This is a genomic window from Dietzia sp. KRD202, assembly GCF_017168155.1.
GTDB classification, from domain to species: Bacteria; Actinomycetota; Actinomycetes; order Mycobacteriales; family Mycobacteriaceae; genus Dietzia; species Dietzia kunjamensis.
The window spans coordinates 1-55,420 of sequence record NZ_JABFAN010000014.1 but is presented as its reverse complement, the minus strand read 5'-3'; the positions used below and the strand labels follow the sequence as shown (position 1 = coordinate 55,420).

The window sequence follows — 55,420 nt, the reverse complement described above, 5'->3', positions numbered from 1 at the left end:
AATCCCGTGCTCGACCTCCAGCACGGGATCGTGAAACGTGTTCGTGCCCAAGCCGTTATGAAGATCTAGTCCAGCACAGAAGGAGAGGCCGCGGCCAGCAAGAACCACAGATCGACATCGCTGGTGTTCGCCGACCCAGGTGAAGGCATCGATCATGCTCCCGATCAGTTCGCCGTCGACCGCATTGAGCCGCTCCGGGCGGTCAAGAGTGACGGCACCGACACCATCGGCGTCGACCTCACCGCGGACGTGACCGAACGTGCGCTCATCAGACATCCAATGACCTTTCCCTACACAAGCCCGGTATCCGAGCGCGGCGCTGACACTCACCTGTGCCGCCGATCACACTACCCAGGGAGGGGAACTTATGTCTATAGGTATTCACTACTCGCAACCATGCGAAATCTGGACCGGATGCGCGATGGAACATAATCTCCGACGCAAAATTGGCTTCTATCTGCAGTTATGCGAGCGTCCCGACTAGGGTGCGCCGCGTCAGAGGTGATGGGTACATCGCTCTTGTAAACGGTGATTCGGATTGGTAAAGTCTAATAGTGGCCCAGGTCACGCCCCTCGGTGTGGGTCGTCTCGCACAGTGACGAGCAACTCCTCACCCTTCTGCAGGCTCGACGAGACGAACTCGACGCCCACCCTCCGTCGATCAGCAGATGATCCTTTGCTCAGAAACCCGTCCGTTCGCGGCGCCAACTCGAACGGCAATCACAAGCCAGCACACACCGCGTCGCCGACGCCGAAGCGGGCCCTGATAGGCGCGGGGGTTGGCAACGCGCTCGAGTGGTTCGACTGGATGATCTACGCCCAGTTCTCGGTACTGCTCTCCCTACAGTTCTTCCCGTCCGGAAATCCGGTTGCCGCGCTGCTGAGCACCTTGGCGGTGTTTGGAGCGGGGTTCCTCTTCCGGCCACTGGGTGGCTACCTACTCTCGCTCGTCACCGATCGGCGCGGTCGCCGGACCGGGATGGTCGTGACGATCTTGCTGATGGCCGGCGGCACCCTGCTCATCGGTATCTCACCCACCTACGCGCAAGTCGGTGTCCTTGCACCGATACTGCTTCTGGTTGCCAGAGGGTGCCAAGGTATGTCCGCGGGTGGCGAGCTCGCCGCCGTCAGTACCTACCTCGCCGAGGTGTCCCCTCCTAAGAGACGGGGTCTGTACGGCAGCGTTCTCTACATCTCGGCCACCGTCGGATCGCTTGCAGCTACCGGTATAGCGCTACTTCTGAACGCGACGCTGTCGGAAAGTCAGTTGCAGGACTGGGGTTGGAGACTGCCATTCATCTTCGGTGCGTTAATCGGCGTGATTGCCTTGATGCTTCGCCGCAACCTGCACGAGACGTCTGCGTTCGAATCCACCGCGACGACACCCCGCAGCCCGGGGGGCGTCTTGGCGACACTCCTGCGCGACCATCGAGCGGATTTTCTGCGACTAGTCCTGCTGGCAGGGCTGAGTGGCCTGTGGTACTACATTTTCGCCTCATATCTACCCGTGTACTTGACCGGACGCGGCCTCGATGCCTCGGCGGCGTTGTGGGCCAACGTGATCGCGCTCGTCGTGTTCATCCTGTCTCTCCCCGTAGTCGGGGCGATCTCGGACAGGTACGGCCGACGCGTCCTCATCCTGGCCTTCTGCGCGGGAGCCGCGATCACGGTAGTGCCACTTTTTGCTCTGCTCGAGGAGACGTTCGCGAGGCAGTTGATCCTGCAGACCTTCGCACTGCTAATTTTTGCCCTTTTTGCTGCTATCGGGCCGATCGCGATGGCCGAGCAGTTCCCCACAGAAATCCGCGCAGTCGGCCTCGGTCTTCCGTACGCGATCGGTGCGGCGATATTCGGCGGCACCGCGCCCTTCATCATGCAGTGGCTCTCGGAGATTGGCATCGGATGGGTCTTTCCCTGGTACGTCGCCATCCTGGCGGCGTGTACGTTCGTGGCGATGCTGACCCTCCGCGACCACGGTGACTCTGACATGGCGGACATCTGAGCAGATCAACCCCGAAACGTGGGCGGACAGAATATGACCGCCCACGTTTCGTACTCTTGGCGGGGATCTGCCTACCCCGGTGAAATGGAGTCTCATGTTGGCCGAAGACACGTCCCCGCGTCGGCGGACCCGCCCGAAGGGGCGTAAACAGCAGATCTTGGATTCGGCGGCAACTCTGTTCGTGCAGAATGGTTTTCCGAATGTGACGATGAACGCGATCGCGGCATCAGTAGATATCACGGCTGGTGCGCTGTATCGACATTATCCGAACAAGGCCGAGTTGCTGGCTCTGGCCATCAGACAAAGCCTCGACAGTTTTCCCAGGATTGATTCCACCTCGTCGTTGGACGAGGCACTGTCCCTGGCATGCGATGCGGCGGTTCGTCACCGGCAACTCGGTGCTCTTTGGTCCCGTCAGCTCCAATACCTACCCGACGACGACCAAGCCGAGCTGCGCGAGCACCTGAGGGACATCAACCGCACTTACCTCGCCCTGATCGAGCGGTATCGCCCGGAGTTGTCCCGAGAACAGGCGCGTCTGCTCTCTCGGGCCGTGGAAAGCGTGTTGTCCAGCCCCGGGACCCACTCCCTAGTCCTGCCCTCCGCAGAGTACGCGGGCCTGTTGAAGACGGCCTGCCGCTCGCTGTGCGACACCCATCTGAGCGAGAACGCCGGCCCTGCTAGTCCGTCCGTTCCCGCCCTCGAACCGGTCTCGCGGCGGGAATTGCTGTTACAAAAGGCGATCCAACTCTTCGCGGCCAAAGGGGTGCACGCAACGTCGATGGAGGACATCGGCGCTACGGTCGGGGTTACCGGTCCGAGTCTCTACACTCATTTCCGCGGAAAGGAAGACATCCTCGCCGCCGCCCTTGACCGCGCTACCCAGGCGCTGTGGCTGGATCTCGGGGAGGCGCTCCATCAACACAGCGATGCACGTCAGGCACTACAGGCTGTCGTCCGTGGCTATGTGCGGAGGACGCATGGCAGGCTCCAGTTGACGTCACTGGCTCTGATCGACAGCCGAGACGACCCGACCGTTCGGACACGCCAACGCGAATACGTGCGTGAGTGGGTGGCGCTGATCCGATCGAGCCGATCCGATCTGGAGCAGGCGCCCGCCCGAGCCCTCGCCCATGCAGGGTTGGCGGTCATTCACGATGTCTCGCGCACACCAGCGGCGTTCGACACCTCGATCGAAGACAATCTAACAGCGATGGTGATGGCGATACTCGGCTGCGCCGACTGACGAGCATCGGGGCCCGCCGGATTCGTGCCGGCGGGCCCCGATCAATCACCGCGTCGCGCGATTGATTATCGCGTCGCGAGACGGTCCCAGCGAGATATCTGCTCGCGCAGTGCCGCCCGGTCGGTGGGGACGGAGCGCGGGGCGGCGGGCGGGGTCCGCGAGAACCGAGGAGCGGGCATCGCCTGATCGACTCCGTCGATCCGTGCCAGGGTTCCCCGTGCCCGCAGATGCGGATCCTCCATGGCCTCGTCCCATGACAGGACCGGGGTGGCGCATGCATCCGTTCCCTCGAACACCGCCGCCCATTCGTCGCGGGTCCGGGATGTGAACGCAGCCGCGAGGCCGGTGCGCAACTCGTCCCACCGGGCGCGGTCCCACTGGCCCGGAAGCGTGTCGGGGTCGAGTTCGAGCAACCGGAGAAGTTCCGCGAAGAATTGCGGTTCGATCGCCCCGACGGCGAAGAACTTCCCATCGGCGCAGGTGTAGGTGTCGTAGAACGGTGCCGACCCGTCCAGGGTGTTGCGCCCGCGTCCCGGCGCCCAGGTGCCGTTGCCGCGCATCGACCACATCATCTGGGCCAGGGCGCTGGCGCCGTCGACCATGGCCGCGTCGACCACCTGCCCGCGACCGGACCGCTCCCGTTCCCACAGCGCGGCCATCACCCCGAAGACCAGGAACATCGATCCGCCACCGAAGTCGCCCACCAGGTTCAGGGGCGGGACCGGGCGTTCCCCGGCGCGGCCGATGCTGTCGAGGATTCCCGTCGAGGAGATGTAGTTCAGGTCATGGCCGGCGCGGTGGGCATTCGGTCCGTCCTGACCCCATCCTGTGATGCGCCCGTAGATCAGGCCGGGGTTGCGTGCCAGGCACACCTCGGGACCGAGGCCGAGCCGTTCGGTGACTCCCGGACGGAATCCTTCGATCAGCACGTCCGCTCCGTCGATAAGGTCGAGCACCGTCGCCACATCGTCGGCATCCTTGAGGTTCGCCTCGACGATGGTGCGACTTCGGAGCGCGACGTCGCGCTCGATGTCGATCCCGGGGCCGGCCCCGGTGGCCCGCTCGACCCGGACGACGTCGGCGCCGAGGTCGGCGAGGAGCATGCAGGCGTGCGGGCCCGGTCCGATCCCGGCCAGTTCCACCACCTTCAGTCCGGTGAGAGGTCCTGTGTTCATGCTTGTTCCGTTTCCTTGCTGTCGTGCCGCGTTCTCGTTCAGAGGGCGCGCGCGATCAGATCCTTCATGACTTCGTTGGCTCCGCCGTAGATCTTCTGCACGCGAGCGTCGGCATACATCCGTGCGATGGGGTACTCCCGCATGTATCCATAGCCGCCGAACAGTTGCAGGCACCGGTCGATCACCTCGACCTGCTGTTCGGTCAGCCACCACTTGACCATCGCCGCTGTGGTGGCATCCAATGTGCCGCGAAGTTGGCGTTCGATACACGAATCGATGAACACCCGTGTCGCATGGGCGACCGTGGCGCATTCGGCGAGCACGAACTTCGTGTTCTGGAAGTCGAAAATCGTCTGCCCGAACGCCTTGCGAGCCTTGGTGTACGCAACGGTTTCTGCGACGGCGGCCTCGATGGTGGCGACCGCAGCGACGCCGATCAGCAATCGTTCCTGGGGGAGCTGGGTCATCAGTTGGCCGAAGCCGTGCCCTTCCTCACCACCGAGCAGATTCTCGACCGGAACGCGGACGTCCTCGAACGACAGCTCCGAGGTGTCGGCGCTGTGCTGGCCGACCTTGTCGAGGATTCGGCCGCGCACGAACCCGGGGCAGTCCGCAGTCTCGACGACGATCAGCGAGACACCTCTTGCCCCTGCTTGCGGATCGGTCTTGGCGACCACGACGACCAAATCTGCCTGCGATCCGTTGGAGATGAAGGTCTTTGATCCGTTAATCACGTAATGATCACCGTCGCGGTCCGCACGGGTACGGATCGCTTTGAGGTCCGAACCCGCCCCCGGTTCCGTCATCGCCACGGCGGCGATCATCTCCCCACTGGCCATCCGCGGCAGCCAGCGGCGGCGCTGCTCCTCGGTGCCATACGCCAGAAGATAGTGTGCGACGATCCCGCTGTGCACCATGTTGCCGAAACCGGTATCGAGAGCCCGGTACTGAGCCTGGACGACCGCGAGATCGTGCGCGAAGGTGCCGCCCCCACCGCCGTACTCCTCCGGAATCGAGCAGCACAGCAAACCGAGGTCGCCAGCCTTGGTCCAGACCTCACGGTCGACGAAATGCTGGGCTTCGAACCGCTCGCGGTGGGGCACGAGTTCGTTGGCGAAGAACTTGTCCGCAAGTTCACCAAGCGCACGGGTTTCGTCGTCCTGCCAGCCCGAGTCGTACGGGGTAGGGGTGTTCATGGCGCCTCCTTAGCCTTCATATCCGCCGCCGGTGACGATGATCTGGCCGCTGACGTAATCCGACTCGGGGTAGGTGAACATCACGACCGATCCGGCGGCCTCGTCCGGGGTGCCCGGCCGACCCAGCGGAATCGTCGCCTTCAACGTCTCGAGCAGTTGCGGGTTGACCCCGACCTTGATCTCACGGCCTTCGATGTCAATGGTCGCGTCGCCGTTGGCGGCAACCTCGGTCAAGCGAGTCTCGATGAACCCGAACGCGACGGCGTTGACATTGACGTTGTACCGGCCCCACTCCTTGGCCAAGGTACGGGTCATCCCGATGATGCCGGACTTCGCCGAGGAATAGTTGACCTGTCCGACATTGCCGTAGAGGCCGGCGATGGAGGAGATGTTGACGACCTTGCGGTGCACCCGAGTGCCAGCTTCTTTCTCCGCCTTGGCGGCCTTTCTGATCACCGGTTGCGCAGCCCGCAGGATACGAAAGGGCGCCTTCAGATGCACGTCGAGGATCGCATCCCACTGATCATCGCCCATTTTCTGAATCACGTTGTCCCAGGTGTAGCCGGCGTTGTTGACGATGATGTCGAGTCCGCCGAATTCGTCTGTGGCAGTACCGACAAATCGCTCGCCGAAATCTGGGTCTGTGACGCTGCCCGAGCAGGCGACGGCATTGCCGCCGGTAGCGGTGATCTCGCTGACGACAGAGGTGGCTGGGTCCGAGTCGAGGTCGTTGACGACGACGTTTGCGCCCTCGCCGGCCAATTTGAGGGCGATGGAGCGGCCGATACCGCGACCAGCGCCACTAACGATGGCGGTCTTTCCGTTGAGCTTTCCCATGAAGTGAGTTCCTTGTCGTTTGCGAGGTGGTCTTACCGGTCGAGTGCGACGACGGCTTCACCGAGAAGAGTGACGGTGCCGTCCGCAAGTTCGACTTTGAGTTCGATGTGGGCCTGGTTCTCACCCTCGACTTCGTCCATCGAAGTGATAGTGCCGGTGCAGATGGGCTGCCCATGCACGGGCGTAATCGCCGCAAAGCGCACCTTGTAGGAGCGGATCTGTTGCTGTGGCACGAAGTCGGTGAGCAGCCGACCGAGATAGGCCATCGACAGCATGCCGTGGGCGAAAACATCGTGGAGACCGGCGCTCTTCGCGACATCAAGGTCGATGTGGATCGGGTTATGGTCGCCCGATGCTCCGGCGAACAGCGCCAGAGTGGTCCGGCTGATCGGCTCGATCGTCAGGGCGGGCAATTCCATACCTACCGCTATGGTCTGAGATTTCACGAAACATCAGCTCCGGTCGGACGATTCTGGATCACGAGAGTGTTGCGCAGTTCGGCAACGACGGCCCCGTCCTGATTGGTCACCGTCGTCTCGCGGACCAGGAAGTCGAGGGCACCGCCCTTCTTCGAGTAGACGTCGACGACCTTGGTGTGCGTGGACAGTTCGTCACCCGCACAGGCCATCTCGTGATAGGTGAACTGCTGCTCGCCGTGCAGTACGGTGCGCAAGTCGATACCGAGTCCCTCGATGAACGCGAACGGATTCGGTGCCTCGAGGTCGATCCCGAACAGGAAGGTCGGTGGCGCCGGCAGGTCGCGGTGACCCGCGCTCCGGGCGGCGTCGACGTCCAGGTAGATCGGGTCGACCTGTCCGGTCGCCTTAGCGAATGCCCGGAGTCGGCTGCGGGTGAGCAGCAGCGTTTGACCGGGTTCTTCGGCGCCGATAACGGAAGAATTCAGAGTCATCAGGCATCGACCTTCTCGTAGAGCGTGACCACACACGCGCCGCCGAGACCAAGGTTGTGCTGCAGCGCCAGATTCACACCGTCGACCTGTCGGGCCTCGGCCTGTCCGCGCAGCTGCCACACCAATTCCGTGCACTGTGCCAAGCCCGTTGCTCCAAGTGGGTGGCCCTTCGAGAGGAGCCCGCCGGAGGGGTTGGTGACGACTCGGCCGCCGTAGGTGTTGTCCCCGTCCCGGATGAATTTCTCCGCTGTTCCTGCCGGTGTTAGGCCCAGAGTCTCGTAGGTGAGGAACTCGTTAGTGGTGAAGCAGTCGTGCAACTCGACCACCCGAATGTCTTCCGGTCCCACACCCGCAGCCTCGTACACGTTCTGCGCGGCTATCGCCGCCATGTCGGCGCCGATCACCTTGCGCATGTCAGGTTCACTGAACGTGGTCGACGTGTCGGTGGTCAGGCTCTGCGCGCGGATAACGACATCGGCGCGGACCCCATGCTTCTTCGCAAACTCGGGAGTGCACACGATTGCCGCCGCCGCGCCGCAAGTGGGCGGGCAGCACTGCAACCGCGTCAGCGGACCGTAGATCTGCGGAGAAGCCAGTACTTCCTCTACGTTGACCGGCTCTCGGAACACCGCGTACGGGTTGTTTGCCGCGTGTTTGCGGGACTTCACCGAAATTTCCGCGAAGACCGCCGGATCGATCCCGTGCTCGTCGACGTAGGCCTGACCCGCACCACCGAAGAACTGGGCCGCCATCGGCGACTGGGTATCGACACCCTGCAACTCGTCCCGAATCGCCTCGATCCGGGTCATCGGCCCGGGCCGATCGGTGTAGTTGGTGCCCAGTGCACCCGGCACCATCTGCTCGAAGCCGAGCGCCAGCGCGCAGTCGACAGTTCCGCTGGCCACAGCCTGACGCGCCAGGAACAGTGCCGACGAACCGGTCGAGCAGTTGTTGTTGACGTTGACGATCGGAATCCCGGTCTGCCCGAGCCCGTAGAGCGCGGCCTGCCCGGACGTCGAATCACCGTAGACATACCCGACGTAGGCCTGTTGCACCAACGTGTAGCCGATGCCCGCATCCGCCAGCGCGGCACGCGCGGCGGCCTCTCCCATCTCGCTGTAGCTGGCACTTCGACCGGGCTTCGTGAACGGAATCATGCCCACCCCGGCCACGCGCACTTCATTACTCATCTCTCGACCCCTTCCTTACGGCTCGACTTCCCTTGAACGTAACCTACGTTTACTTAGTTGGCAAGACCCGAGAGCTGTCGGTTTGAACGTCAACCGAGCTCATGTCGGCCCTAATGCGCTCTGTAGTGTCGACCAAACGACTTCTTCACTCTGGAGAGAAATCTAACTCCCAGTTGACTTACGATAGAGCTCGCTCATCGGCTCGAAGACGAAGGGCACCAGCACTTCGACCCGCCGTCATCAAGAACCGGATCACGATTCGGCAAGAACAGTGTGAGCAAATTTCACGAACCGGCCCTACGCCCGAAACGACAACGAGAACTGCGGCCAGACGGCAGGTCACGACGGATCGCCGAGGTCCGCCAGCTTCGCGAGTCAGAACACCACCCCGAAGGGAAAGACATGAACGTTCGCAGCACCACACCCCGCGAGCGGACCCCCGCCGCGATTGTCAGCGGCGGCGCCGGAGGAATCGGGATCGAGGTGGTGCGACGTTTTGCCAGCCAAGGCTCGCGGGTCTTCGTGTTCGACCAGTCATCCGACGCGTCGGCTCGCCTCGATGCCGAGCTGGGAGACCTCCGCGATCGGGTCATCGCACTGACTGTCGATGTCGCGGACAGGGATCAGGTCGACGCAGCAGTCCACACTGTCCGTGCTGAATGCGACCGCCTCGACGTCCTGGTCAACATGGCCGGCGCCTTCCGGAGCGCTACATTGCGAAAGATTGGCGACACCGACCTCGACGACGTGCTTTCCTCTCATGTGGCCGGGACTCTAAACACTATGCGCGCCGCAGCGCCGATAATGACCGAAAGGCGTTACGGCCGGATTGTCAACACCAGCTCCATCACCGTGCAAGGAGCCTTCGGTGGTGCCGTCTACGGCGCCGCCAAAGGAGCGATCGAGGCGATGACCCGGAGTGTCGCAATCGAACTCGGTCGGCACGGCATCACCGCGAACTGCGTGGCACCGGGCTACATCGACGCCGGCATGTTCACCCGAATGCCTGCCACGTTCACCGAGTCGGCCGCAAACGGGCTTCCGCTCGGCCGGACCGGGACCCCGGACGAAATCGCCTCCTGTGTGGCATTTCTCGCTTCCCAAGAGTCCTCCTACGTGACCGGGCAGGTGCTCACTGCCTGCGGCGGCGCAACGCTTCTACATTGAGCGCTGCACGCGGTGACGCCCGATCCCAGAGCGATGAGATCGGGCACCCCAGATACTGCTGGGCGCGGTGGTTCGGCCCGTGTCGCCATTGCAGCTAGCCCCCTGATTAACGGGGTGTGAGGATCCTGGTGCTCTACGGATGTTGTGTCATTCGGGTCATGTAGGCGTGTTCTGGGGCCGGCTGGCGCTGCCGGTGGGCGGGTCTCCGGGTAGTGTTGTCGAGGCCGGGTAGGGGCTCAGGCGGGTCTGGGTATCGCGGCGATGGTGTGGAACACGGCCTCGATGGCGGTGGCCCAGGGCCAGCTCTCCGGAATCTTGACCTTCCGCCGGCGGCTGCTGCGAATTAACAGCGTGGCGACGGGCAGGAAGCGGTAGCGCATCGCTTCGTGTTCACACGCTGCAAGGATGGCGGAGGCGCCGGTGCAGGCCAGCATTCGGATCCCTGATACGACCAGGTTCTAGGTCTCTGCCTTATTTCCCTCGAATACGTGAGGTGTTTCAGCGTTAATGTCCGCTTTGGGGCCGGGAATCAAACCACATCTGGGCCTTCTTGGTGGGGTTGATTCTTCCGCTGGTTCCGACTGTAGGCCAGCCGTTCCTTGGCGGCCTTGGCTAAGCCGTCGCGTCGGGCTTGCCGGATGGCTTTCCCGCGGCCGTGGTGCTCGTCGTCGGGAGCGACGTACCCGATCGCAGAGTGCAGCCTTCTGGTGTTGTACTCGGTCCTCACCTCGTCGAGTTCGGCTCGCAGCAGGGCCGGGTCGGTGATCTGTGTCAGGTGCGGCCACTCTGCCTTGATGGTGCCGTTCAGCGATTCGATCCACGCTTGATTCGTCGGCGTGGACGGCCGGCCGAAGTGCTGAGCGATGGCGAACATGGCCATGGACTTGCGGGTGTTCGCCGCGATCATCTGCGAGCCGTTATCGGACACGGCCAGCAGGATCGGCGTCAGCTCGTCCTCACCATCAAGGGCAAGGTCCCGGTCCAGGGCCTGGGCTCGCTCCAGAGCCGACTCCAGTAACCCCTCGGCCTCCAGGGCTTGCTCGAACGCGAGCTGGACCTGGGTGTGCGTCTCCTCCGGCGAGACCACGGTGGTGATCCATTTGCGTGAGACGAAATCCTCGATGAACAGCGCCCCCATACCAGCGGCCACAGAATGCGTCGTGTCGTAGATCCAGATCGAGCCCGGGGTGTAGGACGCCCAGTCCGGAAACGGTCGCCGGGCACTCGCCGAGGGTCGCGGAGGATGTCGAAACCGCAGGTCATGTTCGTTCAAGACCCGATGCACGGTGGACGGGGCGGCCCAGAACAGATGCTTATAGGAACCACGGTGAGCCAGGCGCCGGTGCGAAAAATCCTTCTCGCCGAAGGTCTCGAACGCCGACAGGATCGCGGTGATCTCGGTCGGGGTCAGGGCATTGACACTGCCCCCGGGGCGCCCATCATCCAAGCCCTCGTCGGTGACTTGTCGGCGGGTCCAGCGTCGTGCCCGGCGCACGTCCAGCCCGAGCGCCTCGCAGGCGGCGACCAGAGACCAGCCCCGGCTGGCGGCGTGGCCGAGCAGGTCCAGCAGGACCTGCTTGGTGGGCGCGTCGACTCGGGCCGGAACGGGCGCCATGGGCATCAGACCGGCCCCCCTTTTCCCTCCAGCAGCGTCAGCTTCACCGCCAGTTCCGTGACCGCCTCGCCCAGCCGGTCGATCTCGGCGTTGGCCTCCTCCAACTCCGCGTCCCGCGCCGACTTGCCCGACACCCCCGGGCGGGACGCGGCCAGCGCCGCCATCGCTCCCTCCTTGGCGACCTGCCGGACCCGGATGATCGTCGACCGGTCCACCCCGGCCTCTGTCGCGGCCTGGGCGATCGTGGCCTCGTCCCGGACCAGCCGCAGCCAGATCTCGTATTTCGCCGACGCAGACAGCACCTTCCGGGACCGTCGCTTCCTCGGCGCCGAGCCATCCTTCGATCCTGGCGAACTACCCTAGAACGGCATCAACTTGTGGAACTCAGGCCTGGTTAGCGAGAACGCGCTGAGCGTCCCGAACCGGATTGACGAAGACTAGCGCGACGACAGCGCCGACTAAAGCTAAGATCCCACAGACCTGGAAGGCGAATGCGTACCCGGCCGCAGGGGACTCTGAAGAGTCGACGATCACTCCGGTGAGATACGGGGCGACTAGGCCGGCGGATGTCTGGAGGGCGAGGAAAACTCCGAGTGCCCCCGCGATTTGCCCCGGCGGGCATATCTCGGACAGTCCCGAGCTGAACAATGGAAACACGATGCCACCGATACCGTAGCCGAAAGATACTACTGCGACCGCTACAATAGGGACGCCGATGTACGGAAGCGTCACCAATGCCAGTCCACACAACAACAACCCGATGCCTGGAACGATTCCGCGCACGATACGCGAACTTACTCCGCGGACCAGCAATCTATCAGCAATAGCGGTGGCGAAGAGAATTATGACGATTCCAGCGATGCTCGGTATTCCGAACATTACTCCTGCCTGCACGCGGGAGTAGCCCAGTCCCACTTCGAAGTATGATGGCAACCAGGTGAGCACAACCGTGATGAGTGCGTACATGGCGAAAGCGCCCACTGCTCCGCCGATGAAGGTCGGCGTGAAAAATATTGTGGTCCACGGGACTCGGTGGGCGACTGTTGATGCCGACGCCGCGTCCAGATCGTCCCGACGAATTGGCTCTTGGGCCCCGAAGGGGCCTTCTTTCCAGGTCAGCAACCAAATCACGCACCATGCGATGCCGACCGCAGCGAGGCTGATGAACGCCGCACGCCAACCCCAGGCAGCTGCCACTAAGGCCAATAGTGGTGCAACCGCGAATTGAGCAATTCCTCCGGCGGCGTTAATGCATGCAGACGGAAAGCTTCGTTTTTCAGGGGGATGCCAAGTGTAGACACCGGAGAGGATCAAAGCAGCCGACGGTCCCTCGAATAATCCGAGAATCATGCGACTTATCAGCAGTACGGCGAATCCTGCAACCACTACCGTGGGAATCATGGATGCTGCCCAGCCAACCGCCAGAAGCACCAGGGACCAGCGGAGCGGCAACCACTTATTGATCAACCCGGCGAGGAGGCCACCGAGAGTAAAAGTCAGGAAAAACGCACTGCCGATAAGGCCGATCTGAGAAGCGCTTAGACCGAACTCCTCGGCGATGGGTTGGGCGACCACACCGAAGATGGCCTTGTCGCCCCAATTTATGATGTAGAGGAGAACCAATAGACCGGTGAATCCCCAAGCTTTGGCGCGAGTGTCATGCTGGCCGGGTGGTGCGGCCTGCAAAATTTGTGCGGTCATGATGTGAAGCCCTTCCGGGTACGGGGTGAATCTGAGCAGAAGTGGGCAGGCGGGTACCAATCGACCTATCGACCCGATAGGGATTACATGGTTATCGCGGCGAGGGGTCGGTGAGGAATTGGCGATGACGACCAGAGTTCATTAGGAGAGGGCAAGCGTGAGGCGTGCCGTGAGAGCTGCCACGGTCCAGGTGAGCGGTCGTTAGCGACGGCGAGCGCAGCGAACGGTCTATCTTCAAGTTGCGATCAGTTGTCAGGTGTGACGCGTTCAGCGACGAGCGTGGATCTCCGAATTTTGCCCGCGTCGTCGCGCAGTGGTTCGCTCACTCGCTCGAACGACCGGGGGATTTTGTAGCGGGCGATCCGATCTGACAGGTGGGAGTAGAGGTCGTCATCGCCAAGATCTTGTTCCAGTTCGACCAGGGCATGTGGGACCTGGCCGAGGTCATCGTCGGGAAGGCCGATTACCACTGCGGAGAGAACCAGCGGCTGCTCAAGGAGCGCGCTTTCGATTTCCGCAGGGTAAACGTTGGCACCGCCGACGTGGATCATGTCCGCTTTGCGGTCGGCGAGGTAGAGGTAGCCGTCGTCGTCCATCCATCCCATGTCTCCCACGGTTTCCCAGCCGCCGTCGCGTGATTGGGCTTCGGCTCCGATGTAGCGGTAAGGGTTGGAAGCTCCCTCGCCGCGCCGCATCCAGACTTCCCCCACTTCACCAGAAGGTAGCCGTTCCCCTTCTGAGTTGAGCACGATCATCTCACCGAAAACCGGTCGGCCCACCGTGCCTGGACGCGATAGCCATTCGCTTCCGGTCAAGACTGTTGCGGCTTGGATTTCGGTCCCGGCGTACAGCTCGAGGATGCTGTCGGCGCCCAGCCAGTCGATCCATGCCTGCTTCAGCCAGGACGGACATGGCGCTGCCATGTGCATCACCACACGGAGGGAGTTGGCGTCGTATGATTCACGTTCTGTCAGCCGCCAGATTCGGCTCATCATCGTGGGTACTGCGTACATCCACGTGACGGACCAGGACTCGACGAGCTGGAGCGAGATCGTGGCATCGAACCGTGGCATCACTACAACGTGACCGCCGAGAGCGAGTCCACAAATCGCCAGGGTGAACGGGGCGTTATGGCAGAGCGGACCAGTGATGAGGACGGTGTCGTGTTCGCGCATTCCCACGAGTTGCGCCAGTGGTAGAACCGACTCCGCTGTGGCCGGATCCGTGGAGACGATCAGCTTGGGCCGCCCGGTACTTCCTCCCGAGGTCGGCGCCTTCAGCGAGCTGGCTGCGCCTAGATCGAATGCGGTCTCGGCGAGTTCCTGTGGTGGTTCGTATCCCGCCGGGACCACGGGGCAACCCGGAGCGTCATGCGCTTCCACGCCTACAGCCAGTGTGGGTGCCGCCAACTCGATGATCGCGGCGGTTTCGCGACCCGGGAGTTTCGCCGAGATCGGTTGTGGGGTAGCACCACATTTCCAGACCGCGATGGCCGAAGAGATGAATTCAATGCCGTTGGGTAGCCCGATCGTCACTAGTGAATCCTTGGTGACACCGAGCTGCTGGTATGCGCGGGCCAGTCGATTCGTTCGTCGTTCGAGCTCGCCTCGGGTTATTTCATCATCGCCACAGCTCAGAGCTCGCCGGTCCGGCGCGGCGGCTGCCAAGTCTGCGAGCAGGCCTACGAGACTCTGCGGTGCTCCACTGACCGATGACGACGAGGTGGACATGTTCGCTCCTTGATTTTCTACCGGGGTGTCGTAGTGATGACTGAGTGCCGCTGATCGCGTCATCGGCGGTGGAGTGCCTGGCTCGGTGCACCTGGCTACCGTTCACCGTCGACTGCGGCAACGAAGTCCAGCACAGTCCGAGCGCCCGCTTCGGGCTGGTCGGTGAACAGTTGATGACCCGCGTGTGGGAGTACGGACAGCTGCGCGTTCGGGATGTTCTCCGCCAGTTGACGCGCGCTCTCAATTGACACCATGCGGTCGCGTTCGCCGTGCACGACCATGGTCGGACAAGCGATACGGGGCAGGTCTGCGAGTCGCTCCCAACGGGCAGTGCCGGTGAGTTGATTGCGGTACCCCTCGTCCGTAGTGGGGTAGTCGGCTCGCCGGGCAAGGTCTTCCTCCACCCGTTCGACCGGTGTCGTCTCCGCGAACGCCAACCTGGCCAGAGCGCTGGTTCTCTCCTCCGGTGACATGCTTGCCGCCTGGGCGAGCAGATCGAGAGTGGCCTGATCCTGCCTCATGTGGGGGCCCCCGGCGTGAGTCGAAACAAGTGTCAGGCTCCGAACCAATTCGGGGTAACTGAGGGCGAGTTCCTGCGCCACCAGACCACCCATCGAAATGCCGAGCACATGTGCCGCCGACTCACCTGCATCCCTGACCACTGCTGTGGCTGCGTCGGCAAGCATCGGCACGGTGTATGCACACGATGGGGCACGGGTCCGTCCGGTGCCGAGATTGTCGAACGTGAGCACGCGATGGTTTGACTCGAGCAATGGAGCAAGCCGGAACCAAGCCGCCGACGGCGAACTCAATCCGTTGATGAGCAGGATGGGGGTGCCGCTGCCGGTCGAGTCCCACCACACTGTTGCCTGCCCTGAATCCACAGTCGGCATTTCCTGATCCTCCGTCCACTCCGCGGCGACGTGTGCGCCTGGTGTAGGCAGAGCATATGAGTGATCTCAGACACAGTCGACGTGGAGACTCCACACCGTTCGAAAGATTCAGTGTGGTGATCTACCTGTAGCATGTGGATTGTGAGCCCCAGTTCGACGCCCGACGACCCTCGTCAAGCGACCGACTCATCCTTTCTCGGCCGATCGTTGGTCGAGGCTCAAGTGTTGTACGAGACGACCCGCGAAATCTGCAGTCAGCTCGAGCTAGACGAAGTGCTGCGGGCCATTGCCCGGAGGGTGAATCGTGTGCTTGACGGTGACGTGTCCTACCTCGCTACCTGCGACGATTCGCAGCAAGTTCTGCGCATGCGCGCATTCGACAGTGTCCGGTCGCAGAAGTTCAAGTCGTTGACTCTTCCGTACGGCTTCGGGCTCGGGGGCGCAGTTGCCGCCGAGCGCCGCCCCATGGTGGTCAACAACTACCGGTTCGAGCTAGATGATCGAGTGCGCCACAACCAGGAGATCGAGGAGGCCATTGTCGAAGAAGGGATCCAGGGCGGCGCCGCTGCTCCGGTGATGTTCGAGAATCGACTGTTGGCAGTTCTTTTCGTCGCAAAACGTGTCCCCTATAAGTTCACTGACCACCAGCTCACTCTGCTCTCGAGCCTCGCAAACGCGGCAGCAATCGCCATCAACAACGCCCAGGTTCACGGTCGCCTCCTCGCCACGATGGCAGTCCACAAGGACTTGATGGAGGTCGCTCTCTCTGATCGTGGGCCTAAAGCTGTGGCACGGACACTGGCCGGATTGGTCCGGGGACCCGTGCTGCTTCTTGACTGGCAGGGTCGCCACCTAGCCGATGAGCCCCACCAGGGGCGACACGTGGAGGAGCCATCCCTCGCGGAACTGGCCGTTCACACTTCACGTCTCTACGTGAACGGGAGTACGCGCGTTCTCACCATTAACCTGGGTGGACAGACCGAGGGCTACTTAATCGCGGAGTTGGGGGACGTTGATGACAGTCTCGGTGAAGTTGCAATGGAGCAGGCCAGCACTGTTTTCGCGCTCGAGTTCGCTAAGATCCGCAGTGCCGAACAAGCCGAGTTGCGCCTCCGCGGTGGAATTCTCAACGAGTTGATCAACAACCCGCACTTCGACGAGGCGGGCCTGCTTCGAAACGCCGAGCGCTCGGGGTGCGATCTCCGCGCCCAGCACGTAGTGGCGGTCGTCTGTTTCCGCAGTAGTCAATCTGCTTCGAAGAACGTCTCCGAACAGCTCCTACATCGACTCACTCAGGCGCTCTCGCGGACAGCCCATGGAGAAGCCGGGCGGACTTTAGTTGCTGAACACGGTGACACGGTGGTGGTTCTGGTCCCAAGCGACAGCTCGACCGCCGCCCAACGGATAATCGAGAAAGCGGTAGACCAAATCAGGGCTTTCCAGTTGCCCGACGTGGCCGCGGGCCTGGGATCGGTGACGGGCTGTGTCAGCGACTACGCTGAGTCATTTTCCGAAGCCTCCCGCGCCGTCGAAACAGCGAGACGCCTTGATGGGCCCACGCCAGTGGTCCGGTTCGACCAAGTCAATTTCCACCAGCTTGTCCTCGGGGTGCACCCGGCTCCTGAAATCGTGAGAACGGCGCGCAAGATACTGGCCCCGCTCGCAGAGTACGATGAACGACGTAGCGGGGCGCTGGTCCACACGGTCGCGACGTATATCGAATGCAACGGGAACGTGGAGGAGACTGCTCGCCAGCTCAACCTCCACCCGAACAGTCTCCGTGGCCGACTCGCACGAATCAGTGAACTGCTCGATCGGAACCTCAACGACGCGACTACACGGCTCGATCTATTGCTTTCACTAAAGGCGTGCAAGTTCAAACCCGACTCGGCTCGAATTAGTGCCGAAGGTCGCCGGCGTTGAGCCGCTCGATGAGGTCGGTGATTGAACCGCCCCAAGTTCTCCGCCGCTCCTATGTGGGTTGAAGCTCTCGTTTGAGAGCGGCGTAGTAACTCTGCTCGAACTCGATGGGTGGGACGTACCCAAGGCTCGAGTGGAGCCGTTCATTGTTGTACCACTCGACCCACGCCGCGGTCGCGTACTCAACGTCCGAGATCGTCTGGTACGGCCCGTCGTGGAAGATCGAAGAGCGGATGCACTCGGCCTTGTACAGCCCGTTGATCGTCTCCATGGGCGCGTTATCGTAGGCGTCGCCGACGCTGCCGATCGACGGCTCGATCCCCTCGAGGGCGAGACGTTCAGTGAACGCTATAGATGCATATTGGCGGATTCAACTGGTCGTCGCAACACTCCAGGTAATGGAGGTGCATTGTGGGCAGACCAGTGACTTCGGCTCGATCGGATTCCCCTCGCGGTCGCGTTGCCACAGTGCCATCCGCAGTGGCGTCATCACCAGGTCGGTGGCCATAGTGGTGGCCGCGTTCCAGGCGACGATGCGCTGGGCGAACACGTCCACGATGAGTGCCACATAGGTGAAGCCGGCCCAGGTCCGCACGTATGTATTATGCGCAGCTGCGCATAATACATCTTCGGCTCAGTCAGCGGTTATGTGCAGTGCGATGCGTCCGTCGTCTGGTGGGGCCGGGTTGGCCTGGGGTTTGTAGCTTCGTGGGGTCGCGGTAGCTGCACATAATCGCGACGCTTCTTGTCTAGCCGAAAGGTTCATTCGGAAGGTAAGGAGCAGGAAGATGCAAACTCGTAGTCGAATGGCGCCCGGGGACGTACTCGCGGCGTTCGATGAGCACCTTCGTCGTACCCGTGGCTTGTGCGCGGGGACGCGGCGCAACTACATCCTGCACGTCGGCGGGTTCTTGGAGACGCTGGCCGTCGATGGTGGAGTCGATGTCGCCGAGATCCAGCAGTTCGAAGTGGCGGCGTTCGTGAGCGGCCTGTCGAGCCGTTATCAGCTCAGAACGGTGGAACTCGCGGCGACGTCGTTGCGCGTGTTCTTCCGGTTCCTGCGTGCGGTGGGGCTGCGCGCGGACCGGTTGGATGATGCGGTGCCGATGGTGCCGCATCGATCCTCCGGCTTGGTTCGACACCTTGTCCCGCAGGTTCTCGAGCAGTTGATCGCCTCGCTGAAGTCAGGATCGCCGCGCGACCTGCGGATCGGGCGATCATTTTGACTATTGCGCGGCTGGGGCTGCGCCTTGGCGAGGTGGTGCGGCTGCAGTTGGAAGACGTGGATTGGCGAGGCGCTGCGGTACGTGTGTGTTCCCGCAAGACCGGTCACGGCGCGCTCTTGGCGCTGACCAGCGAAGTCGGGAGCGTATTGACCGACTATCTGCAACATGGGCGCCCTGCCACCGACTCCCGAGAAGTCTTCGTCCCGCATTGGTTGCGCGTCGGCGCACCGATCAGCACCCACATAGTGGGTCGCGCGGTGCAGCGGGCGGTGGACAACGCCGGCATCGACGCGCCCGTGCGTGGCGGCAACTTGTTGCGGCACTCACTGGCCACTGAACTGCTCGACAATGGCGCAAGTCTTCGAGAGATCGCCGACGTGCTAGGCCACGCGTCCCTGGCCACCACCCGTATCTATGCCGCCGTCGACGTCGCGACTCTGCGCGAGATCGCGCTTCCGTGGCCGCAGGCAGGAGTGCGGTCATGACTGGCACGGTGCCACCGCGGGTGGAGGAGTACATCGAGATGCGTCGTGGCCTAGGTTACCGCTTGCCCGGTCAAGAGCGTGCGCTGCGGGCGCTCGGCCGGTACATGGACCAGAAGGGCCACCAAGGTCCGATCCCGCTCGAATCAAGTCTGGATTGCGGTCGACCAGATCCGGAACCCGAACACCGTCGGAATTGGCGACGGTCGTGTACACCTTCTTGGACCTGACCACCCCGGATAACCCCAGCGTTCGCATTGCACGATTCACCGCGCCCGGGCTGGCTGTAGGCAGACCGACCCGGCGGATGGCGGCGAGCATCTTGCGGCGCCCGTACAGGCCCGCTGGCTGCATCTTCCGCCGCCCGCGGCTATCGGGCTGCCACACCAGCGTGCGGATCGCGTCCTGGACTTCCGCGTCGCTGACGGTCCTGGCCGCCACCACTCGGCGCGGCGAGGTCCACTCGCGATAGGTCCGTGCGGCGACCTGCAGCCCTGCTTTGCGCAGGCCCCGGCAGATCGACTCGACCGCATGCCCCTGAAGACCTCATCTGGTCGATGAACTCGCATTACCGGCTGCGGGGGTCGAGCTCCCCCCGCGAAGCAAATCGAGGCCCTGCGCATTATCTCCAGGTCCTCGGTCAGTCGCCGGTTCTCGGCCTTGAGGCGCTTGATCTCCGCGCTCTCCTCGGTGCTGATCCCGGGCCGGGCGCCAGCGTCGATGTCGGCCTGCACTGCCCACCCCCGGACCGTCTCCTTGCCCAGCCCTAGCCGGCGGCCAACCTGATCACAGCAGGCCGTCAGCGACGAGTACTCACCGCGGTGCTCGGACACCATCCGCAACGCTCGCTCCTTGACCGCGGGATCGATCTTTTTCGGCATACAACCATCCTCCTCGACTCGAAAAGGAGGCGGCGGGAAACCTGGGGCGGTTCGTCGTACTCCCGCGAGAGAGTCGGGTCGAGCTCGATTGTCACTGACTGTCAGGCGCGAGGATTCTGCCAAACACATGACAATCGTCGCCTGACAAACTGGTGACAACGTGCTGGTGGGCCAGCAGCGTGCTGACACTCTGATCGGTAACCGACATCTCGTCGTCGGTTGTGGAAACAGGTTGTCAGCCCGACGCTACGGTGTCAGTGAATTGCCGCTGGGCGTTCAGCGCACGGTTGGCGAGATCCATCGTCGGTGCGGTCGCTCTGGTCCAGGGGGCCCGGTCCGTATCCGGGGGCGAGCCTCGGTGGACAGTAAGGTGCGCTGCACATGGTGATGGGACCTACGCACGCGATGAGCGGCGCCGGCGCGGGGTTGGCTATCGGGGCCTTCCTCCCAGTCGAATGGGGTGGGGCCACCTCACCCACGGAGGTGCTCGTGTTTGCGGGTGTCACCGCCGGAGCGGCGCTTCTCCCGGATCTCGACACACCGCAGAGCACGCTGGCCCGCAGCTTCGGGCTGGCCTCGAGGGCCCTCGCTCACATCACGGAGCGGGTCTCGAAGACCATCTACGACCTGACGATGACGCGCAAGGACGCCCGGATCAGCAACGGGCACCGCACCGCGACCCACACGTTGTGGTTCGCACTTCTTGCGGGCGCCGGCACGGCCGCCCTCGTCTCGGCGTTCGGTAAGAACGGCGCTATCGGGGTGCTGTTCTTCATGCTTGGCCTGGCCATACGCGGCCTGGCACCGAACTGGGCCAAGAAGCAGGATTGGATCTACGTCACCGGGCTCTCGTTGGCGCTTGCAGTAGCGGTGTGGTTTGCGCTGCCGGCTTCGGTTGGCAGCGCCGCGCTCGGCGCAGCGGTCACTGCCGGAGTCTCGATGCACCTCCTCGGCGACGTGATCACCAAGCGGGGCGTGCCTCTACTCGGCGGCGTCGTCAGTATCGGAGGCAAGCGATGGTGGAACTTCCGCCTACCGAGACCACTGCGAATCCGTGCGGGCGCCGGGATGGACAGTATGCTGGCCGCCGCCTGTACCGGCGTCACAGTTGTTTTGGCCTATTGCGTGATGCGGGCGCCACACCTGATCGGCGCACCCTGGGTGGCCGGCACCTTCCACTGAGACGGGGTCCGGTAGCGAACAAGCGGCGTCGTCCACGAGTCCTGCTCCTGCGGGGCCCGTCGCATCCGCCGCGGAGGCGTGCCCATCGCGCAGACCTCCGACCTGCGGCAGGCTAGAACGCGCGCGTCGTCACCGGGACGCTAGTTGTGCGCCCATCGCTGTGATCAGTTCGTTCCAGGCCGTGTCGAACTTGGCGACGCCCTCGCGCTCAAGCTGAGCGAAGACGTCATTCATGTCGATCCCGACCTCACCGAGCGCCTCGAACAGCGCTGCAGGCTCGGCAAACCTTGTGGTGCTCGATTCCGAAGAAATGACTCCGTGGTCGGCGAACGACTCCATGGTCGCCGCCGGCATCGTGTTGACCGTCGCCGGTGCGACCAACTCACTGACATAGAGGGTGTCGCTGTACCGCGTGTCCTTCACGCCGGTGGACGCCCACAGCGGCCGCTGCGGTCGGGCGCCGCGGCCGGCCAGGCTCCGGAACCGGTCGGAGCTCTCGAAGTGCTGCTGATACTCGGCGTAGGCCAGCCAGGCATTGGCCAGCGCGGTCTGGCCCTTCAGGGCCAGCGCGGCCGGTGTGCCGATGGCCTCGAGTCTGGCATCGACCTCGGTATCGACCCGCGAGACGAAGAACGACGCTACGGAGTGGATGGACGACAGGTCGTGGCCGGCCAGGCCGGCGGCGTCCAGACCGTCCAGGTAGGACTGAACGACCTGTGTGTAGCGCTCGACGGAGAAGATCAGTGTGACGTTCACGCTGATGCCTTCGGCCAGCACCCGACTGATCGCCTCCAGCCCGGCCGTGGTGGCCGGAATCTTGATCAGCAGGTTGGGTCGGTCCACGATCTGCCACAGCTCCTTTGCCTGTGCCACCGTGGCCTCGGCATCGTGAGCCAGTCGCGGATCGACCTCGATCGATACTCGCCCGTCTACTGTCCCGGTTCGCTCGTACACCGGCGCCAGGATGTCGCAAGCGGCACGGACATCGTCGGTGGTGACGGCCCGGATCACGGCGTCCACCTCATGACCTCGGCCTCGGAGGTGGCTGACCTGCTCGTCGTACGCCGTCCCGCTCGTCAGCGCGGCGTGGAAGATCGCCGGGTTCGTCGTCACCCCGACCACTGACCGGGTCTCCACCAGTTCCGCGAGGCGTCCGGAGGAGATCAGATCCCGGGACAGGTCGTCGAGCCAGACCGACACCCCGGCTCGGGACAGCTCGGCAAGTTGCGCATTCTGGGACAAGATTCGTGCTCCTGGTCAAAGTGACAGTTGGTATTCCGCTGGTGCGGTGATGCGGTGGCCCGGTGGTGCGGCTGGGGGAGGGCGGTGGTCAGCCCCAGCGGGATTGGCCCCCGTCGAGCGGGATGGTCGCTCCGCTCAGGTACGAGGCCTCCGCCGAGCAGAGCCAGGCGACCGGGCGGCCGATGTCGGTCACCGGGTCACCCACGCGGCCGGCGGGGATGGCGGAGAGGAACTCGGCGGCTTCCTCGGGGTTGTTGTCCATCCACCAGTCCAGCCCGGGACTGTGGGCATGCGGAGCGACGTTGAGAGCGCGGATACCGTCGCCGGCCCATTCGTACGTGGCGGCCCGTGTGAGGGCGCGCATGCTCTCCTTCACGGCTCCGTAGATGCCGTAGTTGGAGGGATCCCACCGGACGGCTGCCGAGGTCACCAGGTTGATGATCACCGCACCGCCCCTCTGCGCCATGAGAGGGCGGGTCAGCTTCATCAGCGTGAGCGACACGCGGGGGCCGGACTCGAAGGCCTTGCGAAAACCGTCGTCGGGGTAGTCGGACAGTGGCAGGGGCCGGGCCATGTTCGCGTTGTTGACGAGGATGTCGACCCCTCCGAAATGCGTGACCGCTGCGTCCACGATCGCCTCGGGTGCGCCCTCCGCGGTGATGTTGACCGGCAGGCATTCGGCCGCACCGCCGATCGCGCGAATCTCCTCGGCGACCTTCTCGAGCTTCTCCACCGTCCGCCCGACCAGCAGGACCGAGGCGCCTGACTCGGCCAAGCCGAGCGAGATCCCGCGGCCCACGCCCTGTCCGCCTCCGGTGACGATCGCGGTCTTTCCTGCCAGGCGGCTCGCGCGATCAGTGCCGGGTGTGGCCGCGATCTCGGGACGGGTTCCGGTCATATGATCCTCCGATGTGGGTGCGGGGCGAGGCGGGAAAAGCACTGACCTCGCCGCTGTAGTCAAGTGTGTACAGCTTGACTGTAGTCAACTGTGTACAGTTGGCGAAACCGGCAGGATCAATACCCGCTGGGGTATAGTGCGCCGTGGGCTGACCACACAGCGGACTCAGTCATGAAAGGGGAGCATGCCCACCGAACGCGCACCCGTACTCGGTCTCAAGGCCAACGCCGCCCAGTTCACGCTGCTGGTGGCGATCAATGCGCTGGTCGGCGGCATGGTGGGACAGCAGCAGACCGTGCTGCCCCTGCTGGCGACGGACGTCTTCGGCCTGACCGGCTACACCTTCATCTTCACCTACGTCGCGGCCTTCGGTGTCACCAAGGCGATCGCGAACTACTTCGCCGGGACGTTTTCCGATCGATACGGACGCAAACCCGTCCTGTTGGTCGGGTGGCTCTTCGCCATCCCGGTCCCGCTCATGCTCATCTGGGCGCCCGATTGGGGCTGGGTGGTGGCCGCGAACATCCTGCTGGGCATCAACCAGGGCCTGACCTGGTCCACGACCGTGGTCATGAAGATCGACCTCGTCGGCCCGCGACAGCGCGGTCTGGCGATGGGGCTCAACGAGGCGGCAGGATACGGCGCGGTCGCGGTGACCTCGCTGCTCGCCGGCTACCTGGCCGGGCAGTACGGTCTGCGACCGGCGCCGTTCCTGGTCGGAGTGGCCTATACGGCCCTGGCCCTGGTGCTGTCCGGGATCTTTGTCCGCGAGACCCGCGATCACGCCCTGGTGGACGCGGGGCGGCACACCGCCCGCCCCGACGGACTGCACGACCATCTCCACGCCGACATGACGGACCGCGAGATCGCGATCCAGACCAGCTTCAAGGAACCGGCTCTGTCCTCGGCCAGCCAGGCCGGGCTCGTCAACAACCTCAACTTCGGGCTGTCCTGGGGACTGTTCCCCCTGTTGTTCGCCACCGCGGGTCTGTCCGTGGGGCAGATCGGGCTCCTGTTCGCGCTCTACCCCGCCGTCTGGGGCGTGGGACAGCTGTTCACCGGCGCGCTCTCGGACCGGATCGGTCGCAAGCACCTCATCTCGGTGGGAATGGCCACCCAGGCGGTCGCCCTGGTCGTCATCGCGCTCGGCAGTGGATTCAGCACGTGGGCGGTCGGGACCGTGATCCTGGGAGCCGGGACCGCGATGGTCTATCCCACGCTGTTGGCGGCGATCGGCGACGTGGCCCACCCCGTCTGGCGGGGACGAGCCGTGGGGGTCTACCGCGTGTGGCGCGACCTGGGATACGCGGTCGGCGCGGTGTTCGGGGGGATCGTCGCCGACGCCATGGGAATGCACGCCGCGGTGTGGGCCGCCGCCGCGGTCAGCGCCGTGTCGGCGGCCGCCGTGGCGATCCGCATGTACGAGACCGTCACACCAGTCCCAGCTCACGGGCCCGCGACACCGCCGCCGTCCGTGACGTGACGCCGAGCTTGTCGAAGACGTGGACGAGGTGAGTCTTGACCGTCGCCTCCGACACGTGCAGTGACGCGGCGGCCTGCCGATTGGTCGCCCCGGTGGCGACGGCGCGCAGGACCTCCGCCTCCCGTTCGGTCAGCACCGGCCGCGGGTCGCGCATCCGGCTGATCAGCCGGGCGGCGACAGTGGGGGACAGCGCGCTCTCGCCAGCGGCGGCGGCGCGCACCGCGCCCAACAGTTCGTCGGGGCCGGCGTCCTTGAGCAGATAACCGCAGGCCCCGGCCTCGATGGCCCCGAGAATGTCCGCGTCCGTGTCGTGGCTCGTCAGTACCAACACCTGTGGAGGGTCGGCCAGGTCGCGGATCGCGGCGGTGGCCAGCACACCGGCGGTGGCATCCCCCGCGAACCGCAGGTCCATCAACACCACGTCCACGTCCCCGATCCGGCACCGCTCCACGGCGGCGCCGGCCGCCGCCGCCTCGGCGATCACCTCGATCGCGGGATCGGCGGCGAGCAGTGCACGCAGCCCGGTTCGCACCACCGCGTGATCGTCCGCGATCAGCACACGCGTCCTCGTCGTCGTCATCCCTCGTCTCCCAACCGGGTCCCCGGCGCCGTCTCCCGCACCGGCAGTACGGCGCGGACCACCGTGCCCGATCCCGGCTCGGAGTCGACCTCGAACCGCCCGCCCAGGTCGCCCACCCGCCGCGCCATGCCGTCGAGCCCGAACGAGGCGGCGGTGCGCGGGGCGGCGACATCGAAGCCGCGGCCGTCGTCGGCGATCTCCAGGACCACGGCGGTGGGGGAGCAGGACAGGGTCAGTGTGATCCGCTGCGGCGCACCGTGTCGCACCGCGTTCGTCAGCGCCTCCTGCGCCACCCGGACGAGCACCGCGGCGAGCTCCGCCGGCGGCTCGGTGGAGGGCTCGGTGGAGGACTCGGTGGCGTGCTCGCCGGCGTTCCCGGTGGTGACGGACACCTCGAGCCCGGGATTCTCGGCCCGGCACCTCGCAGCCACACGGCCCAGCGCCCCGGCCAACGACACGCCGTCGAGCGGCGCGGGCCGCAGGGCGGCGATGAGCCTGCGCGTCTCGGTGAGGTTCTCACCCGCCACTTCGCGGGCCAGACGGATCTGGTCGACGGCGGGGCTCGAGGGCGCGGTGCGCTCGGCCGCGTGCAACAGCATCCCGATGCTCGCGAGCCCCTGCGCGACGGTGTCGTGGATCTCCCCGGCCAACCGCGCGCGCTCGGCCTCCCGGCCCACCTCCCGTTCCCGCGCGGCGAGCGCCGAGCGGGTGGCCACGAGCTCGGCGATCACCTCCCGCCGGGCCTGGGACTCGCGATGCAGTGCCCGCACACCGGCCCCCAGTCCGAGGGCCACGAGCGCTCCCACCGTCGGGCCGATGACCCCGGCGGGAGTGAACCCGTGATGCAGGCCCAGGGCGACGACCGCCACGGCGGCCAGCGCCGCCACCGCCGCGGTGCCCGCCCACACGCCGAGGAGGAACTGGACCAGGAAGAACAGGGGAAACGCCAGGTAGGCAGCCTCGGGAACCCGGACCACCAGGCACGCCCACAACGCCAGGACCGCGACAAGCCAACCGACCCGGACGGCAGAGTTCGTCGGGCGGCGGCGCGCCCATACCGTCCCCGCGACGTACACGACCGTGAACCCCACGGCGGCGGCGACCGCCGGCGGATCGGGCATGCCGGAGGTGTCCCGGTGCGCGCTGACCAACGTGAGGGCCAGCAGCGCGGCCACCAACGTGTGCAGTGCCACCTGGAGCTGCGCGAACACCGCACGCACCCCCGCCGACTCGGGCGGGAGCTCGGCGGCGGGTGCGGACGCGGCGGCGGACGCGGGCGCGGGGTTCACCCGGTCGACGCTAGTCCCCGGTGGGGCACCCGGCATCCATCGAACGGTGGAGGCCGGCCCCACCGTTCGTCCCCGCGGAACCACCCTCGTGGCCGATCCGGTCCGGCGTCGGGGGGACGAGCCTGGAGGCAGACCTCAACGACTGGCAGACCCCACGAAAGGGACCCCATGTTCTTCGCACTCCGCGAGCTCCGCACCGCGCGGTGGCGCTTCGCCCTCATCACGGGCGTCGTGCTGATGCTGTCCGTCCTGGTGGCGGGCCTGCTCGGCCTGACCGCCGGGTTGGCGCACCAGAGCGTGTCCGCGCTCCGGGCGCTCGGCTCGGACGGCTCCGGCTTCGTCCTCCCCGCCGACGACTCCGGCGCCGTCGACCTCGACCGTGCCGCACTCACCGCCGACCAGGTGGCCACCGTTGCCGCCGGGGACCCGTCGGCCGTCCCGGTGGGACTCGCCCGGATCACCCTGGACGACGGCACCGAGACCGGCGTCTCCGTCGTCGCCGTGGGACTGGCCGACGAGGTGGGATCGGTGGCGCCACCGGCGCCGGGGGAGGTCCTGGTCTCCGACGGTGTCGACGACGAGGTGGGCGCCGACGTCGGCGTGATCAGCCTCGGGGGCAGCGCGTTGGCGGTCGCCGGGCACACCGGTGATCTCTGGCATTCGCACACCCCTGTCGTCGTCACCGACCTCGACACCTGGCACTCGCTCGCTCCGCGCGGCGGGGCGGCCACCACCGTGGCCGTGGCGGCGGGCGCCGACCCGGAGGCCGTCGCCGCCGGGGCCGGCCTCACGCTGGTCGACTCCGACGGACTCGTCGGAGCGCTGCCCTCGCACCGGGCCGAGAACACCTCGCTGAGCACGATGACCACCATGCTCCTCGCCGTCACCGCTCTGGTCGTGGGCGCGTTCTTCGCCGTGTGGGGGATGCAGCGCCGTCGTGACGTCGCCGTGCTCAAGGCGCTCGGCGCATCCACCGCCGCGGTCGTCCGCGACTCTGTCGGCCAGGCCGCGGTCGTCCTGGCCGTGGGCGTCGTGGGCGGGGTCGGCATCGCCGCCCTGGTCGGCCTGGCCGTCGGCGGCACCGTGCCGTTCGTCGTCTCGGCCGCGACCACCCTCGTGCCGGCCGCGCTGCTCGCCGTCCTCGGCCTCGCGGGCGCCGCCGTCTCGCTGCGGCCCGTGCTGACCGCCGACCCCAACTCGGCACTGGGGGCGGCCCGATGACCGGCTCCGAGTCCGGCACCTGCTTCACCTCGTCGTCGTCGACCCCCGCGTCCTCACCGCGGCCCACCACCAGGAGAACCGCCATGACCCGTACCGACCTGACCCGTACCGCCCTCCACGATGCCCCCGTGACCACCGCGCCCGTCCCCACCGCACTGCGGATGGAGAACGTCGTCCTGACCTTCCCCGACGGCCACGGCACGGTCACCGCCGTCGACGACGTCTCGCTCTCGATCGGGCGGGGCCGCAGCCTCGCGGTGACCGGCCCCTCGGGATCGGGGAAGTCGAGCCTGCTCGCCGTCGCCGCCACGCTGGCCCGACCGGACTCCGGGCACGTGTGGCTGGAGACCGGGGACGGGGCGGTGGACCTGGCCGCGGTCGACGCGCGCCGGGGGGCCGAGCTGCGCCGACGCGAGATCGGCATCGTGTTCCAGCAGGCCAACCTCATCGAGTCGCTCACGGCCCGGGAACAGCTCGAGGCCATGGTGTGGCTGGGGTCGCGGCCGTCCCGCGCCCGACGGCTCCACGCCCGCGAGCGCGCCGACGAGCTGCTCGGCGTGGTGGGACTGGGTGACGCCGCGGACCGGTCGGTCGGGGCGCTGTCCGGCGGGCAGCGGCAGCGGGTGGCCGTGGCGCGCGCCCTGATGAGCGGGCCGTCGCTCCTGCTCGCCGACGAACCGACGAGTGCGCTCGACTCCGCGTCCGGTCGGGTCGTCATGGACCTCCTGCTCGATACCGCGCGTGAGCTCGACGTGGCGCTCATGCTCGTCACACACGACGCCACGATGGCGGCCCGGTGCGACGCGCAGGTCCACCTGGTCGACGGAGCGGTCACCACCGCGGCGCCCGGCAGTAGTTTTTCCTGATTTTCCCGGTGCGCGTCCCTACGCTGGGGCGATGACCATCGACGACGGCGACACCCGGCCCTCCCCGGGGCGTCCCGGTGGAGGGCACCGGCGGCGGGCGCCGGGTTCCTCCTGGTCCTCCTGGCGGTCTTCGCCGGGCTGGCGTTCGCCGTCTCCGACGACGAGACCGTCTCCCTGGACCGGCCGGTGATGATGTGGGTGCACGGGGCGACGACGCCCTGGCTCACGGCCGCGGCGGAGACCGCGAGCTACCTCGGCGGACAGTTCGTGCTCGCGGCCTCCGTCGTGATCGCGCTGCTGCTGTGCGTCCTGCGCAGATTCGGGGGCGCCTTCCTCGTGCTGGCCGCGGTGTACGGGTCGTCCAGGCTCAACGTCGCCCTCAAGCCGGCCTTCGAGCGGTCGCGCCCGGATTTCTGGGAGCACCTTTCGGCGGAGAACACCTTCTCCTTCCCCAGTGGGCACGCGATGGGGTCGATGTCGCTCGCGGCTCCGCTGGTCGTCCTGACCTGGGGCACCCGGTTCCGGTGGGCCTCGCTCGCGGTGGCGGTGGTCTACGTCCTCGCGGTCGGCGCGTCCCGCGTCTACCTGGGGGTCCACTTCCCCAGCGACGTCCTCGCGGGCTGGTGTCTGACCTTGCTGTGGGTCGGGATCCTCGCGGTGATCCTGCTGCTGGTGACCCGCGTGCTCCACCGGTACGCGCCGACGCTCGCGGAATGGGTCTGAGACCGGCCTGGCAGGGTTTGGCGGCTCGGGACCCCGGTCCGGTCGGCCGGTCTAGGATCGGCGGGAGAGGGCCCCGCGGGGCTCCGAACCCGGACAGTAGTGGGTCGAGGAGGCGCCATGACCATGAACTCTCATCCGGTGACGGGTGCTCAGGCCCCGGCGGATCGTCGCCACCGCGTCGTCATCATCGGATCGGGCTTCGGGGGCCTCGCCGCCGCCCGCGCCCTCGACAAGGCGGACGTGGACGTCACCCTGGTCGCCAGGACCGGCCACCATCTCTTCCAGCCCCTGCTGTACCAGGTGGCGACCGGGATCCTGTCCGTCGGGGAGATCGCTCCCTCCACCCGGTTGGTCCTCCGCGATCAGGAGAACGCCACCGTCGCACTGGGGGAGGTGGACCGGATCGACGTGACCGCGCGGACCGTCCACGCGACCGCCGGGCACGTGGACTTCGAGCTCGAGTACGACAGCCTCGTCGTCGCCGCCGGTGCCAACCAGTCCTACTTCGGGAACGATCACTTCGAGCGCTGGGCTCCCGGCATGAAGTCCATCGACGACGCCCTGGAGCTGCGGAGCAGGATCATGGGCTGCTTCGAACAGGCCGAGGTGACCGAGGACGAGGCGGAGCGTCGTCGTCTCCTCACGTTCGTGGTGGTGGGCGCCGGCCCCACGGGCGTGGAGATGGCCGGGCAGATCGCGGAGCTGGCTCAGCGGACCCTGAAGAACAGCTTCCGCCGGATCGACCCGGGTCGGGCCCGCATCATCCTCATCGACGCCGCCCCTGCCGTCCTGCCGCCCTTCGGACCGAAGCTCGGCAACGCCGCCCGCAGGCGGCTGGAGGAACTGGGTGTGGAGATCCAGCTCAACGCCATGGTGACCGATGTGGACTACAGCGGAATCGAGGTCAAGGACCCCGACGGATCGCTCCGCCGGATCGACTCGACCTGCAAGATCTGGTCGGCCGGGGTCCAGGCGAGCCCTCTGGGCCGGATGCTCGCCGACCAGACCAGCGCCGAGGTGGACCGGGCGGGCCGGGTCCTGGTGAACCCGGATCTCTCGTTGCCCGGGCACCCGGAGATCTTCGTGATCGGCGACATGATCAACCTCGACAACCTGCCGGGTGTCTCCCCCGTCGCCATCCAGGGCGGCAAGTACGTCGCCAAGCAGATCGTCCGCGAGGTCGAGGGGGGACGGTCCCCGTCCGAGCGCCCGCCGTTCAAGTACTTCGACAAGGGGTCGATGGCGACGGTGTCGCGCTACAGCGCGGTGGCCAAGATCGGGCCGCTCGAGCTCCACGGCTTCGTCGCCTGGGTCCTGTGGCTGGTGGTGCACCTGGCCTTCCTCATCGGCTTCCGGAACCGCGTCATCACCCTGCTGTCCTGGGGGCTGCACATCGGTGACCACCGCTCGCACCTGAACTCCACCGCCCGGTGGGTCTACGCACGTCAGGCCATCGCCGAGGCGCAGGAGCGGGAGCGTCGGGACGCCGACCGCGCGGTGTCCGACTGACCCGACGCCGCCGCGGGCGCCGGACACCGAATCGCGGGAAACGCTCAGTCTGGAACCTGCGCACGGCACTACACTGCCCTCATCAAGACCGCCCACATCACGGACAAGGGCTGGAGGACGGCCATGGGCACGCTGACCTACACCGCCACCGTCTCCGTCGACGGGTACGCCGCGGACGCGAGCGGCGACTTCAACTGGTCCGCCCCGAGCGGCGAGGTGTTCCGGTTCCACGTGGAACGCCTGGGGCCCGTCGTCCACGAGGTGCTCGGCCGGCGGACGTACACACTGATGGAGTACTGGCAGTCCCCGCCCGAGGACGACTCGTGGAGCCCCGACGAGTACGAGTTCGCGGAACGGTGGAAGGCGATCCCGCGCACCGTGGTGTCCTCGACACTGACCGCGAACGACCTCGTGTCCGATCGCGACCGCCTCGTCCCGCGACTCGACCTGGACACTCTGCGCCGCATCGTCGATGAGGCGCCGGGCGAGGTGGAGATCTTCGGACCCACCACGGCCGGCGCGGCGATCCGCGCGGGGCTGGTCTCGGATCTCCGGTTGTTCGTCGTCCCCAGGGTCGTGGGCGGCGGACTGCGCGCGCTGCCCCCGGACACGACGCTGGACCTGGAGCTCGCCGCCCATCGCGTCTTCGCCGGCGGGACCGCGTACTCCCACTACCGGACGCGCTGACCCGGCGCACGGCATCATCCGCACCACCCCCGCACGCCCCGGCGGCGGGGGAGGGATTGGACACCGTGCGCAACGATCGCGAAAATCGACGGGCTGATCTGTGCCACGTGCACAGCCACCACCGGTCAGGGTGACCCACATCACTCGGCCGCCTACGCTTGTCGCGGTCGACGGTCGGTGGTCGACAGTAGATGCGCCGTTCAGGCGCCCTAGGAGGAACATGGCAACGCCGGACGGGTCCACAGGGCCCCACGGGACGGGTACCGCGGTCCCCGAGACGATCTCGGCCGAGCCGGTGCCCCGGCGCCGGATCATCCTCGCCTCGCTCATCGGGACCACGATCGAGTTCTACGACTTCTACATCTTCGCGACGGCCGCGGTGTCGGTCTTCCCGCTGCTGTTCTTCGCAGGCGGTGACTCCGGCACCGCTCTGCTGGCCTCGATGGCCACCTTCGGTACGGCGTTCATCGCGCGGCCGCTCGGGTCCATCGTCTTCGGTCACTACGGGGACCGTCTCGGCCGGAAGGTCACCCTCGTCGGCGCGCTGCTGACCATGGGTATCGCGACGTTCCTCATCGGCCTGCTGCCGACGATCCACCAGATCGGTCTCTGGGCCCCGGCGATGCTGACGATCCTGCGCTTCTTCCAGGGCATCGGCCTGGGCGGCGAGTGGTCGGGCGCGGCGCTCCTGGCCTCCGAGACGGCGCAACCGGGCAAGCGCGCGTTCGCCGCCATGTGGCCGCAGCTCGGCGCGCCGTTCGGCTTCATCCTCGCCAACGGCATCTTCCTGCTGCTCACGATCTGGTTCTCGTACGATTCCACCGCCGCGGAACTGGGCGACCCGTTCCTGGTGTGGGGCTGGCGTCTGCCCTTCCTGTTGTCGATCGTGATGGTCGCCGTCGGCCTCTACGTACGGCTCCGCATCGAGGAGACGCCGGTCTTCGCCCGGGCGATCGCCAACAACGAGCGGGTCAAGACCCCGGTCTCGGAGGTGTTCCGCAGGAACTGGTGGGAGATCATCCTCGGCACGTTCATCATGCTGGCCACGTACGGCCTGTTCTACCTGATGACCACGTGGATCCTGTCGTTCGCGATCGGCGGCGCGGACGCCGGCGGGCTCGGCTACGGCTACCAGTCGTTCCTCATCATCCAGGTGATCGCGATCCTGCTGTTCGCCGCGTTCGTCCCGGTGGCCGGCCTGCTGGCCGACAAGCTGGGCCGCCGTCGGATGCTCATCGGCGTCACCGCCGCCATCATCCTGTTCGGCCTGAGCTTCGGTTGGTGGCTCGACCCGGACGCGATGGGTACGGGCGAGGACCTTGACGTGGTGCGGATGCTGCTCTTCCTGTGCGTCGGCATGATGCTCATGGGGCTGACCTTCGGGCCGATGTCCGCGGTGCTTCCCGAGTTGTTCCCCACCCACACGCGCTACACGGGCTCGGGAGTGGCGTACAACTTCTCCGCGATCCTGGGCGCGGCGCTGACCCCGTTCGTCGCGGTGTGGCTGGTGCAGAACTACTCGGTCGCCTACGTCGGCTACTACCTGGTCGGCCTGAGCGTGCTCACCATCATCTCGCTGGTCCTTGCCCCCGAGACCAGCAAGACGTCCATGTACTCGGACGAGCAGCAGGCCGAGGGCGCACACACCTGACGCCGTCGTGACGCCGATCTCCGGCGCGCGATACAGAAGACCCCGGGACGAAGAACTGCGTCCCGGGGTCTTGCGTGTATCCCGTCCGGGTCAGGAGAGGCCGCCGAGGAGGTCCGTGGGCAGCAGCCCGGTCAGAGAGTCGGTCGCGCTGCCGACGTCACTGCCGGCCCCCTGGAGAAGGGAGCCGAGACCGAGCGAACCAAGGAGCGGGGCGGCGAGGGAGCCCGCCGCGAGAGAACCGAGGGAACCGAGAGCGTCTGAACCCATTGCAGGGGAGTCCTTTCGTCGGGGTGATGAGGCGATCCGGGTCACAACCGGTGCGCCGGGGCCGAGGTTAACAGCGATCCGCACTGGGCTCGACCGGTGCGCTACCGGTCTCTGAAACATCTCCCGGGGTGCCCGCGTGCGGGGAGGCGGGTTTGGGTGGTCCGGCCGTCAGCCCCTAAGCGGGAAAGCGCGGGCCACGTTGAGTACGCCGAGGACGACGAGAGAGATCGCGAAGAGCCACCAGAGGAACCCCGCGCCCCACACCGGGGTGCTGAGCAGCGCGAACCCGGCGAGGACGGAGATGATCGCGAAGATGACCGTCACCGCGCTCGACCCAGACTCGCCGAGGGTGAACAAAGCGGTGAAACCCTCGACGATCCACATCACGCCGATCATGACCGTGACGAAGAGAGCGAGGAATGCCGCCGACTCCTGGAGAGAGGCGAACGCATAGGCGCCGGCGAGGATGAACAGCACTCCGAGGAGGGCGTGGCCGATCCTGCTACCCGTGCTCTGCCACCTGGCGACGGCCGCCACGGCGATGTAGACGACGCCGGCCGCGATCGCGTAGACGGCCAGCACCCCGGTCACGGCAACTGCCGTCTTCGCGGGCCAGAAGAGGACAGCGACGCCGAAGCCCACGGCTATGAGGCCGCCGACGAGCAGGGCGACCCGAAACGGGTTGACGGAACGAGTGGTCTCGGCTGAGTGAGTGTGTGTGGACACTGCGGGGCTCCGTGCGGGATCGCCGGGACAGTTCGGCGCGGGATGAAGGAACCTCCAACTTAGCGCGATCGCCCTTCCCCGGGAAGGGGCATCAGCAGGTCCGCGTCACACGCGGGCGACCTCGCGCAACTCCCCGGTGCCGACGTCGTAGACGAAACCGCGGACAGCGGTGCTGTGCAGCAGGAACGGATCGGACTCGACCCGGGCGATCGACTGGCGTACGTCGGCCTCGGGCTCGGGGAACGACTCCGGCGCCCAACGGGGCCGCTGGCCGGTGTCGGACTCGATCCGGTCCTTGAGGTCGTCGTCGCGGAAGGTGAGCATCCCGCAGTCCGTGTGGTGGATCAGGACGATCTCCTCGGTGCCCAAGAGGCGCTGGCTGATCGTCAGCGAGCGCAGGACGTCGTCGGTGACGACCCCACCGGCGTTGCGGATGACGTGCGCGTCGCCCTCGGTCAGGCCCAGCAGGCCGTACGGGTTGAGACGGGCGTCCATGCAGGCCACCACGGCGATCTGCCGCCCGGGCGGCATGGGCAGGTCGCCCTTGTCGAAGTCGGCCTGGTAGGCCTTGGCGGCCTCGAGCAGTTCGTCGGTGACGGTCATGGCCGAAGGCTAGTCCCGGTTCGGCGGGCCCGCTAGAGTTGGTCGGGTAGCGGCAGCTCACGCGGCCGACCGCGGCGCGGCGGGTCAGGCGGGGGAGCGCAGCGGCATCTCGTGGACCTCGCGCACGAACTCCGGCAGCGGCCCGGCCTCGCGCAGGACCTGCGCGATCGACGGGTCCGCAAGGTGCAGTCGACCCACGGAGATGAGGTCGAACTCGCCGCGCTCCATGCACTCCACGACCGCATCGATGTTGTCCGCGGCGATGGCCGGCTTGCCCGACTTCTGCTCGCGCAGGGACGTCCCGATCCCCACCCCGCCCACGGCGCCGGACGGCAGGCCGGTGAGCCGGCGGGCCCAACCGGCCAGGGTCACCTCGCCGTCGTCACCTCCTAGGTCGGGGAATGCCGCGTCGCTGAACCGCCTGGTCGAGGCGTCGAGCAGATCGACCCCGGCCTCGGCGAGTGCGCCCAGGTAGACGCCCAGTTCGTCGGGAGTGGTCGCCTTGCGGACCGTGTAGTCCTGCTGGGTGTGCTGGGAGAAGCGGTAGAACAGCGGCGCGTCGGGACCGATCGCACTGCGGACCGCCGCGACCACCGCGGCGGGGAAGCGACTGCGCGCGGCCAGGTCACCGCCCCAGTCGTCGGTGCGACGGTTGGTGTCGGCCCAGACGAACGCGTCGAGCAGGTACCCGTGGCCGCCGTGCAGCGTCACGCCGTCGAAACCGGCCTCCATCGCCAGGCGCGCGGAGCGGGCGAACGCGTCGATGACCTCGGAGATGTCGGAGTCGGTCATCGGCGGCACCTCGGGCGACCAGCGGGCGACGCTGCGCTCGGAGTACGTGGTGACGCCCGGCGTCCCCCAGAGCCCGGACGGGCGCATGGGGTGCATCTCCATCAGCCGGTCGCGGTGGGCCCGGTCGAAGCGGGCGTTCGCGCCCCACAGCGGGCCGACGTGCCAGAGCTGGGCGATGATCCGGCCGCCGGCGGCGTGGACGGCGTCGGTGACCACGCGCCAGGCGGCGACGGACGCCGGGGAGTCCAACCGGGGGATGGCGGAGTGGTCGACCGAGGTCGGGTGGTCCACGCCGATCCCCTCGGTGACGACGAGGCCCGTTCCGCCCGCCGCACGGTCGGCGTAGTAGTCGCGGTTGACCTCGTCCGGCAGGCCGTCGGGGCAGCCCATGCGGGTCATGGGGGACATGACGAGGCGATTGGCCAGGCGCAGCGACCTGACCTCGAGGGGACGGAACAGGGCCTCACGGCCCGGGGCGACCGGCGGGGTGGCGATACGCGACGTCATGATGCGCGACCTCTTTGTTTCCTCGGGCGGTCGTCTCGGGCCTCGATCTCGAGACTCTCGCGGATTGACGAGTGTCAGTTGTGATCGAGGTTACCTAAGCGGGTCGTTGGATGTCGCATCGGCGGTGGCCGCGTTGGACCTCCCACCTAGCCGGCGGCGCCGGCGAGCGCGACCCGGATCGCCTCGTCGATCCCCGTCATCTCCCAGTCCCCGGGGAGCAGCCCCGCGGCGGGATCGCCGACCACCATGTCGTGCTGCAGGCTCTCGATCAGCGCACCGACCGTCGCTCCGTCCTGATCCACCAGGGGTGCCAGTCCGGCGGCGACGAGATCCCACGGCACCCCGGGCACAGGGACGCGCACCGTCGGCAACCCGGCGATGCGGGAGTAGCGCGCGAGCAGTGCGGGATAGGTCAGGGCCTCGCCGCATCCGAGGTCCGCGTGGCCGGTCCGGGGCTCACCGTCCAGGGCATGGCACAGGGCCTCCACGACGTCCCGTTCGGCGACGGGCTCGACCCTCCGGTGCCGCATCCACCGGGGCACCGGCTGGACGGGGAGCAGTTCGCAGAGCGTGCGGAGGACCTCGAAACTCGTCGAGCCCGCGCCCAGGATCACCCCGGCCCGGAGCGTGAACACGGGCGTGGGCCCGGCGGAGAGCAGCGACTCCACCTCGAGCCGGGACGCCATGTGCCTGGACAGCGGCAGGCGGTCGTCCCCCGAGGGGGCCAATCCGGAGACGTAGACACACCGCTCCGTGCCGGCGGCGGCCATCGCCCGGCGCATCGCCCCCGCACCCTCGGCGTCCTCGCGGCGGAAGTCGGCGCCGGCACCCATCCGGTGCACCAGGTAGACCACCTCGTCGACCCCGTCGAGGGCGGCCGCGAGACTCGCCGGGTCGAGGACGTCGCACCGTACGGTCTCGACCCGATCGGACCAGGGGCGCGTCGCGGCACGACCGGGGTCCGTGACGCCGGCCCGGACGCGGTGACCGCGGTCGAGCAGGGCGGGTACCAGGCGCGAGCCGAGATACCCGCCGGATCCCACGACCAGGACGGTCATTCCGCGTCGAGATCCTGCTCGATGAGCGCGGCGATCTCGGCCACCGCGGCGGCGTCCTCTCCGCTGACGGTCACCGTGGCGCCCTTCTCGGCGCCGAGCGCCATGATGAGCATCGCGGACGCGGCGTCGGCCTCCTCGTCGTCGTAGGTGATCTCGATGTCGGTCTCGTACTTCTCGGCAGCCTCGGCGATGATCCCCGCGGGGCGGGCGTGGAGGCCCTCGGCCGATCCGACGGTGACGGTGGTGCTGGGCATGGTGTCTCCTCTGTGTATTCCGGTGCCGGGGGTTCCCCCGTCATCGTGCAGGCTCTGGTGTCAGGCCGCGACCGGCTGTGCTGCGGCGGCCGGGGCCGGGGTGGGCTCGCGGCGGGTGGTCTTGGCGACCACCACGGCCGCGCACGCGACGAGGGTGCCGGCGAGGATGGCCAGGAGGTAGCCCCAGACCGGGTTGATGGCGAACACCACGAACAACCCGCCGTGGGGCGCGTACGACTCGACCGAGAACGCCATGATGAGCGCACCGGTCACAGCACCACCGGCCATCATCGACGGGATGACGCGGAGCGGGTCGGCGGCGGCGAACGGGATCGCCCCCTCGGTGATGAAGCTGGCGCCCAGCAGGAACGCGGCGCGGCCGTTCTCCTGCTCCACCGGGCTGAACAGGCGCTTGCGCACGACGGTCGCCAGGCCCATCGCCAGTGGCGGAACCATGCCGGCGGCCATCACCGCGGCCATGATCCGCAGCGTCGCCGGGTTGTCGGCGACCAGCCCGGCCGTGGCGAACGTGTACGCCGCCTTGTTGATCGGCCCGCCCAGGTCGAAGCACATCATCAGGCCCAGGATGACGCCCAGCAGGATCACCGAGGAGCCGGTCATGCCGCCTAGCCACGACTCCATGGCGGAGGTCAGTGAGGCCAGCGGACGGCCGAGCAGCAGGAACATCAGCAGGCCGATCGCCAGCGAGCCGATGAGCGGGATGAGGACCACCGGCATGAGGCCGGCGAGCCAGCGCGGCGTCTTCCAGGTGGTCATCCACCGCACGAGGTAGCCGGCGAGGATGCCGGTGACGAGCGCGCCGATGAACCCGGCGCCGAGGGTCGCCGACAGCGCGCCGCCTACGAAGCCCGGTGCGATGCCGGGACGGTCGGCCAGGCCGTAGGCGATGTAGCCCGACAGGACGGCGATCATGAAGCCCATCGCGGCCTGGCCGATCGCGAACAGCACGGCTCCCATGTAGAGCCGCAGCCCGGAGTGGGTGAGGACCTCGGCCCCGGCGGTCCCGGCGGACACGATCTCACCGTCGAGGTACCACACCTCGCCGGGCAGGTCGGTGAGTGAGAACCCGGTGGCGAGCTCCTCCCACACGAACGCCACGTCGTACCCGGCGAACAGGAACCCCAGCGCGAGCAGGAGCCCGCCGGCGGCGACGAAGGGGATCATGTACGACACACCGGTCATGACGGCGCGCTGCAGACCGCGAGCCCAGTGCTCGTCGGAGCCGGACCCGCCCGAGCCGGAGCCGCCGTCGGCGGCGCCGGAGTCCGCCGACACGCGCCGTGCCCGGGGGTCCTGGGCCGCGGCCAGCGCCTCGTCGAGGACCTGGTCGGGCGCGTCGATGGCCTTCTTGACCCCGTACTCGACGACGGGTTTGCCGGCGAACCGGCCGCGGTCGCGCACCCCGACGTCGGTGGCGAACACGACCGCGTCCGCGGCGTCGATCACCGCCGCGTCGAGGGGGGTGGCCCCGGCCGAGCCCTGGGTCTCCACGTGCAGTTCGACGCCGCGCGCCTCCGCGGCCTGGGCGAGCGAGTCGGCGGCCATGTAGGTGTGGGCGATGCCGGTGGGGCAGGCGGTCACCGCGACCACCCGGGCCGGCGCCGCGCCCGATGCCGCGCCCGCTGCCGAGCCGGGGGTCGAGGACGACGACGACGACGAGGTCTTCTCCTCCGGCCTGAGCACGCCCTCGATGACCGCGACCGCCTCGTCCGGCGTGGCGGCCGACCGGAGGGAGTCCACGAACTCGGAGCGCACCAGGTTTCGGGCGAGGGTGGCCAGGATCTTCAGGTGCTCCTTGCCGCCGCCCGCGGGGGCGCCGATCATCAGCACGAGGTCGGCGGGCCCGTCCTTGGCGCCGAAGTCCACGGGCGGGTCGAGCCGCGCGAAGGCCAGGCTCGGTTCGGACACCGCCTCGGACTTGCAGTGCGGGATCGCGATCCCGCCCTTCATACCGGTGGCCGCCTTGTCCTCGCGGGCGAACAGATCGCGTACGAGCGCGTCGTGATCGTCGGCCCGGCCGGCGTCGACGAGGGTCCGGGCCAGCGCCCGGATCACCTCCTGCTTGGTGCCGCCGAGGTCGGCGTCGAGCCGCACCGCGGCGGTCTCGATGATCGGCTGGTTCATTGCCGTGCTCCGTGTTCTTCCGAGGGTGCTGGGTGGGAGGGCGGCGCGGGTCGTGGCCGTGGGGGATACGACGACGACGAGGCCGGCGGCCGCGAAGCTCCGCAGACGCCGGAGGTGCCGACGGGCGTGCCCATCCCCGCCGCGGCGGACCCGGTGTTGTGGCCCCAGCGGGAGGCCGTGAAGGCGGCCCTGCAGTACCCGGGCCTGGCGGGTCCGCTCTTCGACTCCCTGCCGGAGGAGTGCTACACCCACCCCGCCTATGCCACGATCGCGCAGGCACTGTCGAAGGCCGGCGGGTGCGCGGCCGGCAAGAGCGGCGCGAACTGGGTCTCCGAGGTCTCCGAGGGGCTGGACGACGACGGGCTGCGCCGACTGGTCGGGAGCCTCGCGGTGGAGACGCTGCGCGTGTCCGAGGAGGCCTTGCCCCGCTACATCTCAGGTGTGTTGGCGCGTCTGCAGGAGGTGTGGGTCTCGGGCCAGATCGCGGACCTCAAGTCCAAGGTGCAGCGGATGAGCCCCGCCGAGGACCCCGAGGGCTACTCGGCGTTGTTCGGTGATCTGGTGGCTCTGGAGGAGTACCGGCGCGGCCTGTTGAACCAGGCGGTCGGCGCTACTCCGGATATCGCCTGACCAGCCGATTTGGTTCGTCGGCCTGCGGCGCACTAAGGTGGGTTCTCGGTATCCGGCATCACCGCCGGGCGCCAGTAGTGATCCCCCATAGCTCAATTGGCAGAGCATTCGACTGTTAATCGAAGGGTTATTGGTTCGAGTCCAATTGGGGGAGCTCAGCAACCAGGTCAGTGGCTTCCGAGCCCTGACCTGGTCTGCATTTCGGGGTGGTCAGCCGGGTGGGCCGGTAGATCAGCTCCTGGATCGGGCCGTCGAGGGTACGGCTCTCGAGCAGCTCGAGGTCACCACCCGCGGCACCCTCGAAAATCGGCCGCGTGCCCGTCTGACCGCCGCCTCGCTGCAAAGTCTTGTGGGAAACGCGGTGACTGGACACGTAGGTCCGAGGTGGCGACCGGGGGCGACGACGACGAGGTGGCGCGCGCGAACACCGGGCCCGCGGCGCTCGATACCGGCAGAACCGGTGCCGTCGTCGTCTCCTCCACCGCCGCCGCGCACGGCCTCCGCGAGGACACCACCGGCCCCGCCATCGAGGGTTGGCTCTTCGCGCGGTTTCTCGCCGGTCGAGGTGCACGTGGTGGCCGACGCCGACATCGCCACCGCCGTCACCGAGCATGTACGCCGCCCGGGACACTCTCGCCCGGCTCTGCGACGAGGTCGCGGCCGAGCACACCTCGGCGGCCGATTCCGGGCGCACGGTCCGCGTGTCCGCCGTCCACCGCGTGGGTGTGCTGCCGGTGGGCGAGGTCGCGGTGGTGGTGGTCGCTGTGGCTCCGCATCGGGCCGAGGCGTTCGCGGCGTGTTCGGAGCTCATCGAGCGGCTCAAGCACGGGGTGCCCATCTGGAAGCGGCAGCGCTTCACCGACGGTGTCTCCGAATGGGTGGGCGTCGGCGACTGCTGAGTTGGTCAGGCCGGTCGTCTCCAGGGTCTGCGCGGGTTCTGACCCGGCGGATTGATGAGTGTGCCGTCGTCGGCGACGATGCGGTCCGCGAAGGCGTTCCACTCGCGTTCCCAGATGGCGTCACGGGCACGGGCCAAGGGGCCCTTGGGTCTGGTGCGGTGTTCGTGTCCGGTGTCGGTGATGATGACGAGTTCACCCACCGGCCCGGACCGGTAGGCGTTGGTCCCGAACGTCTTCTCCCGGTGGTGTTTCCGACACAGGCAGACGAGGTTCCACTCGGTGGTCGGCCCGCCGAGTTCAGGGTCCTTCTTGTTGAACGCGATCACATGGTCCACGTCGCAGGCCTCGGCGGGAACCGAGCACCCCGGGTGACGACAGGTGCCGTCGCGCATGCGGATGCGCTCGGCCATCGCGGGGGTGATCACGTAGCGCAGGGCGTGCTCGGGGGAGTCGAGCACGCCGGGGGCGGGGTCGATGAGCTCGAACCGCACGCTCGCGTCGTCGCCCTCGAGCAGTTCCGTGCAGAGCCACTCGACGCTGCTGTACGTGCCGTGGACGAACTCGACACGGTTGGGCAGGCCCCGGGCCGCGGAGGCGATCACGCTGATGCGGATCGGCTGACCGGCCCGCGCGGCGTTGCCCAGTGTGGGCCGGGGGAGGTCCGCCCCGAGCCTGACGTCGCCGAGCTCGATGCCGTCGTGCTCGGACGCAGGGGCCGGGCCGGAGCCGGAGCCGGGGCTGGTCGCGGACGGGCCACCAGCAGGCGGATAGACGGCGAGCGCGGCGAGGGCGTCGGCGCGGAGCTGATCCAGGGAACCGTCCAGTCCGTCCTCCGAGGCGGCCGACGCATCGGTCTCGATGCGACGACGGAGGAGTTCGGCATCGGCGGCGGTGAGCCTGGCCCACATCGTGGCCATGCCGTTCCGGTCGCCGCGGAATCGGACCGAGCGGGTGGCGGCCGCCGCGGCGGCGGCGTCCTCCGCGGCAGCCGGGTCGTGTCGCTCCACGGCGTCATCGATCGCCGAGTCCACCGCGTTGCGGGTCGGCCGGTCGCCACCGTCGAGATCGTCCGTGAAGCGCGCGACCACCTCGTCCTCCACGACCGACACGATCGCGTCCGGCACCTCCGCCAGGCGACACGCGATATCGACCGCCAACAGCTCGGGCAGCAGCCCGCGGTCGACCGTGGATCGCAGACGGGGCAACCGCCGGTGGATCTGCGTCCCGGCCGTCACCAACCGCGCGGCGTGCCAACACGTGAGCTGACACGCCGCCACGAGGTGATCGCGGGCCCGCGCCTCCGGATCCAGCCGGGCGTACGCGGGCCGGCGCGAACCGGCGCCGGCCTCCTCCGCCTGTGCCTCCTCCGCCTGTGCCTGCTCGGCCCGGGCAAACTGTTCGACCAGGACATGCGCCGCCTCCAGCCGCGTGGCCCCGGCGCGGTTCTGCGCCAGCGTCGCGGCACGGGCCGCCTCGCTGACGGCCTCCCTGTCGACCATGCCGAGGGGCTCGGGTACGGCGAACAGTGCACTCGTCGTCGTCACCATCCCACTCCCTCCGCCACTGACATCGAACCTACATTCGACAATACCCGCACCGGCTCACTAGCACAAGGGTTCGATCATCTTCGATCACTCATCCCAACCTGGTACCCACCCACTGCGCCAGGGAAACACTGTCGCCTGCACCCGATCGACCAGACCGGCGGCCATCAGCGCCCGGTTCATCGACAAGCTGCCGTGCGAGCGCAACGACACGTCGGATTGCTGCTTCAAGCGAGCGACCACCTCGACGGCGTCTCCGCTGACGATGGCCGCGTCCGGCCAGTCGAGGGGACCATCCAGCGTCGTTGACACCACCGTGGTCAGCAGCGTGGTCATCTGGGTGACCCAGGGGTCGAACACGCCGGAATCGTCAGTAGCCGCCCCAATCACCGTTGTCGTTGTACGACCCGAAGCCGTCGAGGCTGGCGAAGACGTCAAACGTGTAGGTGGCGGTCATGGTGTTGCCTCCTAGATCGTGGACGCCTCCCATGGGAGGCGTCCGGACGTCAGCCGGGTTGGAGTGTCCGGAAATCGCCTCGGTCGAAGCTGATGTGGAACCTCCTCGAGTCGATCCGCCAGCCCTCCGGCGTCCGGGTCCACAGATCCGAATACTCGCCGAAGCACTCGTAGGACAGATCGGACTGGTCCCCGGCACCGAGGTGGAGGACACGCGCGTACGTGAGGCTTCGTGCCCGGTCCTCGTCTCCGTGGAAGGCGAGCTGGACCCGATGGTTGCCCAACAGGTGCTGGGACGGTCCGCAGCCCCCGAGGTGCTCCCTGACCCTCTCGATGATCGCCTGCCGACCGGTCGCGCCGTACCCGGTGGCGGACTCGGTGAACAGCTCGCCCAGCCCGTCCCAGTCACGTGAGTCCAACGCGGAGGCCACGTCGGCCAGACGCTCGATGATCAGGTCCCTATCACTTGTCATCTCCTCTTGGTAGCAGGGATCGCCGGGGGATCTCAGCTGTCCTGGCTAATCTGGCCGCCATGACCGACGTCGAGATCGCGCTGTCCACCGGCCGCGTCAAGGGCACCGATCTGGGGGATGTGGTCCGCTACTACGGCATCCCCTACGCCGAGGACCCCGTCGGCGACCTGCGGTTCGCCGCCCCGGTCCGCCGCGAACCGTGGCCGGGCGTCCGTGACGCGACCCGGCCGGCCGCCACCGCGCAGCGGCTGCGCTTCGACCCCGACCCGGCGATCCCCGAGCCGATCGTCGCCGGCACGGACATCCTGCACGTCGACGTGTGGGCCCCCACCGAGGGCGCGGGCCACCCGGTGCTGGTGTGGATCCACGGCGGCGGCTGGGAGTCCGGGTCATCGCACCAGCCCTGGTTCGACGGGACCGCCTTCGCGCGCGCCGGGATCGTCGTGGTCTCGGTGGGCTACCGCCTGGGCGTCGAGGGGTTCACCGCGGTCCCCGACGCCCCGGACAACCGCGGGGTGCGGGACTGGATCATGGCCCTGGAGTGGGTCCGCGACGAGATCGCGGCGTTCGGCGGTGACCCCGGGCAGGTCACGGTGTCGGGTCAGTCGGCGGGCGGCGGGGCGGTGCTCTGCCTGCTCGCCTCGCCGTTGGCGGCCGGCCTGTTCCACCGGGGGATCGCCTCGTCGCCGGCGGTCCTGCGATCGCCTGCCGCGCAGGCCCCCAAGGGCACGACCGCCGCGGAGCTGGCAGCCGGCGGCCGGGGCGCCGTCGACGAGTTCCACCGGCGCCTGCGCAAGGACAATCCCTTCCTCATGCCGTTCCGCCCGACGGTCGGCGACGACACGGTCCCGGTCCCGCCCCTGGAGGGCATCGGGAGCGGTCCCGGGCTCGCCCTGCCCCTGCTCATCGGCTCCACGGCCACGGAGTTCGAGGGGGTCGTCCGGGCCCTCCCCGGGCCGGCGCTGGTGCCGGGTGCCGCGATGATCCTGCGGTCCCAGGAGCTGCCCACCACCGGACTGCGCGCGCTGGCCAGGCAGTCGGCGGGCAAGTCGCTGCGCCGGGCGGTGGGGGCGGTGGTCGACGCCGCGACCATCCACTCGACCGTCGTGCGGGCGGCCGAGACCCGGGTGGCCGCCGGCGCGCCCACCTGGGTGTACGACTTCCGCTGGTCCGAGGGTCGCGGCGCCGTGCACTGCGCGGACCTGCCGTTCTTCTGGTCGGTTCCGGAAGCCGCGAACGTGCGGGCCTACCTCGGAGCGGACGCCCCGCCGGAGCTCGTCGACGCGATGCACCGGTCGTGGGTCGACTTCGTCCGCTCCGGAGACACGGGGTCCCCGCCCTATGCGCCCCCCGGGAGGCGCGTGCAGGTGTGGGATGACCCTCCCGCTGTCGTCGAGGACGGACTGGCCGACGTCCGCGCGGTCTGGTGGCCCGCCGGCGGCTCCTGACGCCTTGCTACGATTGCGCCGCGCGTGCCGGTGACGTTCCCGGCGCGTGCGGGGGGCTATAGCTCAGTTGGTTAGAGCCGCGGACTCATAATCCGCTGGTCGCGGGTTCGAGCCCCGCTGGCCCCACCATCGCTCGACTCATCACCACAGCTGGCCCCACAACCACGCCGCGACCCCACCTCGGACGCGGGTCGGCCCGGTCAGGCGGGCCCGGAGCGCCCGACTAGGATCGATCTCCATGGTCGCCTCCCTGCTCGTCGCCGGTACGACCTCCGATTCCGGGAAGAGCGTCGTGACCACCGCGCTGTGCCGGGCGTTCGCCCGCCGCGGCATCGACGTGGCCCCGTTCAAGGCCCAGAACATGTCCAACAACTCGATGGTGGTCGCCGCCCCTCGCCGCACAGGTCCGGACAGCACAGGTCCGGACGGCACCGCCGAGATCGGGCGCGCGCAGTGGATCCAGGCCCTGGCCGCGGGCGTGGCCCCGGAGCCCGCGATGAACCCGGTGCTCCTCAAGCCCGGCGGCGACCGGCGCAGCCACGTGGTGGTGATGGGACAGCCGGCCGGGTCGGTGTCCTCCCGCGACTTCGTCGATGGACGGGCCCACCTGGCCGACGCCGCGTACGCCGCTTACTCCGACCTCGCCTCCCGCCACGAGCTCGTCATCTGCGAGGGCGCCGGCAGTCCCACCGAGATCAACCTGCGCTCGAGCGACTACGTCAACATGGGCCTGGCCCGGCACGCGGACATGCCGGTCGTCGTGGTGGGGGACATCGACCGCGGCGGGGTCTTCGCCGCCCTCTACGGCACGGTCGCCCTGCTCGAGCCCGCCGATCAGCGGCTGGTCGCGGGGTTCGTCATCAACAAGTTCCGCGGCGACCCCACGCTCCTGGCCCCGGGGTTGCGGCAGATCGAGGACCTCACCGGCCGGCCGGTCCACGGGGTGCTGCCCTGGAATCCCGACCTGTGGCTGGACTCGGAGGACGCCCTCGCGGTGGGCCCCCGCGCCGCCGACGCCACCGCGACCCTGCGCGTGGCCGTGATCCGTCTGCCGCGCATCAGCAACTTCACCGACGTCGACGCCCTCGGCCTGGAGGCGGACGTCGATCTGGAGTACGTCACGGAGCCCCGCGACCTCGCGGGGGCGGACCTAGTCGTCGTCCCCGGGACCCGCGCCACCCTCGACGACCTCGCCTGGCTCCGCGCCCGGGGCCTCGACCGGGCGCTCACCTCCCACGTCGAGCGCGGCGGCGCGGTGCTGGGGATTTGTGGCGGCTTCCAGATGCTCGGCGGGGAGATCTCCGACCCGGACGGCATCGAGGGCGAGCCCGGCGCGCGGGTGACCGGCCTCGGACTGCTTCCCACCACCACTCGCTTCGGCGCCGAGAAGGTCCTGCGACTGCCGACCGGACGCGCGCTGGGTCAGGACGTGGGCGGGTATGAGATCCACCACGGCAGGGTGAGCGTCGGCGGCGGGGGCGAGCGGGTCGACGACGACGAGGAGTTCCCCGGCGGAGCCCGGCGGGGCCGCGTGTTCGGCACCATGTGGCACGGAACCCTCGAGTCGGACGGCTTCCGGTCGGCGCTGCTGGCCGAGGTCGTCGGCGGTTCCGGCGGCGCGGGTCGTGTGCGTCCGGCCTCCGGGGTGAGTTTCGCGCGGGCCCGCGAGGCGCGGCTCGACCTGCTCGCCGATCTCGCCGAGGAGCACCTCGACCTGGATGCGCTGCTCGAGCTGGCCCGCTCGGGTGCTCCGGAACTGCCGCTGCTGCCGCCGGGGGCGGACCGATGAGCGTGCTGATCCTCGGCGGCACCGCCGAGGCCCGCGACCTCGCCGTCCTGCTGCAGGAGGGCGGCCTGCGGTTCTCCTCGTCTCTGGCGGGCCGGGTCGCGCGGCCGCGGTTGCCGGTGGGGGAGGTGCGCGTCGGCGGGTTCGGCGGCATCGACGGGCTCCGGCGGCACCTCACGGAGGCCGGCGTGGCCGCGGTCGTGGACGCCACCCACCCCTTCGCCGCCGGCATCTCGGCCAATGCCGCGGCAGCCTGCGCCGCCGCGGAGGTCCCGCTGCTCCGCCTCGAGCGGCCGGGCTGGGCCGCCGCCCCCGGTGCGGACGGCTGGCACTGGGTGGACGACCACGGCGAGGCCGCCGCCACCGCGTCCCGCCTTGGCCGGCGGCCGTTCCTCACGATCGGCCGGCAGTCACTGGACAGGTTCGTCGGCCCGCTGGCCGGGCACCACGCGCTGGTCAGGGTGGTGGACCCGCCGGAGGTGGAGCTGCCCGCGCGGTGGCGGCTGCTGCTGAACCGCGGCCCCTACTCGGTGGAGGGTGAGCGCGAGCTCTTCGCCGATCACGGTGTGGACGTGCTGGTCACCAAGGACTCGGGCGGCGGTCACACGTGGTCGAAGATGGCCGTGGCCGACGAGCTCGGCGTACCGGTCGTGGTGGTGCGGCGGCCCGGGTCCGCGCCGGGCGTGCCCGTGGTGGACAGTGCCGCAGCCGCCGCGGAGTGGGCCAGCAGCCTGGATTGAAGATGTCGCCCACGCGCGAAGCGCGGCACAATTGTGTACATGTCTACCGAGCCGCTCCGTGATGTCCGGGCCAACTTCAGCGACGTGGTCGACCGTGTCTCCAAGCACCACGAGCGCGTCACGGTGACCAAGAACGGACGTCCGGTGGCCGTGGTCATGAGCCCGGACGATCTCGCCGCTCTCGAGGAGACCCTCGATGTCCTCTCCGACCCGTCAGCGTTGGCGGATATCCGGGAGGCCGATGCGGCGAGGACGCACGGAGAGGTCGTGCGCGGCGTCGATGCCGTCCGGGCCCTCCGCCCGTAGGCCGCGCGGTGGAGGGCTACGAGCTCGTCGTCGCCCCACCCGCGGCTCGGGCGATCCAGCGGGGCCTTCCGGAGAACATCGCCGCGGCGGTGGTCGAATTCCTCACCGGGCCACTGATCGCGAACCCACGGCGAGCGGGAAACGAACTGCGCAGGGAGCTGACCGGCGTGTACTTCGCTCGTCGCGGGACCTACCGCATCCTGTATCGGATCGACGACGACGCCAGAGAGGTCCTCGTTCTCCGGGTCGAGCACAGACGGGATTTGTATCGGTGAGCGCGGTCTGAGCGGCTGGTGTCGTCGGACAGCGCGCTCGTCGTCGCGGAGTCAGACCAACTCGGCGGCCGTGCCCATTCCGCGGTCCGCTAACCGGGCGAAGCGCCGCGCGTGCGCCGCGAACCGGGCCGCCATCGCCGGATGCCCGGCCCAGTGCGTGTGCAGGTAGGAGGCGTGGACCGACCCGCTGACGAAGCCCTCCGGTCCGGCGCTGCTGGTCCAGGCGGGAGCCGCTCCCGGTCCGCTCGTGCTGGGCACATCCGCGTAAGAGCCCGCCGCGCCGGCGGGCGGGTTCACGGCCGTGCGGTGGAACTCGTGGCCGGTGACCTCGGTGCCGGCGGTCGCCAGGACGCTGTCGGCGACCGCGGTCGACCGGCGGTAGGCCAGCGTGAGCCGCGGGGCCATGGCCGCGTCGGCGTCAACAGCACCGACCATGGGGACACCGTCGAGGGTGCGACAGAGGTAGAGCAGGCCCGCGCACTCGGCGACGGTCGGCGTCCCGGCGGCCGTCGCCGCGCGCAGTGCCCGCAGCATCGGCTCGTTTGCGGCGAGGTCCGCGGCGTGGACCTCGGGGAACCCGCCCCCGAGGTAGATCCCCGCGGCGGTGTCGGGCAGGGCCTCGTCGGCCAGCGGGTCGAACGGCACGACCGAGCAGCCGGTCGCCTCGAGCAACTCGACCGTCTCGGCGTAGCGGAAGGTGAAGGCCCGGCCACCGGCCACGGCGATGAGGGGGCGGACCTCGTCGTCGTCGACCTCGTGGGCGCGGTCACTACCCAGCGCCACGCGCGCCGACCACGCCTCGCCCGCCAGCGGCGGCGCCTCACGCGCGATCCGCATGACGGCCTCCAGGTCGATCGACGCGGCCACCTTCCCGGCCAGGTGGTCGAGCGAGCGCGCGGCCTCCGGGCGTTCGGCGGCGGGGACCAGGCCGAGATGGCGGGAGGGGGCGGTGACGTCGTCGTCGCGCTGGAGGACACCCAGCACCGGGATGCCGAGGGGCGCCAGCGCGCGGCGGACCTCGTCGGAGTGGCGGACGGAACCCGCCTTGTTGAGCACCACCCCGGCGATGTGCACGGCTGGGTCGTAGGAGGCCATCCCCAGCACCACCGCGGCGATGCTGCGCGAGGCGTGGGAGATGTCGACGACCAGCACGACGGGGGCCCCGGTGAGCGCGGCGACGTGGGCTGTGGAGGCGAACCCGTCGCCGCCGATGTGGCCGTCGTACAGGCCCATCACGCCCTCGATCACCGCGACGTCGGCGGGGCGCCCCGCGCCGATCCCGGCCCCGCCCGCGCCGGCGCCGTGCAGCAGCAGCGGCACGATCCGCTTCTCGCCCACCAGGTGCGGGTCGAGGTTGCGGCCCGGCCGCCCGGTGGCCAGAGCGTGGTACCCGGGGTCGATGTAGTCGGGGCCCACCTTGTGCCCCGAGACCTCCAGCCCGGTGCGGCGCAGCGCGGCCATGAGGCCGGTCGCGACGGTGGTCTTGCCGTGCCCCGACGCCGGCGCGGCCACGACGATCCGCGGCAGCGCGGTCACCATTCGATGCCCCGCTGACCCTTCTGCCCGGCGTCCATCGGGTGTTTGACCTTGGTCATCTCGGTGACCAGGTCGGCGACCTCGAGCAGTCGGGGGTCGGCGTCGCGGCCGGTGATCACCACGTGCTGCCGGCCGGGGCGGCTGGCGAGGGTGGCGACCACGTCGTCGACGTCCACCCAGCCCCATTTCATGGGATAGGTGAACTCGTCGAGCAGGTAGAGGTCGTGCCGCTCGTCGGCCAGGCGGCGTTTGATCTCGGCCCATCCTTCGGCGGCGTCGGCGGCGTGGTCGTCCTCGGTGCCGTCCTTGCGCGACCACGACCACCCCGAGCCCATCTTGTGCCACTCGACGGGCCCGCCCTCGCCGGTCTCGGCGTGCAGGCGGGCGAGGCGTTCCATGACGGTCTGCTCGCCGATGCGCCACTTGGCGGACTTGACGAACTGGAACACCCCGATGTCCCAGCCCTGGTTCCACGCGCGCATGGCCAGACCGAACGCGGCGGTGGACTTCCCCTTGCCGGGCCCGGTGTGGACCATGACCAGCGGACGGTTGCGGCGTTGCCGGGTGCTGAGCCCGTCGTCGGGCACGATCTCCGGCTGTCCCTTGGGCATCAGGCCACCTCGTTCCGGGGGTCGACGCCCCGGGGGCGCGCGGTGCGGGCGCGGGCTGTGTGAACGTCGACCGTGTCGGCGAGTCCCTCGGCGGTGACCTCGCCCAGTGGCACGTGCTCAGCGCCCAGGTGCCCGGCGAGCTCGGAGGCCAGGCCCATCCGGAAGCGGCCGGTCTCGCAGTCCACCACCACCGAGGCCACGCCGAGGGAGGCCAGCCCGGTCGCCGCGGTGCGGGACCTGGCGAGGGCGTCCGGGCCGTGGGTGGCGCGGCCGTCGGTGACGACGACGAGGAGGGCCCGCCGCCGCGGATCGCGGACGCCTTCAATGCGCAGGACCTCGGCGGCGGTGAGCAGTCCCTCGGCCAGTGGGGTCCGGCCGCCCGCCGGGAGTTCCGCGAGGCGGGTGGCCGCGATGTCGACCGACGAGGTGGGCGGCAGGGTCACGTGGGCCGCGGACCCGCGGAAGGTCACCAGTCCCACCTTGTCGCGGCGGCGGTAGGCGTCCAGCAGTAGGGAGAGGATCGCGGTCTTGACCTGCTCCATCCGGGTGCGGGCGGCCATGGAGCCGGAGGCGTCCACGCAGAACAGCACGAGGTTGGACTCGCGGCCCTCGCGCACCGCCGAGCGCAGGTCCTCGGCGGCCAGCCGGAGTCGACCGCCGTTGCGGCCGGCCTCGCGACCCCGGGCGGACTGCTGCGGCGCGGCGGAGCGGATCGTGGCGGGCAGGTGCAGGTCGGCCCCGGTGAACGCGCCTGCGCCGATGCGGCGGCCAGTGCTGGTGATGGCCCTCGACCGGCGGCCGGCCGCGCCCTGGCCGGTACCGGCGACGGCGAGCAGGCGGGTGCGGTACGGCGCCGCGGCCGCGGTGACCGTGCCTGGCTCGGGCGGGGTGGGCCCGGGAGCGTCGCCCGGGGTGTCGTCGCCGGCCTGATCGCCGGCCTGGCCGTCGGCATCGTCGTCCGATCGGCCTTCCACCTGGCCGGAGCCCTCGGTGCCGGAGGCGTCGGCAGCGTCGGGGCTGTCCTCGGTCTGCTCGGCCTGGCCGGACGGGTGCTCGTGCCCGGCGTCCTCGGCCGAGGCCCGCGCCGGGGCCGACTCGGCGTCCGGGGCGTCTGCCGACGCGGACTCGTCTGCGGACTCCGACTGTTCGGCGTCGTCGGCCGGCGCGGTCTCGTCTCGAGGGTCGGGATCGGGCTCGTCGTCGTCGCCCAGCAGCCGTTCCAACAGGTCCTCGTCGAGGCCCGGCGCATCGAACGGGGCCCGACGGCGGCGGTGGGGCAGCGCCATGCGCGCGGCGACGCGGATGTCCTCGCGGGTGATCCGGGTCCGGCCCTGCCATGCGGCGTGGGCGGCGGCGGTGCGGGCGGTGACGATGTCGGCGCGCATGCCGTCCACGTCGAAGCCTGCACACACCCGGGCGATGGTGGACAGCGCCCAGGGGGTCAGTCTCACCCGGTCGAGTACCCGCCGCGCGGCGGCGATCCGCTCGCGCACTGCGGCCTCGTCGGCGGCGTGGGCGGCGACGAATCCCGCCGGGTCGGCCTCGAACGCGATCCGGCGGCGCACCACCTCGGCGCGCAGTTCCGGGTCCCGGGGCGCGGCCACCTCCACGGTGAGGCCGAAGCGGTCCAGCAGCTGGGGCCGGAGCTCACCCTCTTCGGGGTTCATGGTGCCGATCAGTACGAAGCGCGCGGCGTGCTCGACGGAGATGCCGTCGCGCTCCACGGTCACCCGGCCCATCGCGGCGGCGTCGAGCAGAAGGTCCACCACGTGGTCGTGGAGCAGGTTGACCTCGTCCACGTAGAGCAGTCCGCGGTGTGCGCGGGCGAGTAGGCCCGGTTGGAACACGGTCACGCCATCGGCGAGCGCACTCTCCAGGTGTAGTGATCCGGTGATGCGGTCCTCGGACACCCCGATCGGCAGCTCGACCAGGCGGACCGGCCGCCGCTCGGTGGGCGCGTCGTGGGGGATACGCCCGTCCGGGGTCTCGGAACCGCGGTCGTCAGGTGCGGAGGAGAAGCGGTCGCCGGTGACGACCTCGACCTCCGGCAGGATCCCGGTGAGGGCGCGGACCATCGTGGACTTGGCCGTGCCCTTCTCGCCGCGGATCAGCACGCCGCCGACCGCCGGGGACACCGCGGTCAGGGTCAGGGCCAGCGCCATGTCGTCGGAACCGACGACAGCGCTGAAGGGGTAGTGCAGTGGCATGGGGGCTCCCGCTCTCGTCTGCCAGGCTGGTCAGCGCGAGGCCGGTCTCCGGACTTCCCGGCTCATCTCGGATGTGCGCGCGGGGCGCGATCGCCTGAGAGGCCGGGTTACCGTAGCGGGCCCTGTGCCGGATTCTCACCGGCTTCCCTGATTCTCCCCTCCGCCCGCTCTCGCGGTCGTGGGGCACCTCGTGCTGTGGGGTCTGTTCGGTTGTGTGGTGCCGAGGCTAGCCCAACGGCCTGTCCCGGGGCGCCTCAGGTGTCGCGGTAGGGTTCCGCGTCATGAATGCACGGGTGGTGGTCGTCGGCATCGGCGGCGACGGGTGGGCGGGGCTCGACGAGGCCCGCCGTCGCGCCATCATGGGCGCCGATGTGGTGCTCGGCGGCGAGCGTCATCTGGCGATGATTCCGGGCGAGGTGACGGCCGAACGCGTGCCGTGGCCGCGGCCGCTGCGGGACGGGTTGCCGGAGCTGCTCCAGCGGTGGGTCGGGCGGTCGATCGTGGCCCTGGCCTCGGGCGATCCGCTGGTCGCCGGGATCGGCACCACCCTGATCGAGCTGCTCGGCGCGGACGCGGTGGAGGTGCTCCCGGCGGTGTCCTCGGTCGCGCTGGCCCGCGCCAGGATGCGGTGGCCGGCCGAGTCCGTGGCGGTGCTGCGCGACCACCGCGCGCTGCCCCGTGAGCTGGCGCCGGGGCGGCGGGTGCTGGTGCTCTCGGCCGACCGGCACACGCCGGGAGAGGTCGCCGCGGTACTCGTTGGCGCCGGCTTCGGGGGGAGCGCGATGACCGTTCTGTCCGATCTCGGGGGCCCGGCCGAGGCCCGGTTTTCCCGCGCGGCGCGCGACTGGGCTGTCGATCACGAGGCCCCCGCCCTGCACGTCCTGGCGGTTGAGTGCGTGGCCGACGCGTCCGCCCGACCGCTCGGACTGGTGCCGGGCCTGCCCGACGACGCCTTCGAGAACGACGGCCAGCTCACCCGCCGCGACCTGCGGGCTTCCGCCCTGTCGCGGCTCGCACCGATGGCCGGTGATTTGCTGTGGGACGTGGGCGCCGGCGCCGGGTCGGTGGGCATCGAGTGGATGCGCGCCCACCCGTCATGTCGGGCGATCGCGGTGGAGGCCGATCCCGAGCGGGCGGCGCGTGTCGCGCGCAACGCCGTGCGGCTGGGGGTGCCGTCGTTGGAGGTCGTCCACGGACGGGCGCCCCAGGCTCTGGACGGTCTGCCGCGGCCGGACGCGGTGTTCATCGGTGGAGGCGGCACTGCTCCTGGCCTGCTGAGACAGTGCTGGGACGCACTTCGTCCCGGCGGACGGCTGGTCGCGCATGCGGTGACTCTGGAGACCGAGCGCGTGGTGGTCGACGCCCGCGCCGAGTTCGGCGGGGAGCTGACCAGGATCCAGGTCGAGCACGCGGACTCGATCGGCCGGTTCGCCGGCTGGGCCCCCGCCCGTGCGGTGGTGCAGTGGGCGGCCGTGAAGCCATTCGTCGCTGCGGCTGATACTTCGGAAACAGGGGAGAGCTCGTGACCGTTCACTTCGTAGGAGCCGGCCCCGGCGCCGCTGATCTGCTGACGCTGCGCGCGGCTGCGTCCCTGCGCGAGGCCGACGTCTGCCTGTACGCGGGGACGTACCTCGACGACGGTGTGCTCGACCACTGCCGACCCGAGGCCCGGCTGGTGGACACCCAGCATCTGGACCTCGACGGGATCATCGGCGAGATCGTCGCCGCTCACGCCGATGGGCTCGAGGTGGTTCGGCTGTGTTCGGGTGACCCGTCGCTGTACTCGGCTCTCGCCGAGCAAACTCGCCGGCTCGACTCGGCTGGCGTGCCGTGGGACGTCGTTCCTGGTGTTCCGGCCTATGCGGCGGCCGCCGCCGAGCTGGGGGTGGAGCTCACGGTTCCCGAGGTGGTGCAGTCGGTGGTGCTCACCCGCGTTCAGGCTCGGTCGACGGCGATGCCGTCGACGGAGTCACTGGAGAACTTCGCCGCCACCGGCGCCACGCTGGTGCTGCACCTGGCGATCACCCGGATCCGTGAGCTGGCCGAGCGTCTGGTGCCCACGCACGGTGCCGACTGCCCGGTGGCGGTGGTGGCCAACGCGAGCCGCTCGCACCGCGTGGAGCTGCGCGGCACTCTCGCTGACATCGCGGCAGCGGTGGAGGCGGCTGGCCTGCGCCAGGCAGCGGTGATCCTCGTGGGACCGGCGCTGGTGCGGCCGGGCGAAGCGGAATCGTGGTTGTACGCGTCGAGCCCGGAGCGAGAGTCGAAGCGGCGGGGCTGAACGGATAGGCCGAAGGCAGAGGGCAACAGACAGTGTCCTCCGGCCGCCAGGAAGCCCGAACCGACGCAACGGTATCGGCGAAGGGCCGCGTGGCTCGCCAGGAACGCCAGCTGCGAGACCCGTGAGGATCGGAGAGGCTTCAGCTGCGCTCGCCAGCATCGAGGCGTAGTCACGTCCCCTGTGGGGTACACCCTTACGACACGGTCGAGGATTGGGCATTGACGCTGTGTCGCAGGGTGGGTATGCCTGTGGCTTTCGCCGTTATATGGCGGGGTTCTGTCGACGCTCTGTGGCGGCATCTGCTCATGGCGATACACGCGAGCACCGGTCTGGTCACAGATAGCGGCAGACGGTCGTGGTGTCGCATTTGGTGG

At 68.4% G+C, this 55,420-nt stretch carries 51 protein-coding genes, 2 tRNA genes, 5 pseudogenes and 1 riboswitch (1 of these 59 cut by a window edge); of the genes and pseudogenes, 25 read left to right on the top strand and 33 right to left on the bottom strand.

Going from position 1 to position 55,420, the window contains the following annotated elements; all coding sequences use genetic code 11:
• On the bottom strand, nucleotides 1-276 hold the 5' portion of the coding sequence (locus J1M64_RS09950; protein WP_206474090.1) for an enoyl-CoA hydratase/isomerase family protein. 549 nt of this gene lie to the left of the window's left edge; 276 of the gene's 825 nt are visible here — the first part of the coding sequence; the start codon lies at nucleotides 274-276; its stop codon lies beyond the left edge, outside the window.
• Nucleotides 277-595: 319 nt separating this feature from the next.
• On the opposite strand from J1M64_RS09950, the gene J1M64_RS09945 reads away from it, so the two are divergent.
• Both J1M64_RS09945 and J1M64_RS09940 read left to right on the top strand, forming a co-directional pair.
• Entirely contained in the window at nucleotides 596-2,002 is a 1,407-nt protein-coding gene (locus J1M64_RS09945) for an MFS transporter (RefSeq protein WP_206474089.1), read from the top strand.
• Nucleotides 2,003-2,096: 94 nt separating this feature from the next.
• Nucleotides 2,097-3,248, top strand: coding sequence for a TetR/AcrR family transcriptional regulator (locus J1M64_RS09940; protein ID WP_206474088.1), 1,152 nt, complete (start codon nucleotides 2,097-2,099; stop codon nucleotides 3,246-3,248).
• A gap of 65 nt (nucleotides 3,249-3,313) precedes the next feature.
• On the opposite strand, the gene J1M64_RS09935 is transcribed toward J1M64_RS09940, so the two are convergent.
• From J1M64_RS09935 to J1M64_RS09910, 6 genes are read right to left on the bottom strand one after another with little or no spacing between them, the layout of a single operon-like run.
• Complete coding sequence (locus J1M64_RS09935; RefSeq protein ID WP_206474087.1) at nucleotides 3,314-4,423, bottom strand: CaiB/BaiF CoA-transferase family protein; 1,110 nt, start codon at nucleotides 4,421-4,423, stop codon at nucleotides 3,314-3,316.
• Nucleotides 4,424-4,461: 38 nt separating this feature from the next.
• Nucleotides 4,462-5,619, bottom strand: coding sequence for an acyl-CoA dehydrogenase family protein (locus J1M64_RS09930; protein WP_206474086.1), 1,158 nt, complete (start codon nucleotides 5,617-5,619; stop codon nucleotides 4,462-4,464).
• A 9-nt stretch (nucleotides 5,620-5,628) separates the two neighbouring features.
• The gene (locus J1M64_RS09925; protein ID WP_206474085.1) at nucleotides 5,629-6,456 is read right to left on the bottom strand and encodes an SDR family NAD(P)-dependent oxidoreductase; all 828 of its coding nucleotides are present in this window, start codon (nucleotides 6,454-6,456) and stop codon (nucleotides 5,629-5,631) included.
• Between the two features lie 32 nt (nucleotides 6,457-6,488).
• Nucleotides 6,489-6,875 (bottom strand): MaoC/PaaZ C-terminal domain-containing protein, encoded by a 387-nt coding sequence (locus J1M64_RS09920; RefSeq protein WP_206474084.1) that lies wholly within the window; start codon nucleotides 6,873-6,875, stop codon nucleotides 6,489-6,491.
• 23 nt (nucleotides 6,876-6,898) lie between these two features.
• On the bottom strand, nucleotides 6,899-7,366 hold the full coding sequence (locus tag J1M64_RS09915; RefSeq protein WP_206474083.1) for a MaoC family dehydratase N-terminal domain-containing protein: 468 nt from the start codon (nucleotides 7,364-7,366) through the stop codon (nucleotides 6,899-6,901).
• Complete coding sequence (locus J1M64_RS09910; protein WP_206474082.1) at nucleotides 7,366-8,556, bottom strand: lipid-transfer protein; 1,191 nt, start codon at nucleotides 8,554-8,556, stop codon at nucleotides 7,366-7,368. Before J1M64_RS09910 ends, J1M64_RS09915 begins: the two co-directional genes overlap by 1 nt.
• 402 nt (nucleotides 8,557-8,958) lie before the next feature.
• On the opposite strand from J1M64_RS09910, the gene J1M64_RS09905 reads away from it, so the two are divergent.
• Entirely contained in the window at nucleotides 8,959-9,723 is a 765-nt protein-coding gene (locus tag J1M64_RS09905; protein WP_206474081.1) for an SDR family NAD(P)-dependent oxidoreductase, read from the top strand.
• A gap of 236 nt (nucleotides 9,724-9,959) precedes the next feature.
• Here the strand turns inward: J1M64_RS09905 and J1M64_RS09900 are convergent, their stop codons facing one another.
• From J1M64_RS09900 to J1M64_RS09875, 6 genes are all read right to left on the bottom strand, one after another.
• Entirely contained in the window at nucleotides 9,960-10,157 is a 198-nt protein-coding gene (locus J1M64_RS09900) for a hypothetical protein (protein ID WP_241261394.1), read from the bottom strand.
• Nucleotides 10,158-10,252: 95 nt separating this feature from the next.
• Nucleotides 10,253-11,344: an integrase core domain-containing protein gene (locus J1M64_RS09895; protein WP_241261393.1), complete on the bottom strand. Its 1,092-nt coding sequence runs from the start codon at nucleotides 11,342-11,344 to the stop codon at nucleotides 10,253-10,255.
• The gene (locus J1M64_RS09890; protein ID WP_206474080.1) at nucleotides 11,344-11,640 is read right to left on the bottom strand and encodes a helix-turn-helix domain-containing protein; all 297 of its coding nucleotides are present in this window, start codon (nucleotides 11,638-11,640) and stop codon (nucleotides 11,344-11,346) included. The genes J1M64_RS09895 and J1M64_RS09890 overlap by 1 nt, the downstream gene beginning before the upstream one ends.
• An 82-nt stretch (nucleotides 11,641-11,722) precedes the next feature.
• A complete protein-coding gene (locus tag J1M64_RS09885) occupies nucleotides 11,723-13,039 on the bottom strand; it encodes an MFS transporter (protein WP_206474079.1) in 1,317 nt (438 codons plus the stop codon).
• 245 nt (nucleotides 13,040-13,284) lie between these two features.
• Nucleotides 13,285-14,769 carry an AMP-binding protein gene (locus tag J1M64_RS09880; RefSeq protein WP_206474078.1) on the bottom strand — a complete coding sequence of 495 codons (1,485 nt, stop codon included), beginning with the start codon at nucleotides 14,767-14,769 and terminating at the stop codon, nucleotides 13,285-13,287.
• Nucleotides 14,770-14,864: 95 nt separating this feature from the next.
• Complete coding sequence (locus J1M64_RS09875; protein ID WP_206474077.1) at nucleotides 14,865-15,662, bottom strand: alpha/beta fold hydrolase; 798 nt, start codon at nucleotides 15,660-15,662, stop codon at nucleotides 14,865-14,867.
• Nucleotides 15,663-15,887: 225 nt separating this feature from the next.
• Here J1M64_RS09875 and J1M64_RS09870 point away from each other — a divergent pair, with 225 nt between their 5' ends.
• Nucleotides 15,888-17,585, top strand: a complete 1,698-nt coding sequence (locus tag J1M64_RS09870; RefSeq protein WP_206474076.1) for a helix-turn-helix domain-containing protein — start codon at nucleotides 15,888-15,890, stop codon at nucleotides 17,583-17,585.
• Nucleotides 17,586-17,634: 49 nt separating this feature from the next.
• Here the strand turns inward: J1M64_RS09870 and J1M64_RS20540 are convergent.
• Together J1M64_RS20540 and J1M64_RS20535 are read right to left on the bottom strand one after the other, a co-directional pair.
• A pseudogene (locus J1M64_RS20540) lies at nucleotides 17,635-17,925 on the bottom strand (integrase core domain-containing protein); the annotation flags it as partial.
• A 92-nt stretch (nucleotides 17,926-18,017) separates the two neighbouring features.
• Nucleotides 18,018-18,183: pseudogene (locus tag J1M64_RS20535) on the bottom strand (IS3 family transposase); the annotation flags it as partial.
• Nucleotides 18,184-18,370: 187 nt separating this feature from the next.
• Between J1M64_RS20535 and J1M64_RS09855 the strand changes: the two are divergent.
• From J1M64_RS09855 to J1M64_RS09845, 3 genes are all read left to right on the top strand, one after another.
• The gene (locus J1M64_RS09855; RefSeq protein ID WP_206474074.1) at nucleotides 18,371-18,808 is read left to right on the top strand and encodes a site-specific integrase; all 438 of its coding nucleotides are present in this window, start codon (nucleotides 18,371-18,373) and stop codon (nucleotides 18,806-18,808) included.
• Nucleotides 18,805-19,293 carry a tyrosine-type recombinase/integrase gene (locus J1M64_RS09850; RefSeq protein ID WP_206474073.1) on the top strand — a complete coding sequence of 163 codons (489 nt, stop codon included), beginning with the start codon at nucleotides 18,805-18,807 and terminating at the stop codon, nucleotides 19,291-19,293. The genes J1M64_RS09855 and J1M64_RS09850 overlap by 4 nt, the downstream gene beginning before the upstream one ends.
• 1,259 nt (nucleotides 19,294-20,552) lie before the next feature.
• On the top strand, nucleotides 20,553-21,353 hold the full coding sequence (locus tag J1M64_RS09845) for a metal-dependent hydrolase (RefSeq protein ID WP_206474072.1): 801 nt from the start codon (nucleotides 20,553-20,555) through the stop codon (nucleotides 21,351-21,353).
• Between the two features lie 129 nt (nucleotides 21,354-21,482).
• On the opposite strand, the gene tal is transcribed toward J1M64_RS09845, so the two are convergent.
• Nucleotides 21,483-22,595 (bottom strand): transaldolase, encoded by a 1,113-nt coding sequence (tal, locus tag J1M64_RS09840; protein ID WP_206474071.1) that lies wholly within the window; start codon nucleotides 22,593-22,595, stop codon nucleotides 21,483-21,485.
• Nucleotides 22,596-22,683: 88 nt separating this feature from the next.
• Nucleotides 22,684-23,493: an SDR family NAD(P)-dependent oxidoreductase gene (locus J1M64_RS09835; protein WP_206474070.1), complete on the bottom strand. Its 810-nt coding sequence runs from the start codon at nucleotides 23,491-23,493 to the stop codon at nucleotides 22,684-22,686.
• Nucleotides 23,494-23,677: 184 nt separating this feature from the next.
• Between J1M64_RS09835 and J1M64_RS09830 the strand changes: the two genes are divergently transcribed.
• Nucleotides 23,678-24,976, top strand: coding sequence for an MFS transporter (locus J1M64_RS09830; RefSeq protein WP_206474069.1), 1,299 nt, complete (start codon nucleotides 23,678-23,680; stop codon nucleotides 24,974-24,976).
• Here the strand turns inward: J1M64_RS09830 and J1M64_RS09825 are convergent.
• Both J1M64_RS09825 and J1M64_RS09820 read right to left on the bottom strand, forming a co-directional pair.
• Nucleotides 24,924-25,556 (bottom strand): response regulator transcription factor, encoded by a 633-nt coding sequence (locus J1M64_RS09825; RefSeq protein WP_206474068.1) that lies wholly within the window; start codon nucleotides 25,554-25,556, stop codon nucleotides 24,924-24,926. The genes J1M64_RS09830 and J1M64_RS09825 overlap by 53 nt on opposite strands.
• Nucleotides 25,553-26,845: a sensor histidine kinase gene (locus J1M64_RS09820; protein WP_307872418.1), complete on the bottom strand. Its 1,293-nt coding sequence runs from the start codon at nucleotides 26,843-26,845 to the stop codon at nucleotides 25,553-25,555. The genes J1M64_RS09825 and J1M64_RS09820 overlap by 4 nt, the downstream gene beginning before the upstream one ends.
• A 168-nt stretch (nucleotides 26,846-27,013) precedes the next feature.
• Between J1M64_RS09820 and J1M64_RS09815 the strand changes: the two genes are divergently transcribed.
• The 6 genes from J1M64_RS09815 to J1M64_RS09790 all read left to right on the top strand — a co-directional run bounded on the left by J1M64_RS09815 (nucleotide 27,014) and on the right by J1M64_RS09790 (nucleotide 33,502).
• Nucleotides 27,014-28,066 carry an FtsX-like permease family protein gene (locus J1M64_RS09815; protein ID WP_206474066.1) on the top strand — a complete coding sequence of 351 codons (1,053 nt, stop codon included), beginning with the start codon at nucleotides 27,014-27,016 and terminating at the stop codon, nucleotides 28,064-28,066.
• A 161-nt stretch (nucleotides 28,067-28,227) separates the two neighbouring features.
• A complete protein-coding gene (locus tag J1M64_RS09810; protein WP_241261399.1) occupies nucleotides 28,228-28,932 on the top strand; it encodes an ABC transporter ATP-binding protein in 705 nt (234 codons plus the stop codon).
• Nucleotides 28,933-29,121: 189 nt separating this feature from the next.
• On the top strand, nucleotides 29,122-29,655 hold the full coding sequence (locus tag J1M64_RS09805) for a phosphatase PAP2 family protein (RefSeq protein WP_241261398.1): 534 nt from the start codon (nucleotides 29,122-29,124) through the stop codon (nucleotides 29,653-29,655).
• A gap of 117 nt (nucleotides 29,656-29,772) precedes the next feature.
• Nucleotides 29,773-31,164 carry an NAD(P)/FAD-dependent oxidoreductase gene (locus tag J1M64_RS09800; protein ID WP_206474063.1) on the top strand — a complete coding sequence of 464 codons (1,392 nt, stop codon included), beginning with the start codon at nucleotides 29,773-29,775 and terminating at the stop codon, nucleotides 31,162-31,164.
• Nucleotides 31,165-31,287: 123 nt separating this feature from the next.
• Entirely contained in the window at nucleotides 31,288-31,851 is a 564-nt protein-coding gene (locus J1M64_RS09795; protein ID WP_206474062.1) for a dihydrofolate reductase family protein, read from the top strand.
• 220 nt (nucleotides 31,852-32,071) lie between these two features.
• A complete protein-coding gene (locus tag J1M64_RS09790; protein ID WP_206474061.1) occupies nucleotides 32,072-33,502 on the top strand; it encodes an MFS transporter in 1,431 nt (476 codons plus the stop codon).
• Between the two features lie 90 nt (nucleotides 33,503-33,592).
• Here the strand turns inward: J1M64_RS09790 and J1M64_RS09785 are convergent, their stop codons facing one another.
• From J1M64_RS09785 to J1M64_RS09755, 7 genes are all read right to left on the bottom strand, one after another.
• Complete coding sequence (locus J1M64_RS09785) at nucleotides 33,593-33,769, bottom strand: hypothetical protein (protein ID WP_172812101.1); 177 nt, start codon at nucleotides 33,767-33,769, stop codon at nucleotides 33,593-33,595.
• A gap of 168 nt (nucleotides 33,770-33,937) precedes the next feature.
• Complete coding sequence (locus tag J1M64_RS09780) at nucleotides 33,938-34,495, bottom strand: HdeD family acid-resistance protein (RefSeq protein WP_067713092.1); 558 nt, start codon at nucleotides 34,493-34,495, stop codon at nucleotides 33,938-33,940.
• A 105-nt stretch (nucleotides 34,496-34,600) separates the two neighbouring features.
• Nucleotides 34,601-35,098, bottom strand: a complete 498-nt coding sequence (locus J1M64_RS09775; protein ID WP_206474060.1) for a carbonic anhydrase — start codon at nucleotides 35,096-35,098, stop codon at nucleotides 34,601-34,603.
• A gap of 84 nt (nucleotides 35,099-35,182) precedes the next feature.
• Nucleotides 35,183-36,397, bottom strand: coding sequence for a 12-oxophytodienoate reductase (locus tag J1M64_RS09770; RefSeq protein WP_206474059.1), 1,215 nt, complete (start codon nucleotides 36,395-36,397; stop codon nucleotides 35,183-35,185).
• A 146-nt stretch (nucleotides 36,398-36,543) separates the two neighbouring features.
• Nucleotides 36,544-37,455, bottom strand: a complete 912-nt coding sequence (locus J1M64_RS09765; RefSeq protein ID WP_206474058.1) for an NAD(P)H-binding protein — start codon at nucleotides 37,453-37,455, stop codon at nucleotides 36,544-36,546.
• Complete coding sequence (locus tag J1M64_RS09760) at nucleotides 37,452-37,709, bottom strand: HPr family phosphocarrier protein (RefSeq protein ID WP_206474057.1); 258 nt, start codon at nucleotides 37,707-37,709, stop codon at nucleotides 37,452-37,454. Before J1M64_RS09760 ends, J1M64_RS09765 begins: the two co-directional genes overlap by 4 nt.
• A 60-nt stretch (nucleotides 37,710-37,769) precedes the next feature.
• On the bottom strand, nucleotides 37,770-39,854 hold the full coding sequence (locus J1M64_RS09755; RefSeq protein WP_206474056.1) for a fructose-specific PTS transporter subunit EIIC: 2,085 nt from the start codon (nucleotides 39,852-39,854) through the stop codon (nucleotides 37,770-37,772).
• Between the two features lie 126 nt (nucleotides 39,855-39,980).
• Here J1M64_RS09755 and J1M64_RS09750 point away from each other — a divergent pair, with 126 nt between their 5' ends.
• Together J1M64_RS09750 and J1M64_RS09745 are read left to right on the top strand one after the other, a co-directional pair.
• On the top strand, nucleotides 39,981-40,484 hold the full coding sequence (locus tag J1M64_RS09750; RefSeq protein ID WP_307872417.1) for a hypothetical protein: 504 nt from the start codon (nucleotides 39,981-39,983) through the stop codon (nucleotides 40,482-40,484).
• A gap of 81 nt (nucleotides 40,485-40,565) precedes the next feature.
• A tRNA-Asn gene (locus tag J1M64_RS09745) sits at nucleotides 40,566-40,638 on the top strand.
• A gap of 63 nt (nucleotides 40,639-40,701) precedes the next feature.
• Here the strand turns inward: J1M64_RS09745 and J1M64_RS19840 are convergent.
• Nucleotides 40,702-40,812, bottom strand: a pseudogene (locus J1M64_RS19840) (deaminase); the annotation flags it as partial.
• 304 nt (nucleotides 40,813-41,116) lie between these two features.
• On the opposite strand from J1M64_RS19840, the pseudogene J1M64_RS09740 reads away from it, so the two are divergent.
• A pseudogene (locus J1M64_RS09740) lies at nucleotides 41,117-41,383 on the top strand (molybdenum cofactor biosynthesis protein MoaE); the annotation flags it as partial.
• Nucleotides 41,384-41,388: 5 nt separating this feature from the next.
• Here J1M64_RS09740 and J1M64_RS09735 read toward each other — a convergent pair.
• The 3 genes and pseudogenes from J1M64_RS09735 to J1M64_RS09725 form a co-directional block, all read right to left on the bottom strand.
• A complete protein-coding gene (locus J1M64_RS09735; protein ID WP_206474054.1) occupies nucleotides 41,389-42,930 on the bottom strand; it encodes an HNH endonuclease signature motif containing protein in 1,542 nt (513 codons plus the stop codon).
• A 108-nt stretch (nucleotides 42,931-43,038) separates the two neighbouring features.
• Nucleotides 43,039-43,384 (bottom strand): annotated as a pseudogene (locus tag J1M64_RS09730) (dihydrofolate reductase family protein); the annotation flags it as partial.
• 49 nt (nucleotides 43,385-43,433) lie between these two features.
• Complete coding sequence (locus J1M64_RS09725) at nucleotides 43,434-43,856, bottom strand: nuclear transport factor 2 family protein (RefSeq protein WP_067714296.1); 423 nt, start codon at nucleotides 43,854-43,856, stop codon at nucleotides 43,434-43,436.
• A 59-nt stretch (nucleotides 43,857-43,915) separates the two neighbouring features.
• Between J1M64_RS09725 and J1M64_RS09720 the strand changes: the two genes are divergently transcribed.
• The 6 genes from J1M64_RS09720 to J1M64_RS09695 all read left to right on the top strand — a co-directional run bounded on the left by J1M64_RS09720 (nucleotide 43,916) and on the right by J1M64_RS09695 (nucleotide 48,411).
• A complete protein-coding gene (locus J1M64_RS09720; RefSeq protein ID WP_241261392.1) occupies nucleotides 43,916-45,304 on the top strand; it encodes a carboxylesterase/lipase family protein in 1,389 nt (462 codons plus the stop codon).
• Between the two features lie 52 nt (nucleotides 45,305-45,356).
• Nucleotides 45,357-45,433, top strand: a tRNA-Ile gene (locus tag J1M64_RS09715).
• Between the two features lie 109 nt (nucleotides 45,434-45,542).
• On the top strand, nucleotides 45,543-47,093 hold the full coding sequence (locus J1M64_RS09710; protein ID WP_206474053.1) for a cobyric acid synthase: 1,551 nt from the start codon (nucleotides 45,543-45,545) through the stop codon (nucleotides 47,091-47,093).
• Complete coding sequence (locus tag J1M64_RS09705; protein WP_206474052.1) at nucleotides 47,090-47,830, top strand: cobalt-precorrin-6A reductase; 741 nt, start codon at nucleotides 47,090-47,092, stop codon at nucleotides 47,828-47,830. Before J1M64_RS09710 ends, J1M64_RS09705 begins: the two co-directional genes overlap by 4 nt.
• A gap of 39 nt (nucleotides 47,831-47,869) precedes the next feature.
• The gene (locus J1M64_RS09700; RefSeq protein ID WP_185951703.1) at nucleotides 47,870-48,136 is read left to right on the top strand and encodes a type II toxin-antitoxin system Phd/YefM family antitoxin; all 267 of its coding nucleotides are present in this window, start codon (nucleotides 47,870-47,872) and stop codon (nucleotides 48,134-48,136) included.
• An 8-nt stretch (nucleotides 48,137-48,144) separates the two neighbouring features.
• Nucleotides 48,145-48,411 carry a type II toxin-antitoxin system RelE/ParE family toxin gene (locus J1M64_RS09695; protein WP_206474051.1) on the top strand — a complete coding sequence of 89 codons (267 nt, stop codon included), beginning with the start codon at nucleotides 48,145-48,147 and terminating at the stop codon, nucleotides 48,409-48,411.
• A gap of 51 nt (nucleotides 48,412-48,462) precedes the next feature.
• On the opposite strand, the gene J1M64_RS09690 is transcribed toward J1M64_RS09695, so the two are convergent.
• From J1M64_RS09690 to J1M64_RS09680, 3 genes are read right to left on the bottom strand one after another with little or no spacing between them, the layout of a single operon-like run.
• Nucleotides 48,463-49,950, bottom strand: coding sequence for a cobyrinate a,c-diamide synthase (locus J1M64_RS09690; RefSeq protein WP_206474050.1), 1,488 nt, complete (start codon nucleotides 49,948-49,950; stop codon nucleotides 48,463-48,465).
• The gene (cobO, locus tag J1M64_RS09685) at nucleotides 49,944-50,558 is read right to left on the bottom strand and encodes a cob(I)yrinic acid a,c-diamide adenosyltransferase (RefSeq protein WP_185951706.1); all 615 of its coding nucleotides are present in this window, start codon (nucleotides 50,556-50,558) and stop codon (nucleotides 49,944-49,946) included. Before cobO ends, J1M64_RS09690 begins: the two co-directional genes overlap by 7 nt.
• Nucleotides 50,558-52,765, bottom strand: a complete 2,208-nt coding sequence (locus J1M64_RS09680; protein WP_206474049.1) for a VWA domain-containing protein — start codon at nucleotides 52,763-52,765, stop codon at nucleotides 50,558-50,560. Before J1M64_RS09680 ends, cobO begins: the two co-directional genes overlap by 1 nt.
• Nucleotides 52,766-52,786: 21 nt before the next feature.
• Nucleotides 52,787-52,971, bottom strand: a riboswitch (cobalamin riboswitch).
• Between the two features lie 75 nt (nucleotides 52,972-53,046).
• Between J1M64_RS09680 and cbiE the strand changes: the two genes are divergently transcribed.
• Entirely contained in the window at nucleotides 53,047-54,291 is a 1,245-nt protein-coding gene (gene cbiE / locus J1M64_RS09675) for a precorrin-6y C5,15-methyltransferase (decarboxylating) subunit CbiE (protein WP_206474048.1), read from the top strand.
• Nucleotides 54,288-55,046: a cobalt-precorrin-4/precorrin-4 C(11)-methyltransferase gene (locus J1M64_RS09670; protein ID WP_120283019.1), complete on the top strand. Its 759-nt coding sequence runs from the start codon at nucleotides 54,288-54,290 to the stop codon at nucleotides 55,044-55,046. The genes cbiE and J1M64_RS09670 overlap by 4 nt, the downstream gene beginning before the upstream one ends.
• Nucleotides 55,047-55,420 lie beyond the last annotated feature (374 nt).

Coding starts and splice junctions, on each gene's coding strand:
- J1M64_RS09725 (WP_067714296.1), bottom strand. CDS start 43,856: ATGACAAGTGATAGGGACCTGATCATCGAGCGTCTGGCCGACGTGGCC.
- cbiE (WP_206474048.1), top strand. CDS start 53,047: ATGAATGCACGGGTGGTGGTCGTCGGCATCGGCGGCGACGGGTGGGCG.
- J1M64_RS09810 (WP_241261399.1), top strand. CDS start 28,228: ATGGAGAACGTCGTCCTGACCTTCCCCGACGGCCACGGCACGGTCACC.
- J1M64_RS09855 (WP_206474074.1), top strand. CDS start 18,371: ATGCAAACTCGTAGTCGAATGGCGCCCGGGGACGTACTCGCGGCGTTC.
- J1M64_RS09775 (WP_206474060.1), bottom strand. CDS start 35,098: ATGACCGTCACCGACGAACTGCTCGAGGCCGCCAAGGCCTACCAGGCC.
- J1M64_RS09915 (WP_206474083.1), bottom strand. CDS start 7,366: ATGACTCTGAATTCTTCCGTTATCGGCGCCGAAGAACCCGGTCAAACG.
- J1M64_RS09735 (WP_206474054.1), bottom strand. CDS start 42,930: ATGGTGACGACGACGAGTGCACTGTTCGCCGTACCCGAGCCCCTCGGC.
- J1M64_RS09835 (WP_206474070.1), bottom strand. CDS start 23,493: ATGACCGGAACCCGTCCCGAGATCGCGGCCACACCCGGCACTGATCGC.
- J1M64_RS09935 (WP_206474087.1), bottom strand. CDS start 4,423: ATGAACACAGGACCTCTCACCGGACTGAAGGTGGTGGAACTGGCCGGG.
- J1M64_RS09765 (WP_206474058.1), bottom strand. CDS start 37,455: ATGACCGTCCTGGTCGTGGGATCCGGCGGGTATCTCGGCTCGCGCCTG.
- J1M64_RS09815 (WP_206474066.1), top strand. CDS start 27,014: ATGTTCTTCGCACTCCGCGAGCTCCGCACCGCGCGGTGGCGCTTCGCC.
- J1M64_RS09710 (WP_206474053.1), top strand. CDS start 45,543: ATGGTCGCCTCCCTGCTCGTCGCCGGTACGACCTCCGATTCCGGGAAG.
- J1M64_RS09895 (WP_241261393.1), bottom strand. CDS start 11,344: ATGCCCATGGCGCCCGTTCCGGCCCGAGTCGACGCGCCCACCAAGCAG.
- J1M64_RS09705 (WP_206474052.1), top strand. CDS start 47,090: ATGAGCGTGCTGATCCTCGGCGGCACCGCCGAGGCCCGCGACCTCGCC.
- J1M64_RS09690 (WP_206474050.1), bottom strand. CDS start 49,950: ATGGTGACCGCGCTGCCGCGGATCGTCGTGGCCGCGCCGGCGTCGGGG.
- J1M64_RS09760 (WP_206474057.1), bottom strand. CDS start 37,709: ATGCCCAGCACCACCGTCACCGTCGGATCGGCCGAGGGCCTCCACGCC.
- J1M64_RS09805 (WP_241261398.1), top strand. CDS start 29,122: ATGATGTGGGTGCACGGGGCGACGACGCCCTGGCTCACGGCCGCGGCG.
- J1M64_RS09755 (WP_206474056.1), bottom strand. CDS start 39,854: ATGAACCAGCCGATCATCGAGACCGCCGCGGTGCGGCTCGACGCCGAC.
- J1M64_RS09920 (WP_206474084.1), bottom strand. CDS start 6,875: ATGGAATTGCCCGCCCTGACGATCGAGCCGATCAGCCGGACCACTCTG.
- J1M64_RS09925 (WP_206474085.1), bottom strand. CDS start 6,456: ATGGGAAAGCTCAACGGAAAGACCGCCATCGTTAGTGGCGCTGGTCGC.
- J1M64_RS09830 (WP_206474069.1), top strand. CDS start 23,678: ATGCCCACCGAACGCGCACCCGTACTCGGTCTCAAGGCCAACGCCGCC.
- J1M64_RS09885 (WP_206474079.1), bottom strand. CDS start 13,039: ATGACCGCACAAATTTTGCAGGCCGCACCACCCGGCCAGCATGACACT.
- J1M64_RS09875 (WP_206474077.1), bottom strand. CDS start 15,662: ATGCCGACTGTGGATTCAGGGCAGGCAACAGTGTGGTGGGACTCGACC.
- J1M64_RS09910 (WP_206474082.1), bottom strand. CDS start 8,556: ATGAGTAATGAAGTGCGCGTGGCCGGGGTGGGCATGATTCCGTTCACG.
- J1M64_RS09900 (WP_241261394.1), bottom strand. CDS start 10,157: ATGCTGGCCTGCACCGGCGCCTCCGCCATCCTTGCAGCGTGTGAACAC.
- J1M64_RS09930 (WP_206474086.1), bottom strand. CDS start 5,619: ATGAACACCCCTACCCCGTACGACTCGGGCTGGCAGGACGACGAAACC.
- J1M64_RS09785 (WP_172812101.1), bottom strand. CDS start 33,769: ATGGGTTCAGACGCTCTCGGTTCCCTCGGTTCTCTCGCGGCGGGCTCC.
- J1M64_RS09880 (WP_206474078.1), bottom strand. CDS start 14,769: ATGTCCACCTCGTCGTCATCGGTCAGTGGAGCACCGCAGAGTCTCGTA.
- J1M64_RS09700 (WP_185951703.1), top strand. CDS start 47,870: ATGTCTACCGAGCCGCTCCGTGATGTCCGGGCCAACTTCAGCGACGTG.
- J1M64_RS09845 (WP_206474072.1), top strand. CDS start 20,553: ATGGTGATGGGACCTACGCACGCGATGAGCGGCGCCGGCGCGGGGTTG.
- J1M64_RS09800 (WP_206474063.1), top strand. CDS start 29,773: ATGACCATGAACTCTCATCCGGTGACGGGTGCTCAGGCCCCGGCGGAT.
- J1M64_RS09680 (WP_206474049.1), bottom strand. CDS start 52,765: ATGCCACTGCACTACCCCTTCAGCGCTGTCGTCGGTTCCGACGACATG.
- J1M64_RS09770 (WP_206474059.1), bottom strand. CDS start 36,397: ATGACGTCGCGTATCGCCACCCCGCCGGTCGCCCCGGGCCGTGAGGCC.
- cobO (WP_185951706.1), bottom strand. CDS start 50,558: ATGCCCAAGGGACAGCCGGAGATCGTGCCCGACGACGGGCTCAGCACC.
- J1M64_RS09940 (WP_206474088.1), top strand. CDS start 2,097: ATGTTGGCCGAAGACACGTCCCCGCGTCGGCGGACCCGCCCGAAGGGG.
- J1M64_RS09795 (WP_206474062.1), top strand. CDS start 31,288: ATGGGCACGCTGACCTACACCGCCACCGTCTCCGTCGACGGGTACGCC.
- J1M64_RS09905 (WP_206474081.1), top strand. CDS start 8,959: ATGAACGTTCGCAGCACCACACCCCGCGAGCGGACCCCCGCCGCGATT.
- J1M64_RS09790 (WP_206474061.1), top strand. CDS start 32,072: ATGGCAACGCCGGACGGGTCCACAGGGCCCCACGGGACGGGTACCGCG.
- J1M64_RS09720 (WP_241261392.1), top strand. CDS start 43,916: ATGACCGACGTCGAGATCGCGCTGTCCACCGGCCGCGTCAAGGGCACC.
- J1M64_RS09825 (WP_206474068.1), bottom strand. CDS start 25,556: ATGACGACGACGAGGACGCGTGTGCTGATCGCGGACGATCACGCGGTG.